Annotated in this window: 48 protein-coding genes; 22 read left to right on the forward strand and 26 right to left on the reverse strand. The window is 36.1% G+C overall.

Annotated features, from left to right (window positions below; all coding sequences use genetic code 11):
* Positions 1–76: 76 nt before the first annotated feature.
* Positions 77–946 carry a hydroxypyruvate isomerase family protein gene (locus QZ657_RS11750; RefSeq protein ID WP_291963535.1) on the reverse strand — a complete coding sequence of 290 codons (870 nt, stop codon included), beginning with the start codon at positions 944–946 and terminating at the stop codon, positions 77–79.
* A 49-nt stretch (positions 947–995) separates the two neighbouring features.
* Between QZ657_RS11750 and QZ657_RS11755 the strand changes: the two genes are divergently transcribed.
* The 3 genes from QZ657_RS11755 to yidC all read left to right on the forward strand — a co-directional run bounded on the left by QZ657_RS11755 (position 996) and on the right by yidC (position 4,849).
* The gene (locus QZ657_RS11755) at positions 996–1,238 is read left to right on the forward strand and encodes a DUF3820 family protein (protein ID WP_276472653.1); all 243 of its coding nucleotides are present in this window, start codon (positions 996–998) and stop codon (positions 1,236–1,238) included.
* Between the two features lie 50 nt (positions 1,239–1,288).
* Positions 1,289–2,926 carry a CTP synthase gene (locus QZ657_RS11760; RefSeq protein ID WP_291967071.1) on the forward strand — a complete coding sequence of 546 codons (1,638 nt, stop codon included), beginning with the start codon at positions 1,289–1,291 and terminating at the stop codon, positions 2,924–2,926.
* A gap of 69 nt (positions 2,927–2,995) precedes the next feature.
* Positions 2,996–4,849 carry a membrane protein insertase YidC gene (yidC, locus tag QZ657_RS11765; RefSeq protein ID WP_291967073.1) on the forward strand — a complete coding sequence of 618 codons (1,854 nt, stop codon included), beginning with the start codon at positions 2,996–2,998 and terminating at the stop codon, positions 4,847–4,849.
* Between the two features lie 246 nt (positions 4,850–5,095).
* Here yidC and QZ657_RS11770 read toward each other — a convergent pair whose 3' ends face one another.
* A complete protein-coding gene (locus QZ657_RS11770) occupies positions 5,096–7,123 on the reverse strand; it encodes a fasciclin domain-containing protein (protein WP_291967075.1) in 2,028 nt (675 codons plus the stop codon).
* Positions 7,124–7,428: 305 nt separating this feature from the next.
* Here QZ657_RS11770 and mnmA point away from each other — a divergent pair, with 305 nt between their 5' ends.
* The gene (mnmA, locus tag QZ657_RS11775) at positions 7,429–8,619 is read left to right on the forward strand and encodes a tRNA 2-thiouridine(34) synthase MnmA (RefSeq protein ID WP_291967077.1); all 1,191 of its coding nucleotides are present in this window, start codon (positions 7,429–7,431) and stop codon (positions 8,617–8,619) included.
* A gap of 153 nt (positions 8,620–8,772) precedes the next feature.
* Positions 8,773–9,714, forward strand: a complete 942-nt coding sequence (locus QZ657_RS11780; protein ID WP_291967078.1) for an NAD(P)H-dependent flavin oxidoreductase — start codon at positions 8,773–8,775, stop codon at positions 9,712–9,714.
* A 1-nt stretch (position 9,715) separates the two neighbouring features.
* On the opposite strand, the gene QZ657_RS11785 is transcribed toward QZ657_RS11780, so the two are convergent.
* On the reverse strand, positions 9,716–13,144 hold the full coding sequence (locus tag QZ657_RS11785) for a PVC-type heme-binding CxxCH protein (RefSeq protein WP_291967080.1): 3,429 nt from the start codon (positions 13,142–13,144) through the stop codon (positions 9,716–9,718).
* A 195-nt stretch (positions 13,145–13,339) separates the two neighbouring features.
* Here QZ657_RS11785 and QZ657_RS11790 point away from each other — a divergent pair, with 195 nt between their 5' ends.
* The gene (locus QZ657_RS11790; protein WP_291967082.1) at positions 13,340–14,275 is read left to right on the forward strand and encodes a DUF1080 domain-containing protein; all 936 of its coding nucleotides are present in this window, start codon (positions 13,340–13,342) and stop codon (positions 14,273–14,275) included.
* A 58-nt stretch (positions 14,276–14,333) separates the two neighbouring features.
* Here the strand turns inward: QZ657_RS11790 and QZ657_RS11795 are convergent, their stop codons facing one another.
* The 3 genes from QZ657_RS11795 to QZ657_RS11805 all read right to left on the reverse strand — a co-directional run bounded on the left by QZ657_RS11795 (position 14,334) and on the right by QZ657_RS11805 (position 16,962).
* On the reverse strand, positions 14,334–14,555 hold the full coding sequence (locus QZ657_RS11795; protein ID WP_291962177.1) for a putative signal transducing protein: 222 nt from the start codon (positions 14,553–14,555) through the stop codon (positions 14,334–14,336).
* 65 nt (positions 14,556–14,620) lie between these two features.
* Complete coding sequence (locus tag QZ657_RS11800; protein ID WP_291967085.1) at positions 14,621–16,003, reverse strand: sensor histidine kinase; 1,383 nt, start codon at positions 16,001–16,003, stop codon at positions 14,621–14,623.
* Between the two features lie 245 nt (positions 16,004–16,248).
* Positions 16,249–16,962 (reverse strand): pirin family protein, encoded by a 714-nt coding sequence (locus QZ657_RS11805; protein ID WP_291967086.1) that lies wholly within the window; start codon positions 16,960–16,962, stop codon positions 16,249–16,251.
* Positions 16,963–17,130: 168 nt separating this feature from the next.
* On the opposite strand from QZ657_RS11805, the gene QZ657_RS11810 reads away from it, so the two are divergent.
* On the forward strand, positions 17,131–17,601 hold the full coding sequence (locus QZ657_RS11810; protein ID WP_291967088.1) for a hypothetical protein: 471 nt from the start codon (positions 17,131–17,133) through the stop codon (positions 17,599–17,601).
* A 1-nt stretch (position 17,602) separates the two neighbouring features.
* Here QZ657_RS11810 and QZ657_RS11815 read toward each other — a convergent pair whose 3' ends face one another.
* The 6 genes from QZ657_RS11815 to QZ657_RS11840 are packed head-to-tail and all read right to left on the reverse strand — an operon-like array spanning position 17,603 to position 23,765.
* Positions 17,603–18,937, reverse strand: a complete 1,335-nt coding sequence (locus QZ657_RS11815) for a DUF58 domain-containing protein (RefSeq protein WP_291967090.1) — start codon at positions 18,935–18,937, stop codon at positions 17,603–17,605.
* Between the two features lie 6 nt (positions 18,938–18,943).
* Positions 18,944–19,942, reverse strand: coding sequence for an AAA family ATPase (locus tag QZ657_RS11820; RefSeq protein ID WP_291967092.1), 999 nt, complete (start codon positions 19,940–19,942; stop codon positions 18,944–18,946).
* Positions 19,932–21,110, reverse strand: coding sequence for a DUF4350 domain-containing protein (locus QZ657_RS11825; RefSeq protein ID WP_366934169.1), 1,179 nt, complete (start codon positions 21,108–21,110; stop codon positions 19,932–19,934). The genes QZ657_RS11820 and QZ657_RS11825 overlap by 11 nt, the downstream gene beginning before the upstream one ends.
* 43 nt (positions 21,111–21,153) lie before the next feature.
* Complete coding sequence (locus QZ657_RS11830; protein WP_291967096.1) at positions 21,154–21,876, reverse strand: hypothetical protein; 723 nt, start codon at positions 21,874–21,876, stop codon at positions 21,154–21,156.
* Between the two features lies 1 nt (position 21,877).
* On the reverse strand, positions 21,878–22,816 hold the full coding sequence (locus QZ657_RS11835) for a hypothetical protein (RefSeq protein ID WP_291962165.1): 939 nt from the start codon (positions 22,814–22,816) through the stop codon (positions 21,878–21,880).
* Complete coding sequence (locus tag QZ657_RS11840) at positions 22,779–23,765, reverse strand: stage II sporulation protein M (RefSeq protein ID WP_291967098.1); 987 nt, start codon at positions 23,763–23,765, stop codon at positions 22,779–22,781. The genes QZ657_RS11835 and QZ657_RS11840 overlap by 38 nt, the downstream gene beginning before the upstream one ends.
* A 33-nt stretch (positions 23,766–23,798) precedes the next feature.
* Here QZ657_RS11840 and QZ657_RS11845 point away from each other — a divergent pair, with 33 nt between their 5' ends.
* Both QZ657_RS11845 and QZ657_RS11850 read left to right on the forward strand, forming a co-directional pair.
* On the forward strand, positions 23,799–24,524 hold the full coding sequence (locus QZ657_RS11845) for an RDD family protein (protein ID WP_291967100.1): 726 nt from the start codon (positions 23,799–23,801) through the stop codon (positions 24,522–24,524).
* Positions 24,525–24,527: 3 nt separating this feature from the next.
* The gene (locus QZ657_RS11850; protein WP_276472672.1) at positions 24,528–25,139 is read left to right on the forward strand and encodes a trimeric intracellular cation channel family protein; all 612 of its coding nucleotides are present in this window, start codon (positions 24,528–24,530) and stop codon (positions 25,137–25,139) included.
* Between the two features lie 100 nt (positions 25,140–25,239).
* Here the strand turns inward: QZ657_RS11850 and QZ657_RS11855 are convergent, their stop codons facing one another.
* Entirely contained in the window at positions 25,240–25,959 is a 720-nt protein-coding gene (locus tag QZ657_RS11855) for a peptidylprolyl isomerase (RefSeq protein ID WP_291967102.1), read from the reverse strand.
* Between QZ657_RS11855 and QZ657_RS11860 the strand changes: the two genes are divergently transcribed.
* On the forward strand, positions 25,958–26,599 hold the full coding sequence (locus tag QZ657_RS11860) for an NUDIX hydrolase (protein WP_291963768.1): 642 nt from the start codon (positions 25,958–25,960) through the stop codon (positions 26,597–26,599). The genes QZ657_RS11855 and QZ657_RS11860 overlap by 2 nt on opposite strands.
* A gap of 26 nt (positions 26,600–26,625) precedes the next feature.
* Positions 26,626–27,432: a lysophospholipid acyltransferase family protein gene (locus QZ657_RS11865; RefSeq protein WP_276472675.1), complete on the forward strand. Its 807-nt coding sequence runs from the start codon at positions 26,626–26,628 to the stop codon at positions 27,430–27,432.
* On the opposite strand, the gene QZ657_RS11870 is transcribed toward QZ657_RS11865, so the two are convergent.
* The 3 genes from QZ657_RS11870 to QZ657_RS11880 all read right to left on the reverse strand — a co-directional run bounded on the left by QZ657_RS11870 (position 27,429) and on the right by QZ657_RS11880 (position 30,130).
* Positions 27,429–28,079: a hypothetical protein gene (locus QZ657_RS11870; RefSeq protein ID WP_276472676.1), complete on the reverse strand. Its 651-nt coding sequence runs from the start codon at positions 28,077–28,079 to the stop codon at positions 27,429–27,431. The genes QZ657_RS11865 and QZ657_RS11870 overlap by 4 nt on opposite strands.
* Positions 28,080–28,083: 4 nt before the next feature.
* A complete protein-coding gene (locus tag QZ657_RS11875; protein WP_291967104.1) occupies positions 28,084–28,578 on the reverse strand; it encodes an RNA polymerase sigma factor in 495 nt (164 codons plus the stop codon).
* A 124-nt stretch (positions 28,579–28,702) separates the two neighbouring features.
* Positions 28,703–30,130, reverse strand: a complete 1,428-nt coding sequence (locus QZ657_RS11880) for an amidohydrolase (protein WP_291967106.1) — start codon at positions 30,128–30,130, stop codon at positions 28,703–28,705.
* 100 nt (positions 30,131–30,230) lie between these two features.
* Between QZ657_RS11880 and QZ657_RS11885 the strand changes: the two genes are divergently transcribed.
* Together QZ657_RS11885 and QZ657_RS11890 are read left to right on the forward strand one after the other, a co-directional pair.
* Positions 30,231–31,523 carry an NAD(P)/FAD-dependent oxidoreductase gene (locus QZ657_RS11885; RefSeq protein ID WP_291967108.1) on the forward strand — a complete coding sequence of 431 codons (1,293 nt, stop codon included), beginning with the start codon at positions 30,231–30,233 and terminating at the stop codon, positions 31,521–31,523.
* 137 nt (positions 31,524–31,660) lie between these two features.
* Complete coding sequence (locus QZ657_RS11890) at positions 31,661–32,176, forward strand: hypothetical protein (RefSeq protein WP_291967109.1); 516 nt, start codon at positions 31,661–31,663, stop codon at positions 32,174–32,176.
* Here QZ657_RS11890 and xerD read toward each other — a convergent pair.
* Entirely contained in the window at positions 32,173–33,075 is a 903-nt protein-coding gene (xerD, locus tag QZ657_RS11895; protein ID WP_291967111.1) for a site-specific tyrosine recombinase XerD, read from the reverse strand. The genes QZ657_RS11890 and xerD overlap by 4 nt on opposite strands.
* A 211-nt stretch (positions 33,076–33,286) precedes the next feature.
* On the opposite strand from xerD, the gene QZ657_RS11900 reads away from it, so the two are divergent.
* Positions 33,287–33,805 (forward strand): outer membrane beta-barrel protein, encoded by a 519-nt coding sequence (locus QZ657_RS11900; protein ID WP_276472681.1) that lies wholly within the window; start codon positions 33,287–33,289, stop codon positions 33,803–33,805.
* A 67-nt stretch (positions 33,806–33,872) separates the two neighbouring features.
* A complete protein-coding gene (gene aroQ, locus QZ657_RS11905; RefSeq protein ID WP_291967113.1) occupies positions 33,873–34,289 on the forward strand; it encodes a type II 3-dehydroquinate dehydratase in 417 nt (138 codons plus the stop codon).
* Between the two features lie 118 nt (positions 34,290–34,407).
* Here aroQ and QZ657_RS11910 read toward each other — a convergent pair whose 3' ends face one another.
* From QZ657_RS11910 to QZ657_RS11925, 4 genes are all read right to left on the reverse strand, one after another.
* Entirely contained in the window at positions 34,408–34,695 is a 288-nt protein-coding gene (locus QZ657_RS11910) for a DUF3817 domain-containing protein (protein ID WP_291967115.1), read from the reverse strand.
* Between the two features lie 21 nt (positions 34,696–34,716).
* Positions 34,717–36,108, reverse strand: a complete 1,392-nt coding sequence (gene lpdA / locus QZ657_RS11915; RefSeq protein ID WP_291967116.1) for a dihydrolipoyl dehydrogenase — start codon at positions 36,106–36,108, stop codon at positions 34,717–34,719.
* 192 nt (positions 36,109–36,300) lie between these two features.
* Positions 36,301–36,798, reverse strand: a complete 498-nt coding sequence (gene msrB, locus QZ657_RS11920; RefSeq protein WP_291967118.1) for a peptide-methionine (R)-S-oxide reductase MsrB — start codon at positions 36,796–36,798, stop codon at positions 36,301–36,303.
* 159 nt (positions 36,799–36,957) lie between these two features.
* On the reverse strand, positions 36,958–37,530 hold the full coding sequence (locus tag QZ657_RS11925) for a collagen-like protein (RefSeq protein ID WP_291967120.1): 573 nt from the start codon (positions 37,528–37,530) through the stop codon (positions 36,958–36,960).
* A 173-nt stretch (positions 37,531–37,703) separates the two neighbouring features.
* On the opposite strand from QZ657_RS11925, the gene glgB reads away from it, so the two are divergent.
* The 4 genes from glgB (at position 37,704) to QZ657_RS11945 (ending at position 44,332) form a co-directional block, all read left to right on the forward strand.
* Positions 37,704–39,599, forward strand: coding sequence for a 1,4-alpha-glucan branching protein GlgB (glgB, locus tag QZ657_RS11930; protein WP_291967122.1), 1,896 nt, complete (start codon positions 37,704–37,706; stop codon positions 39,597–39,599).
* Positions 39,600–39,681: 82 nt separating this feature from the next.
* Positions 39,682–42,084 (forward strand): glycoside hydrolase family 31 protein, encoded by a 2,403-nt coding sequence (locus QZ657_RS11935; RefSeq protein ID WP_291963551.1) that lies wholly within the window; start codon positions 39,682–39,684, stop codon positions 42,082–42,084.
* A gap of 36 nt (positions 42,085–42,120) precedes the next feature.
* Entirely contained in the window at positions 42,121–42,930 is an 810-nt protein-coding gene (locus QZ657_RS11940) for a M48 family metallopeptidase (protein ID WP_276472689.1), read from the forward strand.
* A 61-nt stretch (positions 42,931–42,991) separates the two neighbouring features.
* The gene (locus QZ657_RS11945; protein WP_291967124.1) at positions 42,992–44,332 is read left to right on the forward strand and encodes an MFS transporter; all 1,341 of its coding nucleotides are present in this window, start codon (positions 42,992–42,994) and stop codon (positions 44,330–44,332) included.
* Between the two features lie 45 nt (positions 44,333–44,377).
* On the opposite strand, the gene QZ657_RS11950 is transcribed toward QZ657_RS11945, so the two are convergent.
* Genes QZ657_RS11950 through QZ657_RS11965 form a run of 4 tightly spaced genes read right to left on the reverse strand, consistent with a single transcriptional unit; the run spans position 44,378 to position 47,327 of the window.
* Complete coding sequence (locus QZ657_RS11950) at positions 44,378–45,103, reverse strand: head GIN domain-containing protein (protein WP_291967126.1); 726 nt, start codon at positions 45,101–45,103, stop codon at positions 44,378–44,380.
* A gap of 34 nt (positions 45,104–45,137) precedes the next feature.
* A complete protein-coding gene (locus QZ657_RS11955) occupies positions 45,138–46,229 on the reverse strand; it encodes a hypothetical protein (protein ID WP_291967128.1) in 1,092 nt (363 codons plus the stop codon).
* The gene (locus tag QZ657_RS11960; RefSeq protein WP_291967130.1) at positions 46,210–46,773 is read right to left on the reverse strand and encodes a hypothetical protein; all 564 of its coding nucleotides are present in this window, start codon (positions 46,771–46,773) and stop codon (positions 46,210–46,212) included. Before QZ657_RS11960 ends, QZ657_RS11955 begins: the two co-directional genes overlap by 20 nt.
* A complete protein-coding gene (locus QZ657_RS11965) occupies positions 46,773–47,327 on the reverse strand; it encodes an RNA polymerase sigma factor (protein ID WP_276472698.1) in 555 nt (184 codons plus the stop codon). Before QZ657_RS11965 ends, QZ657_RS11960 begins: the two co-directional genes overlap by 1 nt.
* Before the next feature lie 262 nt (positions 47,328–47,589).
* On the opposite strand from QZ657_RS11965, the gene lon reads away from it, so the two are divergent.
* Both lon and cmk read left to right on the forward strand, forming a co-directional pair.
* Positions 47,590–50,040, forward strand: coding sequence for an endopeptidase La (gene lon, locus QZ657_RS11970; protein ID WP_291963530.1), 2,451 nt, complete (start codon positions 47,590–47,592; stop codon positions 50,038–50,040).
* A gap of 28 nt (positions 50,041–50,068) precedes the next feature.
* Complete coding sequence (cmk, locus tag QZ657_RS11975) at positions 50,069–50,764, forward strand: (d)CMP kinase (protein WP_291967132.1); 696 nt, start codon at positions 50,069–50,071, stop codon at positions 50,762–50,764.
* 51 nt (positions 50,765–50,815) lie between these two features.
* Here the strand turns inward: cmk and QZ657_RS11980 are convergent, their stop codons facing one another.
* Positions 50,816–51,196: a LysM peptidoglycan-binding domain-containing protein gene (locus QZ657_RS11980; protein ID WP_276472700.1), complete on the reverse strand. Its 381-nt coding sequence runs from the start codon at positions 51,194–51,196 to the stop codon at positions 50,816–50,818.
* A gap of 265 nt (positions 51,197–51,461) precedes the next feature.
* On the opposite strand from QZ657_RS11980, the gene rpsA reads away from it, so the two are divergent.
* Complete coding sequence (gene rpsA / locus QZ657_RS11985; RefSeq protein ID WP_276472701.1) at positions 51,462–53,297, forward strand: 30S ribosomal protein S1; 1,836 nt, start codon at positions 51,462–51,464, stop codon at positions 53,295–53,297.
* Positions 53,298–53,310: the final 13 nt, after the last annotated feature.

Here is a 53,310-nt window from a genome sequence, read left to right on the forward strand (position 1 = left end):
CACACTAGCACACTAGCACACTAGCACACTAGCACACTAGCACACTAGCACACTAACACACTAACACACTAACGAACTACACATCACAAATAGTGACACCTTGTTTTAGAGCATCAATTTTGTTTTCCCAGCTAGGTACGAATTCTTGTGCAACGTGGCCTTTGTAGCCCGTCTTTAAAATAGCCTTCATCACTGCAGGGTAGAAAATTTCTTGAGTTTCATCTATTTCATGTCTTCCAGGGTTTCCTCCGGTATGATAATGACCGTAATATTGGTGGTAATTTTCAATGTTTCTAATAATATCACCTTCCATTATTTGCATATGGTAAATATCATATAAGAGCTTAAAATGTTCAGAACCAATAGCTTCACAAAGAGATACGCCCCATTCAGAAGTATCGCACATATAGTCTTTGTGGTCAACTTTACTGTTCAGAAGTTCCATTTGTAAAACAACGCCGTGCTTCTCTGCCAAAGGCATTAATTTTTTCAGTCCAATGGCACAATTGCGCAATCCTACTAAGTCGTTCATTCCATTTCTATTGCCACTAAAACAGATGAGGTTGGTATAACCAGCCTCGGCTACCAAAGGAATAACACGTTCGTAGTCTGCAATTAATTCATCGTGTAAAGAAAGGTCGTTAAAGCCCTTTGTAATTCCCATGCCGGCGCCCCAACACATAGAGGCATGGATGTTATATTTTTTTAAAAGCGGAAATTCATCTGGTCCTACAAGGTCTATTGATCGTATATCCAGTTCCACTAAATTTTTAAGAAAATCCTCAAAAGGAATGCTTCCATAGCACCAATAACAAACACTATGGTTAATATTGTATTTTAATTTGGCGGTTGCCGCAGTTTTGGTATTGTTCGCCATTGCCGCAGATGTAGTTAACAGACCAACGGACGCGGCGGCCGAGGTACCAATAAAATTTCTTCTTTTCATGTTGTTTTGAGATGTTGATTTTTTAAAGATAATTTTTTTAGATTAAAAAATGGAAATTAATCCTGATAAGGAAAAATTAATAGAATTGGCACATTACCGTATGCCATTTGGTAAATATAAGGGTAGGTTTTTGGTAGATTTACCAGAGCCTTACTTGGTTTGGTTTCAACAAAAAGGATTTCCTGATGGTAAATTGGGAGATTTGTTGCAATCTATGCTAGAAATTAAAACAAACGGTCTAGAATCGATAATTCGGAAAATACAAAAACATTTTCCTAAGGAAACCCGTTAAGTTCTCACCTCAATTTGTAACTTTGTGTCCCGTAACATAGAATTCGATACATGGCACAAACCAAATACATCTTCGTTACGGGAGGCGTTACTTCTTCGTTAGGAAAAGGCATCATTGCTGCATCTTTGGCGAAATTACTGCAATCTCGCGGCTACAAAACTACCATTCAAAAACTGGATCCTTACATAAATGTAGATCCTGGAACCTTAAACCCTTATGAGCATGGCGAATGTTATGTTACAGATGACGGTGCAGAAACAGATTTAGATTTAGGGCATTATGAGCGTTTTTTAAATGTTCGTACTTCGCAGGCAAATAATGTTACAACCGGTAGAATTTACCAAAGCGTTATAGAAAAAGAACGTAGAGGAGAATTTTTAGGTAAAACGGTACAAGTAGTTCCGCACATTACAAATGAGATTAAAGAACGTGTTCAAGTACTAGGTAAAAGCGGTGAATATGATATTGTAATTACTGAAATTGGAGGAACCGTGGGTGATATTGAATCGCTACCTTACATAGAAGCGGTTCGTCAACTTCTTTGGGAATTGGGTGATAACAATGCTATTGTTATTCATTTGACCTTGGTGCCTTATTTATCTGCGGCAGGAGAGTTAAAGACCAAGCCAACACAACACTCTGTAAAAACTTTAATGGAAAGCGGTATAAAAGCCGATATTTTGGTTTGTAGAACAGAGCATGAGATTTCTAATGATATAAAAGACAAACTGGCGCTTTTCTGTAATGTAAAGCGTGAAGCGGTTATACAGAGTATTGATGCATCTACAATTTATGATGTACCATTGTTAATGCAAGAAGAAGGTTTGGATACCGTGACCTTGCAGAAATTGGCGTTGCCCAATGACGTAGATCCAGATTTGGGACGTTGGAACGAGTTTTTGGTTAGGCATAAGAACCCAAAAGATGAAGTAACTATAGGTTTGGTTGGTAAATACGTAGAGTTACAAGATTCTTATAAGTCTATATTAGAGGCTTTTATACACGCAGGGGCGGCTAATGAGGTTAAGGTTGTCGTGAAATCTGTTCACTCTGAATACATTACTGCCGCAAACTATGAAAGCAAGCTAAAAGGACTTGATGCCATTTTAGTTGCACCAGGTTTTGGTGAACGTGGTATAGAGGGTAAGGTAAAAGCTGTTGAATATGCACGTGTTATGAACATTCCGTTTTTGGGTATTTGCTTAGGTATGCAAATGGCGGTTATAGAGTATGCACGTAATGTGTTGAACTTGGCAAATGCAAATTCTACCGAGATGGATGAGGAAACTTCTGATCCAGTTATTAGCATTATGGAAGAGCAAAAAACCGTGACGGATATGGGAGGAACCATGCGTTTAGGTGCGTGGGACTGTGAATTGAAAGATGGTAGCCTGGTGAAGGAAATGTATGATGGAGCATCTCAAATTTCTGAGCGCCACCGTCATAGATATGAATTTAACAATGCCTATTTAGAGCAGTTGGAAAATGCAGGGTTGAAAGCAACAGGTTTTAATAAAGAAACAAATTTGGTTGAAATTGTAGAATTAAATGACCATCCTTGGTTTATTGGTGTACAATATCATCCAGAGTACAAAAGTACTGTCGCTAATCCGCATCCGTTATTTGTGGGCTTGGTCAAGGCCGCATTAGCGCATAAAAAGGCACAAAGTAATGCCACAATGGCATAAACATGATATTTGGACATATATTTGCTTTCTTAAAAATTCAAAATATTCCCAATTAATTAGAAATACCACATGGAAGAAAAGAAATTTGATGTACAATCCATCATAGGCTTTGTGCTTATTTTTGGAATACTCATCTTTATGTTTTACCAAAATCAGCCAACCCCGGAAGAGATAGAGGCAGAAAAGGCAAAGCAAGAACAAGTAGAGGCTGCGAAGGCATCAGAAAATTCAGAAACTGAAACTGTTATTAATGATGTACCGCAATTAGATTTAAAAGATTCTACTGCAGTTGCCAATTACCAAGGAAAAATTGGTGCTTTTGGTTTTGCAAAACCTTCTAACGACATTACTACTTTTGAGAATGAAGTTCTATTACTAAAGATCAGCAACAAAGGTGGGCAGATTGTAGAAGCGAAAATGAAACAATTTGTTACTTATGATTCTGTGCCGGTGTATTTGGTAAAAGATGGTAATGCTTCATTTGGTTTAGATTTTGCGACATCTGATAATAGAATGTTGAATACTCAAGATCTATACTTTGAGCCTACAATGTCAAATGACAATGGTAACAAGGTGTTATCATTGAAGGCAAAAACATCTAATAGTCAATATTTAGAATATAGATATGTTATTAAACCGAACGACTATTTGGTAGATTTTACCATTAAGTCTAAGGGTTTGGATAATGTTATCAGTACTAGTAAACCAGTAACTTTAGATTGGAAATTAAAAGGTATACGCCACTCAAAAAGTATTGAGTATGAGAATAGGTATACACGATTGACCTATAATCATGAAGATGGTAAAATTAGCAAATTGTCTGAAGGAAGTGATGATGAGGAAACTGAAGAAGATATAAAGTGGATCTCTTATAGACAGCATTTTTTTAGTAGTATTCTAGCGGCAGATGAGCCTTTTAAAAATGGTGATTTAACATCTGTAAATTTAGTTGAGGAGGAAAGTAGAACTTTCGGTTTCACAAAAAAGTATGGTTCAAAGTTAGCGGTAGATTTAGAAGGTGGAGAGCTATCTAAAGATTTACATTGGTATTTTGGCCCTACTGATGTTGATACCTTATCTAAGTACGAGGATTTAGGTCTGGTAGATTCCATTCCTTTTGGCTGGGGAATATTCGGTTGGATCAACCGTTACTTTTTCACCCCATTTTATAGTTTGATCAGTTCGTATTTTCCTTATGGTATTGCCATTGTAATTATGACGATATTGGTACGTTTGGCAATGTCGCCGGTAACTTATAAGTCATACCTGTCCCAGGCAAAAATGAAGGTTTTAAAACCGGAAATTACGGAGCTAGGGGAGAAGTATAAGGATAATGCGATGAAAAAGCAGCAAGAAACCATGAAATTGTATGGTAAAGCAGGGGTAAGTCCTATGAGCGGTTGTATACCAGCGGTAATACAAATGCCAATTTTCTATGCACTGTTCATGTTTTTCCCCACATCGTTCGCATTACGCCAAAAACCATTTTTATGGGCAGATGACCTTTCTTCTTTTGATACTATTTATCAATTTCCAGAAGGATTCTCTATTCCATTCTATGGCGATCATGTTAGTTTATTTCCAATTTTGGCTTCTATAGCTATATTCTTTTACATGAATATGACTACGGGTCAGAATATGCCAACGCAGCCAGGTATGCCCAACATGAAATTTATCATGTACTTAATGCCGTTTATGATGTTGTTTTTCTTTAATAATTACGCAAGTGGTCTTAGTTTGTATTACTTTGTATCTAACCTTATTACCATAGGTATAATGTTGGTGATCAAGAATGTTATTATAGATAATGATAAGATTCATGCGCAGATACAGGAGAACAAGAAGAAACCCAAGAAAGAAAATAAGTTCCAAAAGAAAATGCGCGAAATGATGGAACAAGCAGAAGCGCAGAAAAAAAATTAAAAATAAACTTCTGATAATAGTAAATAAAAAGCCCTTTCAAATTTGAAAGGGCTTTTGCCATTGGTTAAGGCTTGGTTTGGTAAGATTTGGGATGTTAAAGATGTAATTGAATTAAAGTTTTATAAAAAGTAAGTTGTAAAGGGTGGGTTATTGTATGTTAAAAGAGTCTGTACTGATGTTAGCAGAAATTGGACATAAAAAAACCTTCTAGAATTCTAGAAGGTTTAAAAAATGGAGAAATATTTTTTAATGTAAAGCGTCAATAGCTGCTTGTGGTAAAAGTACCTTGTTGATTACATGTACAACACCGTTGCTAGCCTCAACATCGGCAATAACAACTGATGCATTGTCCTCGCTTGCATCCTCTACATGTACGGTACCGTCTTTAATATTAATACCTACATTTTCACCTTGTACAGTTCCTATAGTTTGACCATCACTTAAATCCGTAGAAAAAGCAGCTGTTCCAGATACTACGTGAAAAGTTAAAATAGTAGTCAATAATTCTTTTTCGGCTTCGGTATCAAAATCAGCAATACTATTATAATTTTCACCTAAAGCATCCAATAAGGCTACAAAGGCATCATTAGTTGGTGCAAAAACGGTAAATGGACCGTCACCACTTAAGGTTTCAACCAATCCGGCATCTGCTTGTCCTAATGCATCGACCAAAACACTAAGGTCATCTGTATCAACTGCAATTTCAACAATAGTTCTTAGACTCATCGCCGCCAACATGTCTAACACTTCTTGAGGTAAAATTACTTTATCGATAACGTGAACAACACCATTGGTGGCAGAAACGTCCGCTAAGGCAACGTTGGCGTTGGTTTCTGTAGCATCCATAATTTCAACTCCATTATCTGTCAATGCAATACTAATAGTTTCACCTTGCACGGTTTCTATAACTTGACCATTGCTTAAATCAGTGGAGAAGGCAGAAACACCCGCTACTACATGATAGGTAAGAACTTTCGTCAATAATGCTTTTTCCTCATCTGTATCAAAATCAGCAACGCTGTTAAAATCATCGCCAAGAGTTTCTAATAATGCTACAAAGGCTGCATTCGTGGGGGCAAAAACTGTGAAAGGTCCCTCACTGTTCAATGTTTCTACTAAGCCTGCATCTGCTTGTATCAATGCTTCTACCAGTAAACTTAAGTCATCGGTTGCAACTGCTGTGTCAACAATTGTCTTCAATTGTAAACTTGTAACAAAATCAATAGCTGCTTGTGGTAATAACACTTTGTCAATAGTATGTGCAACACCGTTAGATGCCATAATATCTACACCTGTAATATTTGCGTTTGTGTCTGAAGCATCACCGATCACAAAAGTATCTCCAGAAGATATTATTTCAACACTGTTGTTCTCAAATGCAGTAGCTACTTGACCTGCGGCCAAATCGGTAGATTTTACTTCTGCGGCAACCACATGAAACAACAATATGTTTTTTAGCAAGGCAATTTCCTCATCCGTATCAAAATCATCAAGGCTATTATAGTCGTCGCCTAAAACCTCTAACAATGCTACAAAGGCATCATCTGTAGGTGCAAATACGGTAAATGGTCCATCAGAACTTAAAGTAGCGACTAAATCAGCCTTAATTACCGCTGCCTCTAAAAGGGATAAAGGTTCGGTAGCTACAACAATATCTACCAATGTGCCATTTTCTTCAGGCATTTCCTCTCCGTTCAAAGCATCTATAATAGCTTGTGGTAGTAATACTTTATCAATAACATGAACAACTCCATTACTGGCCTCTACATCTGCAATAACAACTTTGGCATCGATTTCCGTTGCATCATCAATAAAAACATCACCATCAATATTAATGGTTAAATCTTCACCTTGTACCGTAGTGACCATCATACCGTTAGATAGATCAGAAGAACTAGCTGCAACACCTGCAACTACATGATACGTTAATATTGAAGTTAAGATCGCTCTCTCTTCGTCCGTATCAAAATCTGCCAAAGTATCAAAATCATCTAATTGATTCAATAGTTCGGTAAAGGCGTCATTGGTCGGTGCAAAAACGGTAAAAGGACCGTCGCCGCTTAATGTGCCTACTAAATCAGTGCCTTCTGAGTTGTCAGCAGTAGTAAGGGCAGAAACCAAAGAAGAAAGTGCATCTTCTGCCTGTGCCGTTTCAACGATAGTCAAATCATTGGCGGCCATAGGTTCCACATCATCATCGTTACTACAAGACCATGTAATCATGGTAATGGAGAGCAACAACATAAAATTTCTTAGTTGTAACATTTTTTTCATAACTGTGTTTTTAAAGATTGTTTAATTAAAAATGAAAGATGTTTAACATTATATACTATAAATTACATTTATGGTATTAAAACATCTACAATGCTAAAAATACAATAGATATTTATTGTTTAACTAATTTTTAAAAAAGTTTAACAAAATATTTTTAACTCAAAAGAATTACGAATTCAAAAAAAAGGTTTTCAGATATCTGTTTTTACTAAGGTTATTGTCAAAGGTTTACATGAAAAGTGCCGATGTAAAAAAAGAAGGTTTGAATTGAAATTTTGTAATTTTGTTGCAACCAAGATGAAGAGATGAAAAAAGTAGTAATAGGACTTTCTGGGGGAGTAGATTCAAGTGTAGCGGCATACCTTTTAAAAGAGCAAGGTTATGACGTTATTGGCCTGTTTATGAAGAATTGGCATGATGATTCGGTAACCATATCAGAAGAATGTCCGTGGTTAGAAGATAGTAACGATGCCTTGATCGTTGCGGAGAAGTTGGGTATTCCATTTCAAACGGTTGATTTAAGTGCTGAATATAAAGAACGTATAGTTGACTACATGTTCAGGGAATATGAAATGGGGAGAACCCCAAACCCTGATGTGTTATGTAATAGGGAGATCAAATTTGATGTCTTTATGAAAATAGCTATGCAGCTTGGGGCAGATTATGTAGCTACGGGTCATTACTGTAGAAAAGGCACTATCAAAAATACTGACGGTACGGAAACCTATCAGTTATTGGCAGGGAATGATGGTAATAAAGATCAGTCTTACTTTTTATGTCAATTATCGCAAGAGCAATTATCAAATACCTTATTTCCCATAGGGGAGTTGACCAAGCCACAGGTGAGGGAAATTGCTGGAAAAATGAATTTGATCACTGCTGATAAAAAAGATTCTCAGGGTTTATGTTTTATTGGTAAAGTAAGATTGCCTGAATTTTTACAACAACAATTAAAGCCTAAGACCGGTAAAATTGTTGAGGTTCCTGCCGGGTTTGGTGCTTATGAACAAATAGCGCCAAGTTTCGACGATAAAAAATCAGAGTTGGCTTACTATGCGGAGAAACCGGTATATCATTTAAATGATGGTAAAGTAGTAGGTGAGCACCAAGGGGCACATTATTTTACCAAAGGGCAGCGTAAAGGTCTGCATGTTGGTGGAACAAAAGAACCTTTATTCGTAATTGATACTGATGTTAATGAGAATATCATTTATACAGGTCAAGGCAAGGCACACCCAGGTTTGTATAGAAGAACTTTGTTTGTAAAGGATGAAGAAATACATTGGGTTCGTGAAGATTTGGCTTTGAAAATTGATGAGAAATTAGAGGTGAAAGCACGTATAAGATACCGACAAGAACTACAGGAAGCTACCATATATAGAGTAGAAGGTGGTATGTACGTAGATTTTAAGGAAATGCAATCTGCCATTACCGAAGGTCAGTTCGTAGCTTGGTATTTAGAAGATGACCTTATAGGGTCTGGGGTTATTTCTTAAAATATATATGGCGTTATAGGAGGATTCATAATAATCAAAACTGTAACATATTATTCCATAGTAGGTAGTAGGGAGAATCAATGCTTGCGTTGAAAATTATAATAACTATTGAATATAATCCTTTGGTGTTTTCCAGGGTAATTTACCTAGCTCATGCAAAATAGAATTTCTGAACTTTTCAAAATAGAATTTCCAATAATTCAAGGAGGTATGATTTGGACCAGCGGATGGCGATTATCCAGTGCGGTGTCCAATGCTGGTGGTTTGGGAGTTATTGGTGCCGGTAGTATGTATCCGGATGTTTTACGCGAGCATATTCAAAAATGTAAAAAAGCGACTTCAAAACCTTTTGGAGTGAATATACCAATGTTGTATCCTGATATTGATAAATTGATGGATATTATTGTTGAGGAAAACGTCAAAATCGTATTTACATCAGCGGGAAACCCAAAAACGTGGACACCTTTTTTAAAGGAAAAAGGCATCACGGTTGTACATGTGGTCAGTAGTTTAAAGTTTGCTTTAAAGGCACAGGATGCGGGAGTAGATGCCATTGTAGCAGAAGGTTTTGAGGCAGGCGGGCATAATGGAAGGGATGAAACAACAACTATGGTTTTAATTCCGGCCGTTAAAGAGAAAATTCATATTCCCCTAATAGCCGCCGGTGGTATAGCAACTGGGAAAGCAATGTTGGCGGCAATGGTCTTAGGTGCAGATGCGGTGCAGGTTGGTAGTAGGTTTGTGGCAAGTGAAGAAGCATCTAACCATATGAACTTTAAAGAAGTTGTGGTTAAAGCCAAAGAAGGTGATACCCATTTGACGTTAAAGGAGCTTGCCCCTGTTAGACTAGTAAAGAACAAGTTCTATAATGATGTACAAAAAGCCTACGCTACAGGAGCAACCGTTGAAGAACTAAAAACTCTTTTAGGAAGGGGGCGTGCCAAAAAAGGTATGTTTTTAGGCGATTTAGAAGATGGCGAACTAGAAATAGGTCAAGTATCTGCGTTGATAAATGATATAAAACCGGCTGGTGAAATTGTTAGGGCGCTGATGAAAGAGTTTAATGAGAGGAAAGCAGAACTTTCCTCTCTATAGATTAAACTTCTTTATCTTCCCCTTCGATCACCCGCTTTTTATTTCTCAAAGATCCAAGGTATTCTATAAGATCACGAAGTTCTCTTCTTGAAATCATTCTACCCATTGCAGGCATTGCCGACATGGAATTCTCTCTACTGGCAATTCTCATTAAAGGAACTCTTAAAGGCTCCGCTTCAGAAGTTCTTAGTAGTAATTCTTTGTCATTTTCCTCAATAAGAACACCCTGTACTTTTTGTCCGTCTTTCAAAGTAATGGTTACGGTGCCATAGCCTGGTGCCAAACGTACACTAGGTTCTATAAGCGCTTCTAGCAATTGTTGTCTGTTTAGGATTTTGCCAATATTGTCCAATTTTGGTCCAACCTCTCCACCAGAGCCATTTACTGAGTGGCAACGTACACATTGTGCCGTGGGGTTATTGTTGAATACAGATCTACCGGCCCACCAATTTCCGCCATACAATGTTTCTTGATAAGAATCGGCAGAATAACCCGCCTCCTTAAGTTTGTCTAATTGAGCTATTAGTTTGGGGTTTTCGGTTGCGTTTACAGATTCCATTAAATCTAATAATATACCCTGTTTAAGTTGGTCTTTACTGGCTTTGTTAATTAAACTAGATAGTAATGCATTGCTGTTTTCTACAGGTAGGTCACCTAAAACATTTAACATTCTCTGTTGTTCAGATATTGAGCCTCTTTTAAATATGGGATCTACAATACTAGGAAGTTTTTCTTTAGGTATATTTAATTGCGCCAATAGACCTACAGCTGCTGTTCTTACTTCTTCATTGCTGTCTTTCATACCAATGGACATGGCAGTTTCCATTTGTTCGAATTTTAATTGGCCTAAAGTGTTCAATACTGTAGCACGTACATCTGCAGATTTGTTCGATTTAAAGATAGCGTATAACTCATTGTTATAATCGGTAATACCTACTGCACTCAATGTCTTTGAAATACCAATTAAAATTTCTGGTTGGCGTTCATTTAAAAATGAAGGGATATCTTTTCTGATCTTTTCTTCTAGTTGACCGTTTTGCCTAATTATTTCTCCTCTATATCTACCATCTACACGGTCTAAGAGAGAAGGATTGTTCCAAGTTCCCAAGGCGGCAAGAGCCTCACCACGTAAGTCGCTAGAAACGCTTTTTCGCTTTGCAAAATTGATAAGGAAATCTAGTTGTTCATCACCACCAACGCGTAAAGCTGCATTGATCGCTCTTCTCAATAATGGTTCTGAGGTGAATTTCTCATTATTAAGTGTAGCTGCCAATGCCGGCAATGCAGCCTCTATAGAAAGATCATCGTTTATGGCACGAGCGGCTTCCGTTACTATATACTCATCTTTATCAGATAAAAATATTGAAATATTAGGGTCTTGTAATTTTCTCAAGACAAGAACTGCTGCAATACGCAAACTTCTGTTCTCATTATTGGCAAGCGCTACAATTGGTTCTGCTTTTCCTATTCTTGCAAGAGCCAATACGGCAGCATGTCTTAGGTAAAGATCTTGATCATTATTTGCTTTGATCATTGCCAAAAGTGGTTCAATGGCGTTTTCATGTTTTAATCTTCCTAATGCTTGGGCAGCATAGAACTTAACCCGATCGTTCTGGTGGGTGGTCAGTGCTATTAAACTATCGGCAGCTTGCCCGTACCTTACATCACCAAGAACTTTTGCACTTTGCGCAACAATTTCAGGATCTTCGTCATTTAATAGATTTAATAAAGGTTGAGCATCATCAACATCTTTTGCTGCAATTTGCCCAATACCCCATATGGCGTGAATACGTGCAAATTGGTTTTCTTCTTCAGTTAAAGCCTTTTCTAAGGCTCTATATCCCCAAAAAGTTCTTTTGGCAAGTTCAAATTGTGCTTTTTGCCGAATTCTCATATCATTATATGAGAGTAGTTTTATAAGATTATCAGTTTTGTCATCTTCATAATTATGGGTCATTAACCGTTGTGTTTCTAATCTTTCTTGTTCAAGATCATTGGTTTGGTCCGTAACGTCTAATTTCCATACTCTTCCGTAGTTTTTGGTTCCCCAACCATTTACCCAATCGGCAAGGTATAGTGCGCCATCTGGACCAAAATCAATACCTGTAGGCAATACTCCGGATAGGATGGATTCCTCACTCTTTAGTTCAAAAGAGGCACCTTTCGGTTTTAGATCAAAAGACCAAATATGTGATCTGCTGGGGTCACCTACAAATTCTACTAAGAAAAATTTGTCCATCCACTTTTTGCCCAACGCGGTACCAGGGTTATAGATCATTCCCGTAGGTCCGTTATGAAAATTCTGAATAGGAGGTATGATATACGCGGCTTGATCATCCCAACGTGGGGTAAAGAGTTTTTCATCCATCCAAACATTATAGCTATTGTTCTTTGGGTCCGTATATTTACCATACTGCCAGTTGGCTCTCCACCCAGCATCTGAACCTTCTACGATATGAACCAGGCGTTCACTTTCACCCTTATGATCACCGTCGTTATCAGAAGAAATAATATTTCCGTAGGCATCAAAAACAAACTCATGCGTATTGCGCAGACCGTGAGCAAAAACCTCAAAATTGCTACCATCTGGGTTACTTCTTACAATTACCCCTTCATTTGGGTACTTATGGTTTTCTCCATCAACGGTAGTAATATTTGCACCAATATCACCAATGCCCCAATATATTTTACCATCTGGACCTTCTATGGCACCGGACATACCGTGACCGCTAAACCCTATATGTACGGCAAAGCCCTCTGCAATACTGGTTTTTTCGTCTAAAATTTTATCGCCATTAGTATCTGTTAAGCGATACATACCTGGACCAATACCAACAAAAACATCATTATCACGTACTAAGAGTGCGCCTGCCACATCATTGATTTCATCACTAAAATCGTTCATGATCTGGGTAGAAATATCTGCAATACCATCATTGTCGGTATCTTGTAACATCCAAATTTCATCTTGTTCAACGGCAAGATCCTGCCAATCGTGAATGCTATCATTATTTAGGTCAGGTAACCATTCATTTTCCTTACTAAGTTCAGGAGCAAAAGTTTTATGAAGAAAAGCTCTTCTATCTTCCACAGATTCTAGGGAGATAGATTCTGTCATCCAATCTCTATGGCCCCTAATATCAAATTCTGAGTTTTTGGCTCTATTCGTACGTGTAATGTATACATTGCCTTCATTGTCAATATCAAGTGCAATGGGATCTGGAGCTAAGGAATCAGAAGCCCAAAGACTTAGTTCTAGTCCGTCCGCAACTTCAGCAGTAATAGTTTCCCGGGCCAATTTGGCCATTTCAATAAGGTCGGTACTATCTTGTTGAATGGTTAATGGAATTTCAACGGGTTTTTTATTGAAACATGAAACACAAGAAGATAGGGCTATTATCCCCAAAAGGAATTTTCTTAAAAATGTCATTGTTGTTTGGTTGAATTGAAACTTAAATGTAGCGAATAATGGAGATAATTAGGTGAGAAATTGAATAGTTGTTAAGTTATTAACCATATATGATATAGATTAATCAATTTGAAATATAGACGACATTTAAATTCGTGTGATGAAAGTCTAATTAAAAGTTCTGCTATATTTGATTTTTATAAAACTAACAATGATATGAATACTATTAAAACAGCTGTATTTGCCTTACTGATGACTATCGGTTTAACACTTGTACAAGCGCAAGAAGGTCATCCTTTAGAGGGGAAATGGAATTTGACAATTGACCAAGAAGGAAAGAAACTACCTTCATGGTTAGAAATTAGGCACTCAGGTACCAAAACCTTGATCGGAAGATTTACATATGCTTTTGGTAGCGCAAGACCTGTAGCCGAAATTGAAAAGCACGGAGAATTATTTTCTTTTATGATACCGCCGCAATGGGAGCCGGGAGCTGCCAATATGGAATTTGAAGGAAAAATAGTAGGAGAAGGGCTAGAAGGAACCATGATATATTCAGATGGTAAAACATATAATTGGACAGCAATAAAATCACCAAAACTTCCATATTATGAAAATGCAAAGGAAGGGAAGACCATAAAACTTTTTAATGGAAAGAACTTAAATGGATGGGAGATGAAACCAGGCAATCAATGGGCGGTGTTAGATGGTATATTGACCAGTTCTAAACCTGGAGTCAATTTAGTATCTCAAGAAAAATTTAAGGATTTTAAATTGCATGCAGAATTTAGGTATCCTGAAAATAGTAATAGCGGACTTTATTTAAGAGGGCGTTATGAAGTGCAAATAGCTGATAACATTGGGTTGGAACCTTCTTCAATTTATTTTGGTGGAATCTATGGATTGTTGACCCCAAATGAAAATGCAGCTAAGAAAGCGGGCGAGTGGCAAACCTATGATATTACGCTAATAGGTAGAAGAGTAACCATTGTAGCCAACGGAAAAACTGTTATTGGCAATCAAAATATAGATGCTATGACCGGTGGAGCTTTAGATAATAATGAAGCAGAGGCCGGACCTATAATGATACAGGGCGATCACGGACCTGTAGAATTTAGAAAATTGGAAATAGTTCCTTTAACCAAGGGATAATTTCAAATTAATATCGGACAATATAAAAAGCCTCTATTTATAGAGGCTTTTTATATAATCAACTATTAAGTTCTGTAATTATGGCCAAAGCTTTTTCTTCTTCATCTTTATTAATGTAGATTTCAACGAGATCGGGCAATGGTGATCCAAAGCCTGCCAAACGTGCAGATTCCTTTTCATCTTTTAGTATAGGTGAAATGTTATTCTCTATTAATGCTAGTTCTATCCGTTTTGCTTCAATAGAATTGCCACCAAATATTTTTATATAATTTTTGTCCATAGTTCCATAATTGAATTGTTTTAAAAATACAAATAATGTTTACTTCGAATTTTTGAAGTATTCTTTTAATTGAGCCCGGTAGGCTGTTTTTCATTCTGCTTAAGTTCTAAAGAATTGGTGTTAATCGTAAAATAAAAAGTACTACCATTATTTTCTTCTGACTCTACCCATATTTCACCTAGGTGATGGTCCACTATTTTTTTGCTGCCGTATAGACCAATACCCGATCCCTCAAATTTAGATTGATTGTGTAGTTTATGAAAAGCATTAAAGATTTTAGCTTGTTGCTCTTTAGGTATTCCTATACCATTATCGGTAACGCTAAAGAGATATTCGTTTTCCTTTTTTTCAGAAGCTATGGTAATTATTGGATCTGTGCCAGTGTTCCTGAATTTTAATGCATTATGGATCAAGTTTTGAAAAAGCATACCTATATCATTAGGTCTTACGGTGATTATAGGTAATTCGCCAATGGTAATCGTGGTATTCGTTTCTTTAATTATTTCTGAAAAATCATCTACCACAAGGCGTACCACTTTAGAAATGTCTACGCTTTCCATTTCGCTAGAATTACCGATTTCGGCATATTTTAAAAGTCCCTCCACCAAATTTGTCAATCTGGTAGAACTACTTTGTAAATGCTTTAAATAGCTGTTGAAATTTGTATAATTAGAAGTGGCATGTTGTTTTTCCAATTCTTTGGCAATAACATTTATATTATTGAGCGGTCCCCTTAAATCATGTGTGACTATAAAAGTAAATTCCTCTATATGTGTATTTTTTAATTCCAGTTCATTGTTCAAAACGGCTAATTTACTGTTTTGAAGTTTTAGATCATTTTGGGCTTTCTTTAAATTCAATTCGCTTTCTTTTAGAGCTTCCAAATGATTTTCTAAATCTGTAGTGTATGTTCTTGTTTTGTTTTGATCGTACATTCTAAAGGTTAGCGAGAGCCAGCCCAAACAAGCCAAAAAAGCAAAAATTTCATCAAAAGGTACATCTATGGTACCTAAAATTGGTCCATAAATAGAAATATAAACTGTGGGTACAATGAATGCTAGAATATCAAAGGCGATGATGGCATTGCGTAATTTGGGGTTTCTCCTAAAGCCTATAAAAGCTAAAAAACCCATTGTCGCAAATGCCACTGCTTGACCAAAAAAGCCACCTATCAAAAAAATAAGGGTCATGAACATCACTGGAGGAAACAATGTCATGTAAATTCTGGTTGCACGATGACGTTTTAAGCGGTTTAGTAAAAAGCCTATTGCAAAACCAATAGCTACTATACCTGCTAGAATCTGTTCGGTAGCAGAATGAAATACAAGCGTATAAATGAATACGACAAAGGTGAAAACAGTGGACACAATGGTTATAAGACCAAATTCGTCTAAAAAGTTTCTGCTTTTGATATTGTTATTTTCTGATGTCGAATTAAGTTTAGACAAGCTATTCAAGTTAGTGTATAGTGACTTTTTTAATTTATTGTATGTATGTTCTATATAATTTTAAAACTACACCTAAAAATAAATATTTTGTTATTTACGTTAAATCTGAATTAAAAAATATGTTTAACTGGGGGGAGATGTTTTAGTGTCAGATTTTACTTAAATATAAGAAAGTGATAGCATTATTAGCTGAAAAAAACTCCTTTTTAGTACATTTTTAGTGATCACTTTTAATGTAAAACGTTTTAAAAAGTCATAGGAACTTCCATAAAAAGTAGCTTGGATTCTTTGTGTACTTTGAAATTAAACGTTGTGGTTTCCCAAATTCCAAATCCGTCACGTTTATTAAGTATTTCATTTGCTATTTCTACTTCACCTTCTAAGACAAATATGTATACTCCGTTCTTTTTGTCCTTTAATTGATATGAGTCTGTTTTTCCAGATTCATAGTCGCCAAGATAAAACCATGCGTTTTGATGGATCCATACACCGGCATCATCTGGGCTGGGAGAAAGTATTTGATATTGACTATTTTTTGTTGCAAGATCCTTAATTGATATTTGATCATATCTAGGGGTAACTTCTTCTTTATTTGGAATGATCCATATCTGTAAAAATTTGACCTCTTTATCTTGGTTCTTATTATACTCGCTATGCGCTACACCTGTTCCTGCACTCATTACCTGCACATCTCCAGATTTTATAACTGTAGAATTTCCCAAATCATCCATATGTTGAAGGTCTCCTTCTAATGGTATAGATATGATTTCCATATTTTTATGTGGGTGAGTTCCAAACCCACGGCCAGCAGCTACCGTATCATCATTTAGAACACGTAGCGCCCCAAAGTTCATACGATTGGGGTCATAGTAATTTCCAAAACTAAAACTGTGGTAAGAATTTAACCAACCGTGATCTGCATGTCCTCTAGAGTTAGATTTATGTTTTATAATTTTCATTCTGCTATTTTTTGATGGTGATTTAGTCGTAGTTTGGTATTAAACATTACCAAAGCTAATACCTATTATAGTATAAAGGTTAAGTGATTTTTTTACAACTTCCAAATTAAGGCTTGCATACTTTTCATTGAATAAAAACGTTATTCACAAAAAAAATCCCTCGGTATTATGAAATATTTTATTACTATATTACTGTTGTTTTTTTTGATCAATATATATGCGCAAGATAGCGCAGATGCCGTTAAACACTTGGGCGCTGGTATAGTAATTGGAGGCGTTGGCGGTTACACGGCACATAAACTATCTAATGGAGATAGGGCATGGACCTGGGCAGGTGCGGTAGGTAGTGCTTTTGCGGCAGGTTTGGCAAAAGAAGCTATTTATGATTCTTCTAGAGGAGGTGTTTGGGAAACAAGAGACGTAGTATTTACCACACTGGGCGGAGTTATATCTGCTTTAGCCTTAGAAGTTTTTACTGGTAACGGAGGTAGTGGTAGAGGTAGAAACAGAAGAGGTAAAAGCTGTGGTTGCCTTGTGGTGCAAGTAGACCACTTAAATCAAATTCAGCTACCCGCTTTTGTTGAAAATGGAACGGGTGATATTACTTCGGAATTACAGGCGGTGTATCTTCTTAAGTAGTTTATAGAAGTCCCTTCGCTTTGATCTCCAGGTATTTGTTAATGGTATTAATGGTCAAATTTTCAGGTTTGGTCAAAATAGTCTGTATACCATACTTTCTTAGTTCATTGACTACTAATTGTTTTTCGTAGATGAATTTTTCTGCAATAGCCTGTTCATAGACTTCCAAGGTATTTTTTGGGCTCTCTTGTGCGTAAGAGAAGAGCTCCGTATTTTCAAAGAAAATAACGACCAATAAATGTTGTTTTGCTATAGCCTGCAAATAAGGTAGTTGGCGGTGCAACGCATCTAAGGTTTCAAAATTGGTATACAATAGTAAAAGACTGCGTTGAGGTAAATGTCTTTTTACATCAATATATAATCTACTAAAATCACTTTCTACAAAATTGGTCTTTAGGTTATAAAGGGTTTCAAGAATAAGGTTCATTTGAGAACTTCTACGTTCTGCAACCACCCTGTTCTCTATTTTATTGCTAAAAGAAAACATACCTGCCTTATCGTTTTTTTTCAAAGCAATATTACTGATGACCAATGTTGCATTTATGGCGTAATCTAATAAGCTAAGAGATTTAAAGGGCATTTTCATCACCCTTCCTTTATCGATAATTGAATATATGGGCTGTGATTTCTCATCTTGAAATTGGTTGACCATCAATTGACCTCTTTTGGCGGTCGCTTTCCAATTTATATTTCTAATATCATCACCCTGTACGTAATCTTTAATCTGTTCAAACTCCATCGTATGCCCAATACGTCTTATTTTTTTAATTCCAAACTCCAGTAAGCGATTGCTAAAAGCTAAAAGGTCATATTTGCGAAGTTGCAAAAACGATGGGTATACAGGTACTTCTTTACCCTGATCAAACGTATATTTTTTAGCTAAAAAACCAATAGGTGAAGTAGCAAATACGTTTAAGTTGCCAAAGCTATATACACCTCGTTCAACGGGTCTAACAGTATAGGAATAGAACTTTTGTTCTCCGGATTTTAATATGCTATGGAAATTAAAATCTCGCTTTTGAAATTGAAACGGAAGCTCATCTATTATATTAACGCTACTAGAGAAAAGGTACTGATTGGTAACCTTTATTTCTATTTTGTTTTCATCTCCGTTAGAGAGTTTATCAGGTACTATTCTGTCGGCAATGACACTTCCTTTTGATAAAAATAAAAGTATGATATCTACAATTGTAAACGCCAAGAACAAGTAAAAAAGTAATTTGGCGATAAATAGGATATTCTCAAAAATATAGGATAGCAAAAAGCAAAGGATAATTCCTGTTAATACCAGAAAAAACCTTTTTTTAAGAAATATATTTTTGAATATGTTTTTCACAATTGTTTATCTAGGAATTTCTATGGTCTGTATAAGGTCATTAATTATTTTTTCGGCCGTATAGCCTTCCATTTCCCTTTCCGGCGTCAAAATAATTCTATGTCCTAGTATTGGACCCACTACTTTCTTGATATCATCTGGTGTAATAAAGTCCCTTCCATTAATGGCGGCAACCGCTTTGGAAGCGTCTAAAATGGCAATAGAGGCTCTTGGAGAAGCACCTAGGTATAAATTGGCATTAGTTCTGGTATTGTCAACTATGGCGGCAATATACCGTAGTAGATTGTCTTCAACAATGATATCTTTTATCACCAGTTGGTATGCGGCAATTTGTTCTGCAGAAAGAACGGAATTGATCATTGCTTCAACATTGGTATTTTTCTGTTGATGCTTGTTCTCCAGTATTTGAATTTCTTCTTCTAATGTAGGGTAGTGCACGTTAATTTTAAATAAGAACCGGTCTAATTGCGCTTCCGGTAGTCTGTATGTTCCTTCTTGTTCTACGGGGTTTTGAGTTGCAAAGACCAGAAAAGGCGGTTGCATGTCAAATTCATTTCCATCAATGGTAATCTGTCTTTCGGCCATGGCCTCAAAAAGAGCGGCCTGGGTTTTTGCGGGTGCACGGTTTATTTCATCAATTAGAATAATATTAGAGAAAATAGGTCCTTTTTTAAACTCAAATTCAGATGTTTTTACATTGAAGATAGAAGTACCTAAGATATCACTTGGCATTAAATCTGGCGTAAATTGTATTCTACTAAAATCTACGTTCATTGTTTTTGCCAAAAGTTTTGCCGTTACCGTTTTAGCTACGCCAGGTACACCTTCAATAAGCGAGTGCCCGTTCGCCAAAATGGAAACGATCAATAACTCGATCATTTCTTGTTGACCTATAATAACCTTGCCCAGTTCTGATTTTACCTTGGCAACGGATTCTTGAAGTTTGGTGAGATCTATACGCGAATTAAATTCTACGTTGTTGTCATCTTGCGTGTTATCTTCCATAAGATTGTTTAAATGTATTTATTTTCTGTACCAGTACTAAAGAGTCTTTTTCTGTATGTACAGGTTTATTTTTTAGACTTTGTATAAGTTCTATCAATGCTTTTGTCTCATCTTTGGATTTTGAGGCCTTGGCACTTAATTGTGTAATTAAATTTTCATCTAAAATTGTAGTGTTGATGTAATACCTATTTCTAATGTAGGTTAAAAAATAGGTGATTTTTTTGTTATTTAAATTGGTATAATCCCTGTTCTGGTAATAGAGAGATCCAACAGTTTTTGCAAATGCTACAGATGAATTCTCTAATGGTTTTATTACCGGAATAATTCGTTGCTCTCGTTTTGCTTTGAAGACTACAAATAATAACAAACCGATTACCAATAGATAATAACCCCATTTTAATGCGGGCTGATTTAATACAAATCGCATAGGCGAAGTAATCACTTTTCTTCCAGATTTTTTATAATCGTCCCAATATAAAAGGTGATTATTTAGATAAGAAAGACTCTGGGTAGTATAGTTTTTGTTATTGCCTAAAATGTAAAAATTGGTGTAAGCGACCGGTAAGGTGTTAATGATGAAATTACCTTTTCCAAAAGATGTTTTTATAAAATTTGGGCGCACATTGGTTTCTTCTTCGTTGGTCTCTAACAATGAGGAAGATTTGAATTCCAAGTGTCCTAAGACTTCTGTATTTAAGGTATCTAAACTTACAAAATAGCTGGGGTTGACCCCTCTGGTATAAAAGAAATCTTTCTGCTGGAAACTTTTGTTCGTAAAAGAAGCTTTGACCGAATCTTCTTTAATACCATACTGTTGTGTAACTTCAATGTTTAAAGTATCGGCTAATTTTCCTGTAAGATTATTGGTAGCTATAAAAACGTGATTACCGTTGGCAACATATTTTAAAACCTGATTTGTTTCCTGTTCGTCTAAGTAGATATAATCGTTTATGATAAGATAATTAGAAAGTATTGTGCTATCTCTTTGTAATAAAGCATCGTACATGCTACTTTCAACAGATTTTACTTCGCTATTGGAAAAAATATTAGGTAGTTCGTTAAACAGCACAAAGCAGCCAAAGGGTATTTTAGAAACAGACGTGTATGAAGGTCTCCAATTAATGGGTCTAGGACGCACAATTTCTGTAACGATGATACCAATTAGCACCGCAATCAAAAGCCCGAGTATTATTTTAGAACGCTTACCCAAATTATGGTTGAATTTGTTTGTTTATCGATTCAAAATCCAAAACTGATTTCGTGTATTTAACATCATCTATAATCTGCTCACCATACCATATATAATCATATAGGTAAGCTATTTTTTTGAATCCTCTTTTAATTTCAGGTTGCTTGATTTCCGTGAAATAATCTGTATTTGTCTTATCAAAATGCCACGTTATAATATCATTTTTAGATAATTTTTGAAGCGTAAGCAGAAATTGATAACGTATGGCAAGACGGTAGTCTTTTTGTTCAACGGCTTCATGCAATAATTTGTTGATATCAATACCTTCAATATGCTCTTCGGTTAAATTGATATCGTTTACCGTTTTTGCTTTTTTCTGAAAAAGGGAATTGAAATTTTCGTTGATCAACAACTTTACAACAAGGTATATAACCAAGATTATCAATAAAAAATAGATAAAGTATTCTATAAGTTCCAGTAATTGTGGCGATATATTGATACCAAAAATATTACTTAGTCCTTGCCCCACCCAATTAATAAAACGGGCAAGTAGATTTTGGGATTCCCCGGTTTTAAAAGTATAATCAAACTCATCTCCCGTATATTTATTAGAGAGATTTTCATTAATAGTACGTACGGTAAGTACAGATGACGAATCTATTTTTACGACGCTGTCATTTGTACCTTGTGCAACGGACACCAAGGTGGTCAATAAAAAGAATATGATAGAAACGGTATACCTCAACTTAATCGTTTTTACCTATTTGTTCAATTGCTGCCCTAGTATTTTCGTTGTAAGCTTTTTCATGTAATGCATAATAAAGAATACCGTTTACAAATTGCGATAGGCACTGCCCATAAACTGCAATTATTAAAACCATACAAGTGCCTAAAGTGTACACTATGGTAGACACAATAGAGTGGGAGTAGTCTACATTGTTTTCTACCACATGAAAGGTGTAGATACCTATAACAATGCCAGGAACGATCAATGCTATCATAAGTAAGATGCCTAGTAAAATTCCCAATATAAAATTGACGCCTACGGATTTCCAAAAGTTAGTGGTCACTAGTTTCCAACCTTCGCCTAAGGCCTCTGTAACTCCTTTTTTCTTTTGAAGCATGTCAAAAAACGATACACCTACCCAAGCGGTCAAAAAGAACTGAACTATATATTGCCCAATAAAACCCAAAAGGGGAATAATGGCCAATATTATAGCTACAATAAGAAATACCAGGTAAACAGGTATTAACAATAATACAAATAGAAAGATATTGCCAAATTGACTTTTAGCTAGGTGCCAAACCTCTTTTTTATCTACATTTTTGTCCTTGGTCTCAATATATTTGATCATGTAGCTGGTAGATAATGAATAGTTCAAGAACGCTACACCTAAAAAAATGATGACGAACAAAAAACCACCTATTCCCAGGTACAAATAGTAATCCTGTTCAAATTCATTTCCGGCGGCAAAAGAATTACTGCTAGATTCTTGGGCGATCATGCCTAAAAATCCGGATACCAATAAGTAACTGGTAATTAAAAGTCCTATTATGAACACACCGTTATAGCTTATAAAAACATTGGTGAAGTTTTTAATATTCTGTTTAAAAAAATCGAAATAAACGGTTACTAATCCGCCAAAATCACGGTTTACTTGTAACGGTATGTAATTGTCTTTCATGTTGGTTGTTAAGTATGGTGGGGTATACTATGTAATAGAATATTATCAAGAATAAAGAAGCGCCTATAATTAGAAATGCCAACCAATTTGGCATATCCGTATATCTGGTTATGAACCCTTCAATAAAGCCTGCAATGATAAAAAACGGAATAGTGCTAACTACAACTTTGAGTCCGTCTTTAGCACCCTTCATAAAAGAAACGCGCCTAGAGTACGTTTTTGGAAAAAGAATACTGTTTCCCATAATTATACCGGCGCAACCGGCAATTATAATCACTGAAATTTCAATGGTACCATGCAACCAGATTTGCTTGTTCGCCTCAAAAAATACACCCTTTGTATAAAAAAAAGTTATAAAGGCACCTAGCATTACCCCGTTACTAAAAAGAATATAACCGGTACCAATGCTGGTAATTACCCCAAATGCAAATGCTAAGAATGCAACACGTATATTGTTAATGGTAATCCCTAAAAATGTACCAATTTCACTGCCCCCTTTGTAAATAGCGGCAGGATCACCGTTAGCAATATTGTTAAGGGTTTCATTTACATAGGCATCACCTAAAATTAAACGAACAAATGTAGCGTCGTTCAAGGCAGATAAAGAACCAATGGCGGTAGCAATGATAAAAATCAAAAAAGCTATGCCCAGCGTATTGTGGTATTGTTTTAAAAAAAGAGGAAATTCCGTAACCCAAAAACTTTTGATACGGTTTTTGCTTTCTTTTTTGTTCTTGTAAATTTTTTGGTGTGCCTGTGAAGCTAATTCGTTTAAATACAATAAAGTCTTACTTTCTGCGTAATACGTTTGCGCGTAGGCTAAATCATTGGTCAGTTGAATGTAGCCATTGGCAAGTTCATCTGGGTTTGAAGTAGCACCAAGGTTGACAGCTTTTTCAAATGCTATCCATTTTTCCTTATTTTGCTTTACAAAAGCGGCTTCGCGCATAAACTATATTTACCTTGTTAAATTTAAGACTTAATGAATAACCTTCAAATCAATACAACGCAAAATGTGAACCTTAATTATACTATTGTTAGTATTGGTGAGCGAATAGTGGCTTTTTTTATAGATGCATTTATTTTATATCTCTATTATTTTTTAGTGAATTTAGTAGGCGATGCCATAGGTTACATATATGATGATGGCTGGACACAGAGAGGTGTTATGGGTTTAATTGCGTTACCTGCAATGTTTTACAGTTTGCTTATGCACATTATTTTCAATGGCAGAACTGTAGGTAAAATGATTATGAAGATGAGGGTCGTATCTGTTGATGGGTCGCCCGTAAATTGGAGTAATTTTTTAATTCGATGGATGCTTCGTTTGGTAGATATCTGGATTTTTGTTGGTTCTATAGGTATCCTTACCATCTTATTTTCAGAAAAAAGACAAAGATTGGGCGATGCCGCGGCAGGTACCGTTGTGATCAGTACTAAGAATAAAACGAAAGTTTCACATACCATCTTAGAAGAGGTAGAAGATACATATGTACCTAAATTTTTAAACGTTACCATGCTGACCGACAAAGATGTAAGACTGATCAAGGAAACCTTTGGTATAGCCCAAAAAAGTAATGATTTTAAAACGATGAAAGCGCTTAGGGACAAAGTAGATAGTATATTGCAGACCAATTCAGATCTGTATGATAAACAGTATTTAGATACTGTTCTAAAAGATTATAATTACTTTACTCAAAAGCTATAATGAATGTTCTATTTCATCATTGATATTTTAGGAACCATTGCCTTTGCAATTTCCGGGGTTTTGGTTGCTATGGATAAAAGACTGGATGCTTTTGGTGTATTTATTATTGCATTTGTAACGGCAGTAGGCGGAGGAACTTTACGGGACCTATTAATAGGTATAAGACCCGTAGGATGGTTAAATGCACCCATGCACTTAATGATAATTGTAATCACTGTTTTGTTGGCGATCATATTTTTTAAGCAATTGAAATATGTGAGGAAATCACTATTTCTTTTTGATACTATAGGAATTGGTCTCTACACTATGGTTGGTATTGAAAAAGGTTTGGCAGCAGATCTACCACCGGTTATGTGTATTGCCCTGGGTACTATTACAGCATCTTTTGGTGGTGTGATAAGAGATATTTTGTGTAATGAAATACCGGTAATATTTAGAAAAGAGATTTATGCAACCGTTTGTATCTTAGGGGGCTTGGTGTATTTTCTTTTAATTCAATTTCCAATACAAAATACCATAGCCTATAGCATGGCAATTGTAACTATCATTATTATGAGAGTATTGGCAGTGCGTTTTAAAATTTCGCTACCAAATATCTATCGAGAAGAAGTGTAATATTTTTTTTGATTATTTGGCGAAGCCAAATAGCTAAATTTCAACCAACAACCAACAACCAACAACCAACAACCAACAACCAACAACCAACAACCAACTGTTACTCTAAAACTTCGGCTTTTTCAATATAAATGTTCTGTAACGGCCAATCTCCTTTTTCTACAGGCACATTGTTAATTTTATCCACTACATCCATGCCTTCTATCACTCTTCCAAAAGGTGTGTATTCGTCATCTAAATGATAAGAGCCCGGATCGGTTACCACGATAAAAAACTCAAATGGGCTTGCTAACATGTGTGGGTTGTCCATTTCACTACTTGGCATAGAAACCGTACCTCGATGGTGCTTATGGCCTTTTCGTGTATCTGGCGGTAAAAGATATCTTCCTAGATCATTTCTTTTTTTTCCGGTTCTTTCATCGTCTGAATTTCCGCCTTGAATAATAAAATTTTTAACTACCCTATGAAATTGAGTGTAATCAAAATATCCGTTTTCGGTAAGGTAAATGAAATTGGCCCTGTGGTAGGGTACGTTCTCATATAATTCTATGGTAAAGCTACCTAAGCTGGTGGTAATCTTAACTTTGTTTGATTTTAAAGTTTTTTCATAGTTAAAAAAGAAGTCTATGGCATTGTCCTCGGTAAGTTCAAAAGCTTCTTCTTGCGCATCTTTAATAACCTCTTTTTCCGTAATTTTAGTAGAGTCTATAGTAGGTGTAGCGTTAGAAGTTGTGCTGTCTGCTTTCTTAGGGGTATCTTTGCAGCTAGCAAAAGTGACTGTAGCCACAAAAAGCGATAAATAGAATTTAAGTGAACGCATGGATTTCAATTTTTTTGAACAACGAATATCAAAAATAAAGGATCTGCCGCTACCGGGAGAAGCTTCGCAGTACAAAATGGCTCCAGAAAGTAGAATTGAAGATTTACAAAGAATAAATCTAAAAAAGAAGAACCCAAGGAAGGCCGCAGTTATGGCATTGTTTTATCCAACGGTAAATAAAAACACCAATTTACTGTTGATATTACGAAAAACGTATGAAGGTGTTCATTCTAACCAAGTAGGTTTTCCGGGTGGTAAAGCAGAGAAGACAGATGATGGCCTACTGACCACGGCACTTAGGGAAACTTATGAAGAAGTAGGGGTAGCCCCCAACGATGTTACCTTGGTAAAGGAAATATCCGAAATATTTATACCACCAAGCAATTTCATTGTACAGCCCTATATTGGCTTATATAAAGAGCCAAAACCTTTTGTAAAACAAGAGTCAGAAGTAGAATTGATCTTAGAAGTACCGGTACATGATTTTTTGGACGAAGCAAAAGTAGTTAGTAAAAAAATTACCACCTCTTATGCCGTAGACATTGAAGTACCTGCCTTTAAATTAAACGGTTATATAGTTTGGGGAGCAACGGCAATGATGCTGAATGAGATTAAAGAGTTATTAAAGCAGGTGTTGTAAGTCATATTTATTTATTTTAGCATTCTATGGGATTATTTGATAAAAACCCTTTTGGGCATAACTTATTCATTAAAAAGTGGCTAATTAGAATATTGGCAGTGCTTTCGCATCAGCGTTATAAAAGATTTAATACGTTAGAGATCGAAGGTTCGGATATTATTAGAAATCTGCCAGATAAGAATGTATTGTTCGTAAGTAACCATCAAACGTATTTTGCAGATGTTGTAGCAATGTTCCATGTATTCAACGCTAGTTTAAGCGGTAGGGAAGATTCCATTAAAAACCTAGGGTATATTTGGCAGCCTAAATTGAATATGTATTATGTTGCGGCGGCAGAGACTATGAGAAAAAGTCTTTTGACCAAGATTATGGCCTATGCCGGTTCTGTTAGTGTAGAGAGAACTTGGAGATCTGAAGGTAAAGATGTTAAGCGTCAAGTAAAAATGAGTGATATCTCTAGTATTGGTAAAGCTTTAAACGATGGTTGGGTAATTACTTTCCCTCAAGGAACCACTACACCTTGGAAACCTTTAAGAAAAGGAACTGCACATATTATTAAAAAATATAAACCAGTAGTGGTACCAGTGGTTATTGATGGATTTAGACGTTCTTTTGATAAAAAAGGATTGCGTGTCAAGAAAAAGGGAATTCTTCAATCTATGGTTATTAAAGAGCCGTTACAAATAGATTATGAAAATGAATCTTCAGAATCTATTATTGAAAAATTAGAATATGCCATAGAGCAGCATCCCTCATTTTTAAAGGTAATCTCTAAGAAAGATTTATTGGCTGTTGAAGAAGAGAACAAACAACGAAAATGGAGACAGTCTTAAACTGCCAAATGTTTTAGTTCACTATAATTTTTCTTCAGTTTTCTAAGTAGCAGGCCATAGAGTAAAAAGTATATTCCGCCCATTACCAAAGTTAAGATAATACCAAAAATACCTATGGAAAGCATTACGGTTATTTTTAGTTTTTCTGCAGATATGTTTTCTAGACTATCTTTTAGTTCAGGAAAAGCAGAAATAATATTGTCGTTTAAATAGACACCAATAATCATTACGATTATGGTAACCATAATCATGGATAAAGAAAAGATGACGTAGTGTTTAACGGTCTTTCTGGTCTTTATTATTTTCTTCATCAAGTTCTTGGAATTATCTAAAACTGAAATTTCCTTAAACCTTTTGTAAAATTGGAAGATAAAGTAAAATGCTACCAAATAAGTTAAGCCAGATAATACTTTTAAGTATTTGGCAATACCTATATTCTCATAGATTTCCATGCCCTCTTGAAACGATGGTAGAAGATACAATAGTTGAGGTACGGTAAATTCTAAAATGCTAATGATGAGAATCCATTTTACAATAGAGGAAGATTTCTTCCATATCATTTTATGTATTTCATCATAGCTCAATTTAGGAACGTTAAATTCCTTTTTCTGCCAGTCTTTTTTCAATAATTCCAGTTCGTCCGTCATATGCTTATGGATTCAAAATGGTTCTTAATTTTGTTTTGATACGGTTCATCTTCACACGTGCATTTACTTCGGTAATACCCAAAGTTTCTGAAATTTCAGTATAATTTTTATCCTCCAGATATAAAAAAACCAAAGCTTTGTCAACATCGTTCAATTGCTTAACGGCTTTATACATAAGCTTTAATTGCAATTCTTCGGTCTCGTCATACTCATCTGCCCTTATTTTAAAAATAATAGACTCATAATCGGCGGTATCAATTCTTCTTTTATTTTTTCGGTATAACGTAATGGCGGTGTTCAATGCCACACGATACATCCATGTACTAAACTTTGCATCTCCCCTAAATTTAGGATACGCTTTCCATAGTTGAATAGTAATTTCTTGAAACAGATCATTGTGAGAGTCGCGGTCATTTGTGTACAGGGTACAGACTTTATGGACAATATTTTGATTATCCTGTAACTCGGTCACAAATTTGTGTTCAAGGTCTTTCTTCACTATTGGTTGGTTGTTGTTAGCTTGTTAGTCTAGCAAAAGTCTATTTTGTTACAAGAATTCTTTAATAAAATAAAAAAAGTGCCAAAATTGACTTTGGCACTTTTTATAATATATTTTTTTAGAATTATTTTCTGTAATCTAGTGCTGGAGCTCTATCCCCCAAAAGCGGAATATACTTAAAATCTGCCCCTCTTTTTTCTAAGAACTCAGTTTTGGCCGCTGCCACTAGTTTCTTGTCCTTAAATAAATCTATTGCTGTCATGGTCAATGTTTTTGCAGCGATCATCATACCCTTATTGCCAATAGAAGTTCCGCCGGCGGCAACAGCTTGCCAGCTATGTGCCGGCGTGCCCGGTACCCATGTTGCTGTACTAAAGCCAACCGTTGGTACGGTAAAACTAACATCGCCAACGTCAGTAGATCCAAATGCTTTAGCTTCTGTCTTATAAGGCTGTACATTTTTAGCGGTAGCAAAATCGGCCTTTTCTTGGCCCAAGGTTTTTGCTATTTTGTCTGCAAAGACTTTTTCTTCGTCAGAATAATCTATTCCGCCTATTTCAGATAAGTTATCATGCATCACTTTTTGTAAAGTAAGGTTTGGCAATAACTCATGTGTACCACCGATCATTTCATAATCCATAGTAGTACCGGTACCTAGTGCGGCACCTTCGGCAGCTTTTACCATGCGGTCAAAAATTTCTATAACTACGTCACGTCTATTGTGGCGAGCGTAATAATATACTTCCGCAAAATCAGGAATAACGTTCGGTGCTTTACCGCCATCTGTAATTACATAATGGATTCTAGCTTCTTGTGGAATGTGTTCACGCATCATATTGATCATCATGTTCATAGCTTCAACACCATCTAATGCTGAACGCCCTTTGTCAGGTGATGCTGCGGCATGAGCGGAAATACCATGAAATCTAAATTTAGCCGACTTGTTTGCCAAAGCAGCACCGGCACTTGCAGCATTTTGGGCTCCAGGATGCCAATGTAAAGCAATGTCTACATCGTTAAAAAGTCCTTCACGAACCATATATACCTTTCCTGATCCACCTTCTTCCGCAGGTGTACCGTAAAAGCGAATAGTACCTTTAGATTTGTTTGCTTCTAGCCAATCTTTAGTAGATATGGCAGCAGCTGTAGAGGCTGTGCCAAATAAATGGTGACCGCATGCGTGACCAGCCGCAGCACCTGCAGATTCTTTTTCTGGAACCGCTTTTTGGGAAAGGCCCGGTAGTGCATCGTATTCGCCCATAATGGCAATTACAGGGCTGCCGCTGCCATATTCCGCTATAAATGCCGTTGGTATACCTGCAACTCCCTTCTTAATGGTAAAACCGGCATTTTTCAATGTTGTTTGAAGAAGATCGGAACTTTGTTCTTCTTGGTATCCCATTTCTGCGAATTCCCAAATATTCTGGGCTATTGTTCCGTAATCTTCACTTTTTTGCTCTAAATTTTTAATAATATCCTTTTCGCTCTTTTGAGCGTTCAGCGAATAAACGGTAGTACCGAGTATCGCCAATAAAATAAGGGAGTTACGCATTTTTGTGTTTGTTTGAGTTAGAGCTTAAAGATACTAAAAACACATTATTATTTTAAAGTAGGAGTCCATTTGTTTAATTTAGCATTTAAGTATTTATACTATGAACATACCCCTTTCAAGCTATCCTAGAATCGTAATTATAGGAGGTGGTTTTGGCGGAGTTTCTCTGGCTAAAAAATTAAGTAAACAAGAAGTACAGGTAGTTCTTATCGATAGGAACAATTACCATACTTTTCAACCTTTATTGTATCAAGTATCAACTGGTGGTCTTGAGCCGGATTCTATAGCGTACCCATTACGTAAGGTATTGATCGGATACGACAATTTTTATTTTCGTTTGGCGGAGGTTGATTATATAGATACCGCAAATAAAAAGGTGAATACAAACATTGGGGATATTAGTTTTGACTATTTAGTGGTGGCAACCGGTTCTGAGACCAATTTCTTTGGCAATAAGGAGATTGAAAAGAATGCTATGTCCATGAAATCTATTCCACAATCGTTGAATCTTCGTAGTTTAATCTTAGAGAATTTTGAACAAGCGCTTTTAACAGATGATTATCACGAAAGAGATGCGTTGATGAATTTTGTGATCGTAGGTGGCGGGCCTACCGGTGTAGAATTGTCCGGGGCATTGGCAGAAATTAAAAAAGGGATATTGCCAAAAGATTATCCGGATTTGGATACTAGAAGGGCCCAGATAAATATTGTACAAGGTGGGGATTGCTTATTGCCAGGTTTTAGTGCGCAAGCATCTAAAAAGGCAGAAGATTTTTTAGAAAAACTTGGGGTTCAAGTATGGAAAGGAGTTCGGGTTACCGGGTATGATGGTAAAACGGTTACCACTAAAACTGATTTAAAGTTTGATGCTGCAACCGTGGTTTGGGCGGCAGGAGTGAAAGGGGCCGGTATTAAAGGGTTGGATGCCGAAGATTTTATTGCAGGTGGAAATAGAATAAATGTCAATGAATTTAACCAGGTTGTAGGACATCCTAATATTTTTGCAATAGGTGATATAGCTTGCATGGCTACCGAAGATAACCCTCGTGGCCATCCAATGGTGGCACAACCGGCAATTCAGCAGGGCAAACTATTGGGTGAAAATTTAGTAAATTTAATAGAGAACAAACCAATGAAACCCTTTGTCTATTTTGATAAAGGAAGCATGGCTACCATTGGTAGAAACAAAGCGGTTTGTGATATTAAGAAATTTAGGTTCCAAGGTGTTTTTGCCTGGTTTGTTTGGATGTTCGTTCATCTGTTCTTTTTGATCGGCTTTAGGAATAGAATGGTAGTATTTATAAACTGGGTGTATAATTATATTCGGTTTGATCGCGAGGCACGTTTGATAATACGCCCGTATAAAAGAGATTACAGCCAGTTTAAGGATTAATAAACACTGATAAACAATTGCATTACAGTACGAAGCGTTTTTTTGTGTAAGAGTTAATTTTTTGCTAAGTATTTCGTTAGGTCCTATTATTGAAATATCTTTTGTAGGAATTTATTTCAAAAACCGATTTTTGACCTATGAAAGTTCTTATGCATAGTTTTCTATTCTTGTTTGTAATTGTTTCAAAGGGTCAGACAATAGAAGAACCACCAGTAACAAATTTACCATCTTCACTATCTGGATTATCAATTACAGGGCACGCGTACCCTATATCTGCAATTGGTGATATTCATAAGTCTTTTATGTTGAAATATGGTATTTCAAAATCGTTTCAATTAGAACTTCAAGGTTTTTATGATACATATATTTTAAGTGAAAGATTTAGATCTAGCGTATTAGCTAAAGTGTATTTGAATAAGCGATTATATTTACTGGGTGGTGTAGAAGCAGAGATAGCTACAGAAAATGCGGGAGTCGGGCAAACACCGTATCGTCTTGGTTTTGTAGCTGGTGCTGGTTATGATGTAAGTGAGAATTTTATGATTGAATTGAAAAGTAATGTACAATTAAACCAATCTACCATTGGTGCTTTTGGTGAAGCTCAATTTGTAATACCATCTGTTTATACCATTGGTAGTAAATTGAAATTTTAATAACTCTTTCTTGGGTGGTAGGTATTCATGATCTCGGCTAAATGAGAGCGGTCTACATGCATATATATTTCTGTAGTGGTAATACTTTCATGGCCTAACATTTGCTGAATTGATCTTAAATCGGCTCCATTTTCAAGTAAATGCGTAGCAAAGGAATGTCTAAAGGTGTGTGGACTTATACTTTTTTGCAACCCGATTGTTACCGCTAAATTCTTTACAATGGTAAATATCATTGCTCTGGTAAGTTGCCTGCCGCGTCGGTTAAGAAAAAGAATGTCTTGATAACCTTCTTTGATATTTAAATGGACTCTTACTTCATTTCTATAAATATCAATGTATTTTTTATTGACAGCGCTTATTGGTACAAAGCGTTGTTTGTCACCTTTACCCGTAACTTTAATAAAGTCTTCTTCAAAATATAAGTCGGATATCTTTAACCCGATAAGTTCGGAAACCCGTAGTCCACAACCATATAAAGTTTCTAGCATAGCCCTATTACGTTCACCTTCTGCAGAACTTAAATCAATGGCGCTTATTAATTTGTCTATTTCATTTTCAGAAAGTGTATCAGGTAATTTGCGTCCAATTTTAGGAGATTCAATTAAATCTAAGGGATTGTCTTTGCGGTAATCTTCAAAAATTAAATAATTAAAAAAACTTTTAAGTCCAGATATGATACGTGCTTGAGACCTTGGGTTCACCACCTTGGCAATTTCATAAATAAACTGTTGTACAGTGTTTTTGTCAATAAGAATTGGAGTGGTATTAATGTCATGGGTTTCAAGAAAGGACATCAATTTTTCAATATCCATAGAATAGCTCTGAATAGAGTTTTTAGATAGACCACGTTCAAGTTTAAGGTAGGTGATATAATCTTTCAGCGCATGTTTCCATTTCATGGTTTAAAGATAAAGAATACATTATTTCTGTTGGGTATAATATATATTCTATAACTGTGAAAATGATAAGAGGTAGGTTAGATTCTTTGGTTCATATTTTATGCAACCTATTTAAATGTAAGATGCACAACTACTTTAATGGCATTCACAACAAATATGCCGGTAACCATAGTCTTACCTTTATTTTTGCAGAAAACAAACCGATCAAACCATGAATAAGTATTTCATTTTATTATTAGCCTTAGGTCTTTCAACCGGAATTTTTGCTCAAGAAGGGTTTAAATTCGGAATTCAAGGCGGTATTCCTCTAGATGATTATAATGAAGCGGTAAGTGTTGTACTTGCGGCAGATTTCTCATATATGTATCCATTAGGCGAGGTGGTAGATGTTGGTCCTGCAGTAGGTTATATACATGGTTTTGCAGAAACGTTTCAAACAACCATTGTTAGGGAAGAACAAGAAGCTGTACAATTTTTACCATTGTCTGCCGGTGTTCGTTTTTGGACATCAAACTATTTTTCATTTGGTGGAAATATAGGTTATGCCATGGGTGTAAATGATGGTAATGAAGGTGGTCTTTATTATAGACCTACAATTGCATATTTAATGAGTTCAAGTGTAGAGGTTAACTTGTCCTATACAGGTATTGATGTTGAGGATACCACTTGGTCTACAGTTACTTTGGGTATCGTTTATAATTTTGAGCCTAAGTATAGAACCCGTCGCTAGAGAAATACTTTAGTTTACTTCTAGTATTTCTAATTCATTGTAAGGTAACATTCGTTATTTTTGAAATATGAAGATTATCATTATAAATGGTCCCAATCTAAATCTTTTAGGAAAAAGGGAGCCAGAAGTATACGGTTCAGAAACTTTTGAAGATTACTTTTCAAAACTACAATTCAAATATAAAAATGTTGAATTGGAATATTTTCAATCAAATATTGAAGGTGAGTTGATTTCTAAAATACAGGAAACCGGCTTTTCTTATGATGGTATCGTGTTGAACGCAGCGGCATATACACATACATCAGTAGGCATTGGTGATGCCGTAAAAGCAATTGAAACTCCTGTAATAGAAGTTCATATATCTAATACACACCAGCGCGAAGAGTTTAGGCATATATCTTATATTTCTCCAGCAGCAAGTGGTGTTATACTTGGTTTTGGATTAAAAAGTTATGATTTGGCTATTGAGAGCTTTTTATTTTAACTAGCCTAATATTTAAAAAGCACTTTTAGTACCTACTTCTATATTTTTAAAATGGATTTTAAGAGCCATTTTGATCATTTCTTATACAAGATAGTAATGATGAAATGGGGAATGAGCCTTAAGAGTTGTCTTCAGGTCTTAAATATTTCTCTTCTACGTAGAACGTTGCAAAGGGTAGAAGGGAAGCTATACCAAAAATGAAAACTTTCTTAAATGACCACTTATGGGTAAAACCGACTATTAACGTTAATGCTATGAAAGCGATAAAAAGTACGCCGTGGGCGTAGCCAACGTATTTATTGGGTTCTGGTATTTCTGCCCAATATTTTAATGGCATGGTTACTCCGAACAACGCCAAATAGGAAATTCCTTCTAAAATTGCCGTTGCTCGAAATAATTTTAACATGCTATACTAAATTGTAATTAATTATAAGTGAATAACCTCGTCATAAGCAGCTGCAGTTGCCTCCATAACAGCTTCGCTCATAGTTGGGTGAGGATGAACTGCTTTTAACACTTCGTGTCCCGTAGTTTCAAGTTTACGGCCCAAAACTGCTTCTGCAATCATATCTGTAACACCAGCACCGATCATATGACAACCTAGCCATTCACCGTACTTGGCATCATAGATAACCTTAACGAATCCTTCATAAGCACCCGCAGCTTTGGCCTTACCACTTGCAGAGAAAGGAAATTTACCAACTTTTATGTCAATACCTTTTTCTCTAGCTTGTTTTTCCGTCAAACCAACAGAAGCAATTTCAGGAGAACAGTAAGTACAACCCGGTATATTGCCGTAATCCAATGGCTCAACATGCATGTCCGCTATTTTCTCAACACATAAGATACCTTCGGCAGAGGCAACATGTGCAAGTGCTGGGCCAGGTGTAACATCACCAATAGCAAAGTATCCTGGTATGTTCGTTTGGTAATAATCATTTACCAAAATTTTATCTCTGTCGGTAGCGATACCAACATCTTCTAAGCCTATATTTTCTATATTGGTTTTAATACCAACTGCAGACAGTACTATGTCAGCTTCAAGAACTTTTTCGCCTTTAGCTGTTTTTACCGTAGCCTTTACCCCGTCACCAGAAGTATCAACAGAAGTAACTTCTGCAGAAGTCATAATCTTAACTCCAGCTTTTTTAAAGCTTCTTTCTAATTGTTTGGAAACGTCTTCATCTTCAACAGGAACAATGTTAGGTAAATATTCAACAACGGTAACCTCGGTTCCCATAGAGTTGTAGAAGTAAGCGAACTCTATACCGATTGCACCACTACCAACAACGATCATTTTCTTTGGTTGCTTTTCCAGGGTCATTGCCTGTCTGTACCCTATAATCTTCTTGCCATCTTGTGGTAAGCTAGGTAGTTCACGGCTTCTTGCACCGGTAGCGATAATGATATTAGTTGCACTGTACTCAGAAGTAGAACCATCTTCAGCCTTGACAGAAACTTTCTTTCCTGGTTTTAAAGTACCGTAACCTTTAATTACTTCAATTTTATTCTTTTTCATCAAGAATTGAACACCTTTGCTCATTCCGTCGGCAACACCGCGACTTCTTTTTACAACGGCATCAAAATCTTTATCTGCACCTTTAATTTTTAAACCGTAATCTTCTGCATGTTTCAAGTATTCAAATACTTGTGCAGATTTCAACAAAGCTTTGGTAGGTATACAACCCCAATTTAAGCAAACGCCGCCTAAACTTTCTTTTTCAATAATGGCAGTCTTAAAGCCTAATTGTGCGGCCCTAATAGCGGTAACATATCCGCCTGGACCACTACCTAAAACGATAATATCGAAAGTGCTCATATTTTGATTTTTTGTAGTTTTAATTGAAGTGCAAAAATACAAAACCTAATTGAGATTGATTGTAGGTTTTTAAAATATGACCTTTATGTTGAAATTGTGATATTTTAAAACAGTGCCAATACTATTTTAATATGAATGATAGGAATAAAAAAGAGACTTAATCAAGTCTCTTTTTTTTAATTTATTCCAATACTATTCTGCCGGCACAAAATCTAAGGCAACACCATTTATACAGTGTCGTAGACCGGTTGGTTCTGGGCCATCTTCAAATACATGGCCTAAATGACCACCGCAGGTAGCACAATGTTCCTCGGTTCTTTTGTAACCAATTTTATAATCAACATCATAGGCAACGTTGCCTTTTATCTCCTCAAAGAAGCTTGGCCATCCGGTACCTGAGTCAAATTTGGTATAACTTTTAAATAGTGGCGTTGCGCATGCGGCACAAACGTATGTCCCTTTTTCTTTATTCTTTAAAAGCTCGCTTGTAAACGGATTTTCTGTAGCAGCTTCCCGTAGTACGTAATATTCGGCATCTGTCAATTCTTTTTTCCATTCACTATTGGTTTTTTGTATAGCAAATTCTTTTTTATCACCTGCTTCTGTTTTGGTGGCTACTTCTTTTTCTTGTGATGTACCCTTACAACTTACAAAAAGTACCAATAGGGCACTTAGAATATTTATTTTCATCTTTTCAATTTTTTTATTTCTGTCGGTGAAATTATCAATTCCTTTCAAGGTATTATATCTACGAGGTTTTTAGAGTTAAAGTTTTAATAAATGGGTATAAAAAAGCCTTTGAGAAATGCTCAAAGGCTTTAGCTTAAATAGGTTAATTACCCAGGGATATTATTGTAAGGTTACTTTCTGTACATCATCTTCGGTAACACCCAAATGTGCCATTACAGAATTGATGTTAGAAGTATCTAATTTTCCAGTTGTTGATTCTGCTGGTAAAACGGCAATTCTAAAAACTTGATTGTCAGTATCGCCAGGCTGTAAAGTTGAAAGGTCAAAATCTGACTCTAAGAATATGTTTACATCTAAAAAGGTATAGTCAAAGTTGTATTGTAGCAACCCTTGATCTAAAATTCTTGTTTGTGGCATCAATCTCCAAATATCAACAGATCCACCATTGCTGTCTTCGGTTACGTCCCAAAGCATATAAACCAAAACTACATCAGTTTCAAAAACTTCTACCGTTTGCGGAAACTCATAAAATATAGAATAGTCGTTTTCTAAAGTAAAGGTACCTTCAATGTCCATTACCTTACCTAGAATGTTTATCCCGTCCTGGCCGTCAAGACCATCCAAACCATCCACGCCATCAAAGCCGTCAAAACCAGGAGGTCCCTGTGGTCCTTCACAGGAAATTATAAATAAGGCGGCAAGTACTCCAATAAATAAATTCAGTTTTCTCATAATGTTATAATTTTTCGGTTTGAGTTTTAATTTTTGAAAGTTATTTCAAAAAGCGTTCCATTTTTGGTATTTAGATATTTAAATCGGATATTAACCTTTATATTTTCAACAAAAAATAATTAAAGTCGGTCGTCTATAAAAGATGGTTAGCTTTACAAAAATAAACACTCCATATGCCTAACGTACAAGTTCACTCACTTTTCACAGATTTTGATATTGATCTTTTTAAAGGAGGAAAGCATTATCGACTGTATGAAAAGTTGGGTTCACATTTGGTAGAAGTTGATGGTGTAGCCGGTACGTACTTTGCTGTGTGGGCTCCTTCTGCAAAATCTGTTTCAGTTGTAGGTAATTTTAATTCTTGGAATGCAACAGAACACCAATTAAATGTTAGATGGGATTCTAGCGGTATTTGGGAAGGATTTATTCCCAATATTGGAAAGGGTGAGATCTATAAATATAAAATACAGTCTAACAATAATGATATTTGGACTGAGAAGGCAGATCCTTTTGCCAGGTATTGTGAGCATCCGCCAAATACGGCGTCTATAATCTGGACTGCAGAACATGATTGGAAAGATGATGCTTGGATGGGGTATAGAAAAGATAAAAACGGGTTGGATAAACCCTATTCCGTATATGAAGTCCATTTGGGGTCGTGGAAGAAGAAAGCCGGCAACAAATTTTTGACCTATAAACAGTTTGCGGTAGACCTTGTAAATTATGTAAAGGAAATGGGGTATACCCATGTAGAATTTATGCCGGTAATGGAATATCCTTACGATCCATCTTGGGGATATCAGCTTACCGGTTATTTTGCGCCAACGTCAAGATTTGGTTCTCCAGAAGAATTTAAGTTTTTGGTAGACACTTTTCACCAGAACGATATAGGTGTAATTTTAGATTGGGTGCCGTCTCATTTTCCAGAGGATGCCCATGGTCTAGGTTTTTTTGACGGTTCTAATTTGTATGAGCACCCGGACAGAAGAAAAGGCTACCATACAGATTGGAAGAGTTTGATCTTCAACTACGGTAGAAACGAGGTTAGGGCCTTTCTTATAAGCAATGCCCTATTTTGGTTAGATCAATTTCATGTAGATGGCCTTCGTGTAGATGCAGTTGCGTCTATGTTATATTTAGACTATTCTAGGGAAGAAGGAGAGTGGGAGCCTAATATGTACGGTAACAACGAGAATTTAGAGGCAATGTCCTTTATTCGAGAATTGAACGAAGCCGTTTATGCTAATTTTGATGGCGTGCAGACCATTGCAGAAGAATCTACGGCATTTGCAGGTGTATCAAAACCTGTTGAACATGGTGGCTTGGGTTTTGGTATGAAATGGATGATGGGTTGGATGCATGATACATTACAATTTTTTCAAAAAGAACCTATCTACAGAAAACATCATCAAAACGATCTAACCTTTAGTATGACCTACGCTTTTACGGAGCACTTCATGCTGCCTTTTTCACATGATGAGGTAGTTTATGGCAAACAGTCGTTGGTATATAGAATGCCAGGTGATGAATGGCAACGTTTTGCAAATCTAAGATTGTTGTTTGGGTATATGTTTACGCACCCGGGTACCAAACTAATGTTTATGGGCGGTGAATTCGGTCAAACAGCAGAATGGAATTTTGAGCAAAGTTTAGACTGGCATTTGTTACAGTACAATGGGCATAAAGGAATTCAGGATTTTGTAAAAGATTTAAACCATTTATACAAAAGCGCACCGGCTTTGTATGAAAAACAATTTAGCCCAGAAGGCTTTCAGTGGATAGATTATAGTGACCATGAAAATTCTGTTTTAACTTATGTGCGTAAAGGACATGACGAAGAGAACGATTTGGTCATAGCATGTAATTTTACCCCTATACCAAGAGAGAATTACAGGATAGGTAATCCTAAAAAAGGGAAATTGACAGAGGTTTTAAATAGTGATGCTACCAAATATGGAGGTGGCGGTAATGTTAACAGCAAAGTAAAATCATCTAGTAAGCCATCGCACGGGTTTAAAAAATCGTTTGAAATTACAATTCCGCCTTTAGGTATTGTAATACTGAAATAACTTAGTCAATTGCATAGTGTTTATGCAATTCTTTAGTATTTCTGTAGTTATTATAATTTGATATTTATTAATATAAAAGTTCATGATTACAAATACAGAGCTTGAGTATAAAGGTAATTTATACCCAAACCATATCGTTGAATTTTCACAAGACTCAGATAAATTATATTTCACTACGGACAACGGTGTGGTTTTGCAAATAACCATATTAAGGGGTAGTATCATTCGCTTTAGATATGCTACCAATTATAATTTTCAACCAGATTTTTCATATGCCATAGATCCAGATGCCACAATGGGTTATAGTAAATTGGAAGTGGTAGAAAATGATACGGACTATGTTATTTCTACGGCAAGGTTAAGTATCCTAGTAGACAAAATGACCCTGAGAACCCAAATTTCTGATTTGGAGGGCAACATAATTTGCGAAGATGAACTAGGTTTTCATTGGGAAGAGAATTATGAGTACGGAGGTAATACCGTAAAATTGAGTAAAATAACTCAATCAGGAGAAAGTTTTTACGGCATGGGCGATAAAGCCATGCATAGTAACTTAAAAGGTAAAAGAGTAGAAAATTGGGTCACCGATCAATTCGCATTTGCAAAAGAGCAAGACCCGCTTTACAAAGCAATACCATTTTATGTAGGCTTAAATAAGGGAAAAGCCTATGGTATTTATTTTGATAACAGTTTTAGAACAGGTTTTGATTTTTCGCAAGAACGAAGAAATATTACGAGCTTTTGGGCAGATGGTGGAGAAATGAATTATTATTTCATTTTTGGTCCGGATATGTCAAAGGTAGTTAGTTCATATTCTAGTCTTACCGGTACACCGGAGTTACCGCCTATGTGGGCTTTAGGTTTTCATCAGTCTAAATGGAGTTACTATCCGGAGAGTAATGTAAAAGAGATAGCTAGCGAATTTAGAAAATTACAAATACCATGCGATGCCATTTATTTGGATATTGATTATATGGATGGTTTTAGATGCTTTACTTGGGATAAAAATCATTTTCCCGATCCAAAGCGAATGATTCAAGAGTTAGAAGATGACGGATTTAAAACCGTTGTAATGATCGATCCGGGTATAAAGGTAGATCGTAATTACTGGATTTATAATGAAGCTTTGGAAAATGACTATTTCTGTAAAAGGGGAGATGGTCCTTTAATGCATGGTAAAGTGTGGCCTGGAGAATGTAATTTTCCGGATTTCACAAATCCTGCCGTTAGGGAATGGTGGGCAGAGCTTTATAAAGAGTTTATGTCAGAATTGGGCGTGCATGCCGTTTGGAACGATATGAACGAACCCGCAGTGATGGAGGTACCAACAAAAACGGCACCGTTAGATACCCGTCATGATTATGATGGTCACCCTTGTACACATCGTAAGGCACACAATGTGTACGGTATGCAAATGGTTAGGGCTACCTATGAGGGAGTTAAAAAATATGTTTATCCTAAAAGACCATTTGTAATCACAAGGGCAGCCTTTGCGGGTACTCAAAGATATTCTTCTACTTGGACAGGAGATAATGTGGCTACTTGGGAACATTTATGGATAGCCAACGTACAGGTACAGCGTATGTGCTTAAGTGGATATTCTTTTGTGGGGTCTGACATTGGAGGCTTTGCGGAACAGCCAGATGGAGAGTTGTTTGCAAGATGGGTGCAATTAGGAATTTTTCATCCTTTTTGTAGAGTACATTCAAGTGGTGATCATGGCGATCAAGAACCATGGTCGTTTGGTACGGAAATTACGGATATTGTTAGAAAATTCGTGAACCTTCGTTATCAATTAATGCCTTATCTGTACACAATGTTCTATAAGTACACGAAAGAGAATATACCCATGATTCAGTCTTTAGTGTTCTTTGATCAAGAAGATAACCAGACCCATTTTAGGACAGATGAATTTATTTTTGGAGAAAAAATACTAGTTTGCCCCATACAGGAACCTAATGCTCAAGGACGTAGAATGTACATTCCCAGAGGATTTTGGTATGACTTTTGGACAAACGAACATGTAGAAGGAGGAAAAGAGAAATGGGTAACGGCAGAAATAGATATGCTTCCAATTTTTGTAAAAGCAGGCGCTATAATTCCAAAATATCCAATTCAACAATATGTTGGGGAAAAGAGGATTGAAGAATTGGTTTTAGAAGTATATTACAAAGAAGGTACGGAAACGTCAGAGGTGTATGAAGATGCGGCCAACGGTTATGATTATAAGAAGGGAAGATATTCTTTAAGTAATTATAAGTTGACAGGAAAGGATAATTCGTTGACCATACAGCTTTTTAAGGACGGCACCTTTGAGACGGAATATGAGAAAATGAGACTAAATTTTCATGGTCTACCGTTTAAAATTGATAAGGTTATGATAGATAATGAAGAGGTGCTGTTGCATACCATAGCAACCAATGAAAGTAATGATTTGCTTATAGACAAAAATTTTACGCTATTGCATTTATCAGGAAATCAATAACTTTGTAGTTTAATACCATTAACTAAATTTAATAATATGAGAAAATTAGTATTAATAGCATTCGTCTTTTTAGGCGTAAGCGCTTGTAAGGTTAACCCCTTTACAGGTCAAAAAACATTGAATTTTTATCCTAATAGTCAGGTGTTTCCGTCTGCATTTGCACAATATGATCAGTTCTTGACAGAGAACAACGTGGTAAGCGGTACGGCAGACGCTCAAATGATTACAAGGGTAGGTCAGCGAATCTCAAGCGCTGCGGAGCGTTGGTTGACCGCAAATGGGCACCCGGGTTATTTGGCTGACTATAAATGGGAATATAATTTGGTAAAAGATGAAACGGTAAACGCTTGGTGTATGCCAGGGGGTAAAATTGTATTTTATACCGGTATTTTGCCAATTACCCAAACAGAAACAGGTGTAGCCGTAGTTATGGGTCATGAGGTAGCCCATGCATTGGCAGATCATGGGGCACAACGTATGAGTGCAGGTACATTGCAACAGTTAGGTGCTGTGGCAGGTAATGTTGCAATTAAGAACCAACAGACTTTAGGGTTGTTCAACCAAGCCTACGGTGTAGGTACGCAATATTTAGGTATGCTTCCATTTAGTAGAAGCCATGAGACCGAAGCGGATAGAATTGGTTTGCAGATTATGGCTATTGCCGGTTATGATCCTTATGAAGCTGCAGAGCTTTGGAAACGAATGAAGGCAAACAGTGGGGGACAAGCTCCACCGGAATTTATGAGCACGCACCCTTCAAATGATACAAGAATAAATAACCTAACGGCTTGGGCACCAGATGCCGCTGCGGAGGCAGCAAAATTTGGAGTAACAAATTTTAAGTAAAACGTAAAGGATTATTGTATATTGAAGCCGTTCAGAAATGAACGGCTTTTTATTTTTATATATGGGAAAGACACTTATTGCAAAAGGAAGTAAAAAATTGTTGAATGCATGGGCCTTTTACGATTGGGCAAATTCAGTTTATACCTTGACCATAGCTTCCTCTATTTTTCCCATTTATTACGCAACTCTCTTTGACGATAAAGAGGAATTGGTTTCTGCTTTTGGCTTTGAAATGAAACAGACGGTACTTATTTCTATCGTTACCGCTTTTACCTTTCTTGTAGTAGCCTTTTTATCGCCAGTATTATCAGGTATAGCAGATTACGTTGGTAATAAGAAAATGTTTATGAAGTTCTTTTGCTATACGGGCAGCATTGGTTGTATTGGATTGTATTGGTTTGATCTTGGGCAAATTCATTTAAGTCTTTTGTTTTATTTTATGGGATTGATAGGGTATTGGGGTAGCCTTGTTTTCTATAATTCTTATTTGCCAGATATAGCTTATGAACATCAGCAAGATAGTATTAGTGCTAAAGGTTTTTCATTAGGATATTTTGGTAGTGTTCTTCTATTATTATTAAATCTGGCAATGGTCATGAAACCGGAATGGTTCGGATTTGATATTGGTGAAACGGAAGACACGTTAAATATGGCTAAGGTAGAAGCTATGAGAATTTCTTTTATAACAGTTGGTGTGTGGTGGCTGATTTTTAGTCAATATACATTTTGGGTATTGCCCAAGGGAGTTGGCAAGGGTCATAAAATAACGCGAGATGTCCTGTTTAAAGGACTTAAGGAGCTTAAGGTTGTCTGGGCTCAATTAAAAGAGAACGAAAGATTAAAGCGTTATTTAAATGCATTTTTTGTATTTAGTATGGCAGTACAAACTATTATGCTAGTTGCCGTATACTTTGGGGAAAAAGAAATTGCATGGGGTACGGATGGTGAAAAAACTACAGGTTTGATCATTAGTGTTTTGGTCATACAGTTAGTAGCTATAGTGGGAGCTGTAATAACATCTAAGGCTTCTGATACATATGGCAATATTAAAACCCTAGTCGTAATAAATGCAATTTGGATGTTGCTTTGTATCTATGCATATTTTATGGTAACGCCCATGCAATTTTATATTGCGGCGGGATTTGTTGGTCTGGTAATGGGAGGTGTACAATCGTTAGGCCGTTCCACATATTCAAAATTTTTACCGGAAACAGAGGACACTACGTCATATTTTAGTTTTTATGATGTTGCGGAGAAAATTGGTATTGTTATCGGTATGGCACTCTTTGCCATAATAGACCAGGTAAGTAATATGCGAAATGCAATACTGTTTTTATTCATATTCTTTTTGGGCGGTATTTTGTTGTTGTTCAGAGTCGATGAATCAAAAAAGCCTCTTTAAAAGAGGCTTCGTTGTATTGATTGTTCGCTGTTTTGATTTTATTTTTTATCCCTTGGAGATGTCTCCAGAACCAGAAGTTTTGGTATTTACTTTTTTAGGATTGCCTTTATATGAAATATCACCAGAGCCAGATACACGGGCTTTGATAGATTTGTTTGCGGTCACTTCTATATCTGCAGAGCCGGAAACTGTAGCTTCCACATTATCCGCTTCTAGATCATAGGCTTCTATGTCTCCACTACCAGAGATAGTAGCTTTAAAGTTATTTGTGGTACCACTTAAAGTTATATTGCCTGACCCTGACATTGAAGTAGAAAGTGAGTTAGAATCTATATCTAGTGTAATATCTCCAGAACCGGACATTGCCGTACTGAAATTATCGGCTTTTATTTTTGTTTTTCCAACAATATCACCTGAACCTGATAGGGCAACATGGTCAATAGATTCTACTGGAACGGTTATAAGAATTTTTGATTTCCAATTGCTGGTTTTTAGATTAACACCTTTTTCCGTCTTGATTATTAGTTTTCCATCTTTTACTTCTGTAATAATATATTCTAAAAGGTTTTCTTCGCCATTTAGGGTAATCTCCCCTTCGTTACCAGAAACCAAGTCAACATCAAACCAGCCGGATACTGCTACTCCGTCATAATCGCCGGTATTTCTTTCAATGGTAATATTGTTTCCGTTTCCTTTAATGGTCTTTCCCCATTGTGCAGAACAAGAAAATGAGATTAATGCTGCACTTAATAATACACTTAATTTTTTCATGATTTTCATTTTTAATTGATTGATTGATTGATATTTATTTTTTGGTAAAACTTATTCCGCCATAATCACTTGAAAGCGTCATTTTATTTCCCTTTCCTTTAGAGCCATAAAAGCCTTCATAATGCTTGTCCGAAGATTTTTCTGTGCTAATATTAATGGTAAAGTGGTCTTTTCCGCTTACACCCGCATAACTGGTAGATATATCAAAATCGAAATGATATTGGCTGTTATATCCTATTTTAATACCTGTATAATCCGTTCTTATTTCTACATTGCCCGCATCTGCCGCTAATTCGTCTATACGAACAGAGCCATAGTCTGCCACGATAGAAACGTTTCCATGAATGGTGCCCAGTTTTATGGTAATGTAATCGCCATTTCCATCTATATTGTTCAATTCGGAAACATCCATATTTCCATAATTACTGGTATATTCTAAATTATCCATGGTGCCGATACTTGCATTTGTATAGTCGGCGTTGATAGCAAGGTTACCGGCTTTTTCAATAGTAAAGCCAGAATAGTCGGCTCTAATTTCTGCACTATTAATGTACCCTATCGTAGATTTAGAAGTGTAGTCAAAGTTTAATTTATTGTTTCTGCCTCTAAGTTCACCAAGTTCTAATCTGCCATAATCACAATTAATTCTTGCATGCCCATCAATTCTGTCCAATATAATATTTCCGTAATCGTTACTTAGGTCTACATTATTCTTGACAGGGACTTTTATGGTGTAGTTGATCTGCATATTTACATTACCATTATTTCCCCAGCTCCATCCCCAACCATTGTTATTTTTATTAAAAATGGTTTTTGCGGAAACGCGTTCGCTGCTAGCTTCAAAATCAACGGATATTTCATCCAATTTTTTCTGAACCTTATCTTCGTTGTTGCCGTTAGTTTTAATATGTACTTCTATCACTACCTTATTTTCGTTCCAAGAAGTAATGTTTAAATTGCCGTAAGAATTATTGATCTTAAGCAATGCATTGGCATTGACGTTGAATTCTTTTTTTATGGTTTTTTCTCTGGTGTGTTTACCGTCAAAAGAGGTGTCATTGGCATTGGCAGCAGTAGTAAATACAAGCATAAGTAGCCAAGTATATTTATATAGTAAAGTTTTCATCATTTGCTTTTTTAATTGATTTAATATTTTCAATTTGAATCATAACCTCATTTAATAGGTCGATCCTTGTTTGGAAATTGGTGATCATGGCACTTAAAATTAACTTGCTGTTACCGCCATTTAAAAGATCTTGTTCCATTTGGGTATAATTCAGCTGTAGCTTCTTTAATTGGGCCATGGTGTCATTAATAATTTTTTCTGTTTCGGGTGATTTTTCCGAATTCAGTTCTTTTACTTGCTCTTCTATTAAATTGGCAAAATAGAATTGCGTTTTTGATGCTTCTGGCGAAATCTCGGCAACTTTTTCTTCAATACTTGATGCTGTTTTGAATTGGGATAAACCAACCGTTAATAAAATGGCAAGTGATGCCGCAACCGATAGAAATAGTAACCAATTGTTCTTTTTCTTGGTTTCAAGTGTAACTACGCCTTTAGATTCGTTTAGTTTTTCTAAAAATCGCTGTTGGTGCCCACTGGCGGGTTCGGCATAATCCAATTGGTCCTGTAGCTTATTAAAAAGCTCGTCAATAGTATCTTTCTTCATTAGACTACGAGTGTTAGTTTTTTTCTTAAACTTTCTTTTGCTCTAGAAACGGTAGTTCTGCAATTGGCATAACTAATGTTCATAATTTCACTGATTTCATCATAATCAAACCCTTCAATTAGATGTAAGGTCAAAGAAATTCTGTAGTTGTCTTTTAAATCTTTCATGGTTTCCATCACTTTTTGAGCCTTTAGTTCTGTAAACACATGGTCAGATGCAATTCCGTCATTATCTTCGACCTTGTACAATACTTCATCTAAAGCAACTTCGTTCTTTTTTTGTTGCTTTCTATATTGATGTATACTGTTATTGATAACAATACGCTTTAGCCAAGATCCAAAAGTTACTTCCCCTTTAAAAGTATGCAGCTTCGTAAACGCGCTTAAAAACGATTCTTGCATAATGTCTTCCGCTTGGGCAGTATCTTTTACAATTCTAAGTGATGTATTGTACATAGCCTTGTAATACCTGTTGTACACTTCTAGCTGTGCACTTTGTTTACCGGCTAAGCACAATTGCACTAGCTCATCAATATGTTCTCTTTGTTGGCTCAAAAAGTGATTGGTTTATTGAAAGATGATTCAATTTACGGTTTGTTACAGTTTGTTAGAATTATTATTGAAAATTCTTTATAATGGTAAACTTCATTTTTTAAAAACGAAATAATTCAGTTGGCACAAGAATTGAAATAGATAATAGCAAATGAAAGTGCAAAAAGCCGTATTTCACTGATTTTCATTGTTTTTACGGCAATTATGTATAATTTATAAAAACTAAATTCTGTTGGTTTAATGACAGAATGACCGATATATGAGTATGGGAGATTCTAAATTTTCAAATTTTGACAATATGTCTTTACAAGGAATTGATCAAGATTCTGAGCTTATACCACTATTGACCCCGGAAGATGAGGAGCAAATGAATAGTGAGATACTGCCAGAAACATTACCGATTTTACCTTTAAGAAACACCGTGCTTTTTCCTGGTGTAGTAATTCCTATTACTGCTGGCAGGGATAAAAGTATACAATTGATAAAAGACGCCAATAATGGATCTAAGGTCATAGGTGTGGTTTCCCAGAAAGATGAGGAAACGGAAAACCCAGATGTTCAAGATATCAATACCTTGGGTACGGTAGCAAGAATATTACGCGTACTACAGATGCCAGATGGTAATACTACCGTAATCATACAAGGTAAAAAGCGTTTTGAGATTGCTGAGGTTTTGACCAAAAAGCCATATTTTACGGCAACGGTTAGAGAGACCGAAGAAGTAAGACCAGAAAAGAACGACAAAGAATTTTTGGCCATAATTGAATCTATCAAAGAATTGGCTTTAAAAATCATAAGGGATAATCCTAATATACCAAGTGAAGCATCTTTCGCCATAAAAAATATTCAGAGCAATTCGTTCTTGATAAATTTTGTATCGTCTAATTTAAACCTAGATGTTAAGGCAAAGCAAGAGCTATTGGAAATTGGTAGTTTGCAAGAAAGAGCATTGGCAACATTGAAATATATGAATGTTGAAATGCAAAAGCTTGAACTTAAGAATGATATACAGTCTAAGGTCAGGAATGACTTGGACCAACAACAGAGAGAGTATTTCTTGCACCAGCAGATGAAGACCATTCAAGAAGAATTAGGTGGGGTTTCTTATGATGAGGAGCTTGAGGAAATGAAGGAGAAGTCCAAGAAAAAGAAGTGGGGCAAGAAAGAAAAAGAGCATTTTGAGAAGGAATTATCCAAAATGAAGCGGATGAATCCGCAGGTGGCAGAATATTCTATTCAAAGAAATTATTTGGACCTGTTATTGGATTTGCCATGGAAAGAATATTCTAAGGATAAGTTCGATTTAAAAAGAGCGGAAAGAATTCTTGATAGAGACCACTATGGCTTAGAAGATGTAAAGAAAAGGATCATTGAATACTTAGCGGTTCTGAAGCTGCGCAACGATATGAAATCACCTATACTTTGTCTATATGGTCCACCGGGAGTGGGTAAAACATCATTGGGCAAATCTATTGCAGAGGCATTAGGAAGAGAGTATGTAAGAATGTCATTGGGCGGATTAAGAGATGAAGCTGAAATTAGAGGTCACCGTAAAACCTATATTGGTGCAATGCCTGGTAGAATTATTCAAAGTCTTAAAAAGGCAGGTACATCAAACCCTGTTTTTATACTGGATGAGATAGATAAGTTATCCAATAGTAACCAAGGAGATCCTTCTTCGGCAATGCTAGAGGTGTTAGACCCGGAGCAGAACAGTGACTTCCATGATAACTTCTTGGAGTTGGGTTATGATCTATCTAAAGTAATGTTCGTTGCTACGGCAAATAATCTAGGTAGTATTCAGCCGGCATTAAGAGACCGTATGGAAATCATTAATGTAACCGGTTATACCATTGAAGAAAAAGTAGAGATCGCTAAGAAGCATTTACTGCCAAAGCAATTGACCGAGCATGGCCTAGATGCTAGCCACTTAAAAATTGGTAAGCCGCAATTAGAAAAGATTGTTGAAGGGTACACTCGTGAATCTGGAGTACGCTCTTTGGAAAAGCAAATTGCCAAAATGGTACGTTATGCAGCTAAATCTATTGCTACGGAAGAAGAATATGATGTTAAGGTCAGCAATGAAGATATAATTGAAGTATTGGGAGCACCAAAAATGGAGCGTAACAAATATGAAAATAATGAAGTTGCTGGCGTAGTTACAGGTTTGGCCTGGACTAGTGTAGGAGGTGATATCTTATTCATAGAGTCTATTCTTTCTAAAGGTAAAGGGTCCATGAGTATAACCGGTAACCTTGGTAAAGTCATGAAGGAGTCTGCCACCATTGCAATGGAATACATAAAATCTAATGCAGAACGTTTTGGTATTGATCCTTCTATTTTTGAAAAATATAATGTACATATACACGTGCCAGAAGGTGCTACGCCAAAAGATGGTCCAAGTGCAGGTATTACTATGTTAACTTCTTTGGTGTCATTGTTTACACAAAAGCGAATTAAAAAGAGTTTGGCAATGACCGGAGAAATTACGCTACGTGGTAAGGTGTTACCGGTTGGCGGAATTAAAGAGAAGATTCTTGCGGCCAAGAGAGCAAAGATCAAAGAGATAATTCTTTGTGCGGATAATGAGCGTGATATCAAGGAGATTAAAGAATCTTATTTAAAAGGGCTTACCTTTCACTATGTAAAAGAAATGTCTGAAGTAATAGATATTGCCATTACCGATGTTAATGTAAAAAACGCAAAGGAACTATAATCTTGCTTTTCTTTATATTTTTGGAACAATGAAAAAAATTACCATTGCAATTGACGGATTCTCCTCTACGGGAAAAAGTACCTTGGCAAAGCAACTAGCTAAAAAGCTGGAATATGTTTATGTAGATACAGGTGCCATGTACCGTGCAGTCACTTTGTTCGCTATGAAGTCAGGATTTGTAAATGCTGGTAAGATAGATGAAGATGCATTGGTAAAGTCATTAGGCAACATTGAGCTGAATTTTATTTTTAATTCGGATTTAGGTTTTGCGGAAATGTACTTGAATGGTGAAAATGTAGAGAAAGAGATTAGAACCATGCCGGTTTCTAAGAATGTAAGTCAAGTCTCTATAATAAAAGCTGTACGGGAAAAATTAGTTGCAATGCAGCAAACAATGGGTGATGGTAAAGGAATAGTGATGGACGGCAGGGATATTGGTACTGTAGTATTCCCAAATGCAGAACTTAAAATTTTCATGACAGCTTCACCAGAAAAAAGAGCGGTAAGAAGATATAAAGAATTACTGGATAGGGGTGAGGATGTGGATTATGAAGATATTCTTGAAAATGTTCAAAAACGAGATTATATAGACAGTAACCGGGCAATTTCACCTTTAAAAAAAGCAGAAGATGCCATTGAGTTTGATAATAGTGATTTAGGGCTAGAGGATCAGTTTCATAGAATTTATGAGCATTCGCTTCGGGTTATAGAGAAGCAAGCATAAAAAAAGAGGTTAGCATTGCTAACCTCTTTTCATTTTATATTCTATTGAATATTATTTGTTCGGTATAACCAACACTTGGTCTGGGTGAATTACATCCGGATTCTTTAAGATGCCGGTGTTCGCTTCAAAAATTGCCTTGTATTTCATAGGGTCACCATAATAGTGCTTAGCTATTTTACTAAGAGACTCACCACCTTTAACTACGTGTCTGTGATAAACGGAATCATCTTCAACCGTAATGTTGGCTTTGATATCAGAAGGGCTTTCGCCGCCTAGTTGTTTAATCTTATCCCACATTAGGTCTTTTTCATAAGGTGTTTTTGCTTGTCCTTTAACTTTAAGAACATCACCTTCAACAGTTACATTACCGTCTTTTATACCTAATTGCTCACCAAGATCTAAAACACCTTGATATTTTGCCTTAACACTCATAATTTTACTTTTTTTAATGGTTATTATAATACTTCTAAGATAAGCATATTTAGGATATTTTACTCCAAAATCATGCCATAATTCATAATTGAACGTGTAATAAGTCGTTCTGTTGTCTAATTTAAATAAAATGATTATTTTTGCACACCTTTTTTGCAAGGAAGTCAAGAAAAAAAGGGATTAGATAAACAAATAAATATAACTACTTTCATAGTTGTTGCCTAAGTCTTGATAAGGTTATGGAATACAAATTATTAATCAGCAAATGGCTGAAGAAAAAACAAACGCTGAGGTAGAAGCTACTACTGAAGCAACACAACAAGCTGTTGAAACTCCACAGCAAGATCCAAAAGAATTCTTAGAAAACTTTAACTGGGAAAAATACGAGCAAGGAATTGAGCGTGTAGATGATTCTAAATTAAAGGAATTTGAAGAATTAGTTGCCGAAAACTTTGTAGATACTGCCGATGAGGAAGTAGTAGAAGGTAAGGTTGTTTATATTACGGATAGAGAAGCTATCATTGATATTAACGCAAAATCTGAAGGTGTAATTTCGTTGAACGAATTCCGTTACAACCCAGGTTTAAAAGTTGGTGACAAAGTAGAGGTATTGATCGATATTCGTGAGGATAAAAGTGGTCAATTGGTATTGTCTCACAGAAAGGCGAGAACTATTATGGCTTGGGACCGTGTAAATGCGGCTCATGACAAAGAAGAAATCGTTAGTGGTTTTGTGAAGTGCAGAACTAAAGGTGGTATGATCGTTGACGTATTTGGTATTGAAGCTTTCTTACCAGGTTCTCAAATTGATGTTAAGCCTATTCGTGATTATGATCAGTATGTTAACAAAACAATGGAATTCAAGGTTGTAAAAATAAACCACGAATTTAAGAACGTTGTTGTTTCTCATAAAGCGCTTATTGAAGCTGATATTGAAGAGCAGAAGAAAGAAATCATTAGCCAATTAGAAAAAGGACAAGTATTAGAAGGTGTTGTTAAAAACATTACTTCTTACGGTGTGTTTATTGATCTAGGTGGTGTTGATGGTTTAGTTCACATTACTGACCTTTCTTGGAGCAGAATCAACCACCCGAACGAGGTTGTTGAGCTTGACCAGAAATTAAATGTTGTAATTCTTGATTTTGATGAAAACAAATCTAGAATTCAATTAGGTCTTAAGCAATTGGAGAAGCATCCTTGGGAAGCTTTATCCGATGAAATTAAGATTGGTGATAAAGTAAAAGGAAAAGTTGTTGTTATAGCTGATTACGGCGCATTCATTGAAGTTGTTGAAGGTGTTGAAGGTCTTATCCACGTTTCTGAAATGTCTTGGTCTACGCACTTGCGTTCTGCACAGGATTTCGTAAAAGTTGGTGATGAGGTTGAAGCGGTTGTATTGACATTGGATCGTGAAGATCGTAAAATGTCTCTTGGTATCAAGCAATTGACTCCAGATCCTTGGACTGATATTACTACGAAATACCCTGTAGGTTCTAAGCATAAAGGTATTGTAAGAAACTTTACAAACTTTGGTGTTTTTGTGGAGCTAGAAGAAGGTATTGACGGTTTAATTTACATCTCTGATCTTTCTTGGACTAAGAAAATCAAGCATCCATCTGAGTTTACTAACGTAGGTGATACTTTAGAAGTTGAAGTATTGGAATTAGATGTTGATGGTCGTAAGTTGAGCTTAGGTCATAAGCAAACTACTGAAAACCCATGGGATAAATATGAAACTGAATTCGCATTGGGTACAGTTCATACAGCAACCATTTCTGATGTAGTTGATAAAGGAGCAACAATTGAATTTAACGATGATATTACAGCATTTATTCCTCAACGTCATTTAGAAAAAGAAGATGGTAAAAAACTAGGTAAAGGCGATGAAGCTGAATTCAAAATTATTGAATTCAATAAAGACTTCAAACGTGTTGTAGCTAGTCATACTGCTATTTTCCGTGAAGAAGAGCAACGTAATGTTAAGGCGGCTGTTAAAAGACAAGCGGCTAGTGCAGATGAGGCTAAGCCAACTTTAGGTGATGCTAACGATGCGTTACAAGCGTTGAAAGACAAAATGGAAGCTGATTCTAAGAAGAAGTAATTTCATTAGCATA

This window comes from Maribacter sp. (genome assembly GCA_020629415.1).
Classification (GTDB): Bacteria; Bacteroidota; Bacteroidia; order Flavobacteriales; family Flavobacteriaceae; genus Maribacter; species Maribacter huludaoensis.

Excerpts from the sequence above, each read along its gene's own strand:
- QZ657_RS11755 (WP_276472653.1), top strand. The coding sequence starts at position 996 with ATGGAAATTAATCCTGATAAGGAAAAATTAATAGAATTGGCACATTAC.
- QZ657_RS11790 (WP_291967082.1), top strand. The coding sequence starts at position 13,340 with ATGAATACTATTAAAACAGCTGTATTTGCCTTACTGATGACTATCGGT.
- QZ657_RS11750 (WP_291963535.1), bottom strand. The coding sequence starts at position 946 with ATGAAAAGAAGAAATTTTATTGGTACCTCGGCCGCCGCGTCCGTTGGT.
- QZ657_RS11960 (WP_291967130.1), bottom strand. The coding sequence starts at position 46,773 with ATGAAGAAAGATACTATTGACGAGCTTTTTAATAAGCTACAGGACCAA.
- QZ657_RS11840 (WP_291967098.1), bottom strand. The coding sequence starts at position 23,765 with ATGCGCGAAGCCGCTTTTGTAAAGCAAAATAAGGAAAAATGGATAGCA.
- QZ657_RS11805 (WP_291967086.1), bottom strand. The coding sequence starts at position 16,962 with ATGAAAATTATAAAACATAAATCTAACTCTAGAGGACATGCAGATCAC.
- QZ657_RS11925 (WP_291967120.1), bottom strand. The coding sequence starts at position 37,530 with ATGAGAAAACTGAATTTATTTATTGGAGTACTTGCCGCCTTATTTATA.
- QZ657_RS11865 (WP_276472675.1), top strand. The coding sequence starts at position 26,626 with ATGGGATTATTTGATAAAAACCCTTTTGGGCATAACTTATTCATTAAA.
- QZ657_RS11845 (WP_291967100.1), top strand. The coding sequence starts at position 23,799 with ATGAATAACCTTCAAATCAATACAACGCAAAATGTGAACCTTAATTAT.
- QZ657_RS11870 (WP_276472676.1), bottom strand. The coding sequence starts at position 28,079 with ATGACGGACGAACTGGAATTATTGAAAAAAGACTGGCAGAAAAAGGAA.
- QZ657_RS11955 (WP_291967128.1), bottom strand. The coding sequence starts at position 46,229 with ATGAAAACTTTACTATATAAATATACTTGGCTACTTATGCTTGTATTT.
- QZ657_RS11855 (WP_291967102.1), bottom strand. The coding sequence starts at position 25,959 with ATGCGTTCACTTAAATTCTATTTATCGCTTTTTGTGGCTACAGTCACT.
- QZ657_RS11935 (WP_291963551.1), top strand. The coding sequence starts at position 39,682 with ATGATTACAAATACAGAGCTTGAGTATAAAGGTAATTTATACCCAAAC.
- glgB (WP_291967122.1), top strand. The coding sequence starts at position 37,704 with ATGCCTAACGTACAAGTTCACTCACTTTTCACAGATTTTGATATTGAT.
- msrB (WP_291967118.1), bottom strand. The coding sequence starts at position 36,798 with ATGAAAATAAATATTCTAAGTGCCCTATTGGTACTTTTTGTAAGTTGT.
- lon (WP_291963530.1), top strand. The coding sequence starts at position 47,590 with ATGGGAGATTCTAAATTTTCAAATTTTGACAATATGTCTTTACAAGGA.
- mnmA (WP_291967077.1), top strand. The coding sequence starts at position 7,429 with ATGAAAAAAGTAGTAATAGGACTTTCTGGGGGAGTAGATTCAAGTGTA.
- rpsA (WP_276472701.1), top strand. The coding sequence starts at position 51,462 with ATGGCTGAAGAAAAAACAAACGCTGAGGTAGAAGCTACTACTGAAGCA.
- QZ657_RS11950 (WP_291967126.1), bottom strand. The coding sequence starts at position 45,103 with ATGAAAAAATTAAGTGTATTATTAAGTGCAGCATTAATCTCATTTTCT.
- QZ657_RS11780 (WP_291967078.1), top strand. The coding sequence starts at position 8,773 with ATGCAAAATAGAATTTCTGAACTTTTCAAAATAGAATTTCCAATAATT.
- QZ657_RS11795 (WP_291962177.1), bottom strand. The coding sequence starts at position 14,555 with ATGGACAAAAATTATATAAAAATATTTGGTGGCAATTCTATTGAAGCA.
- QZ657_RS11850 (WP_276472672.1), top strand. The coding sequence starts at position 24,528 with ATGTTCTATTTCATCATTGATATTTTAGGAACCATTGCCTTTGCAATT.
- QZ657_RS11835 (WP_291962165.1), bottom strand. The coding sequence starts at position 22,816 with ATGAAAGACAATTACATACCGTTACAAGTAAACCGTGATTTTGGCGGA.
- QZ657_RS11945 (WP_291967124.1), top strand. The coding sequence starts at position 42,992 with ATGGGAAAGACACTTATTGCAAAAGGAAGTAAAAAATTGTTGAATGCA.
- QZ657_RS11820 (WP_291967092.1), bottom strand. The coding sequence starts at position 19,942 with ATGGAAGATAACACGCAAGATGACAACAACGTAGAATTTAATTCGCGT.
- QZ657_RS11760 (WP_291967071.1), top strand. The coding sequence starts at position 1,289 with ATGGCACAAACCAAATACATCTTCGTTACGGGAGGCGTTACTTCTTCG.
- cmk (WP_291967132.1), top strand. The coding sequence starts at position 50,069 with ATGAAAAAAATTACCATTGCAATTGACGGATTCTCCTCTACGGGAAAA.
- xerD (WP_291967111.1), bottom strand. The coding sequence starts at position 33,075 with ATGAAATGGAAACATGCGCTGAAAGATTATATCACCTACCTTAAACTT.
- QZ657_RS11980 (WP_276472700.1), bottom strand. The coding sequence starts at position 51,196 with ATGAGTGTTAAGGCAAAATATCAAGGTGTTTTAGATCTTGGTGAGCAA.
- QZ657_RS11885 (WP_291967108.1), top strand. The coding sequence starts at position 30,231 with ATGAACATACCCCTTTCAAGCTATCCTAGAATCGTAATTATAGGAGGT.
- QZ657_RS11900 (WP_276472681.1), top strand. The coding sequence starts at position 33,287 with ATGAATAAGTATTTCATTTTATTATTAGCCTTAGGTCTTTCAACCGGA.
- QZ657_RS11890 (WP_291967109.1), top strand. The coding sequence starts at position 31,661 with ATGAAAGTTCTTATGCATAGTTTTCTATTCTTGTTTGTAATTGTTTCA.
- QZ657_RS11770 (WP_291967075.1), bottom strand. The coding sequence starts at position 7,123 with ATGAAAAAAATGTTACAACTAAGAAATTTTATGTTGTTGCTCTCCATT.
- QZ657_RS11940 (WP_276472689.1), top strand. The coding sequence starts at position 42,121 with ATGAGAAAATTAGTATTAATAGCATTCGTCTTTTTAGGCGTAAGCGCT.
- QZ657_RS11880 (WP_291967106.1), bottom strand. The coding sequence starts at position 30,130 with ATGCGTAACTCCCTTATTTTATTGGCGATACTCGGTACTACCGTTTAT.
- QZ657_RS11860 (WP_291963768.1), top strand. The coding sequence starts at position 25,958 with ATGGATTTCAATTTTTTTGAACAACGAATATCAAAAATAAAGGATCTG.
- QZ657_RS11810 (WP_291967088.1), top strand. The coding sequence starts at position 17,131 with ATGAAATATTTTATTACTATATTACTGTTGTTTTTTTTGATCAATATA.
- yidC (WP_291967073.1), top strand. The coding sequence starts at position 2,996 with ATGGAAGAAAAGAAATTTGATGTACAATCCATCATAGGCTTTGTGCTT.
- QZ657_RS11785 (WP_291967080.1), bottom strand. The coding sequence starts at position 13,144 with ATGACATTTTTAAGAAAATTCCTTTTGGGGATAATAGCCCTATCTTCT.
- aroQ (WP_291967113.1), top strand. The coding sequence starts at position 33,873 with ATGAAGATTATCATTATAAATGGTCCCAATCTAAATCTTTTAGGAAAA.
- lpdA (WP_291967116.1), bottom strand. The coding sequence starts at position 36,108 with ATGAGCACTTTCGATATTATCGTTTTAGGTAGTGGTCCAGGCGGATAT.
- QZ657_RS11910 (WP_291967115.1), bottom strand. The coding sequence starts at position 34,695 with ATGTTAAAATTATTTCGAGCAACGGCAATTTTAGAAGGAATTTCCTAT.